Below are 57671 nucleotides of genomic sequence, written 5' to 3' on the forward strand. Positions count from 1 at the left end.
GCTCTAACAAAGTAAACATTTGCATGTGCATTATTTACAATTGCTTCGTCAACTCCCTCTGGATGTGCCTTTTCAATAAAAGCATTTGCGGCATTAATAGCTCTGTAATAATTTTCCCAGATTCCAATAAGACGTGAATTACCACCTGTTAGTGCAAAAGTATCACCTTCGCTAAAAACCCATTTATTACCACCACTATGAGTAGATAAATCATCGGCGCCAGTATAAGCGGCCAATACATCAACACCCCAGTTTGCAAATTCCAATAAACCATACACACCAGTAACACCAGCTTCAAGGCTTAATTCATCGGCATAATATGAATCTCCAGTAACTGCTCCCAGCGATCCTTCGTCTAAATCTTCACAGGACACCATACTCGACAGCATCATTCCTCCGAAGAAAAATATGATTAAATATGAATATATATTTCGTTTCATAACTATTTTATTTTTAGAATGTTACTTTTAAACCTGCTGAAAATGTTCTAACAAGAGGATATGAAAATGCATCGATACCTGCTTGAGAATCACTGTCAATACTCGTACTTGATCCCTCTGGATCGATACCTGAATAATCTGTAATTGTTAATAGATTATTTACACTTCCGTAAAGTCTTAGTCGACTAATACCCATTTGTTTCAACATGTTATCAGGCAATGTATATCCAATCGTTAAGTTACTTACTTTAAAAAATGAACCATCCTCGATATATTGACTTACTACATTCGTTAAAGAATGATCTATTCCAATAGGCATAATTTGTTGAGAAGAACCCGAATTAGAAGGAGACCATCTGTTAAGGTAATCAGGATTAAGAATTTTTTGGTTCAAAATATTTGCTGAATAGTTGTAAATATCATTTCCTACTTGTCCAACACACTGAACGCTAAAATCAAAGTTTTTGTAATACAAGTTTGTACTAAATCCATACACAAAATCAGGTGCTGTATTTCCAATAATTTGCTTATCGGTACCTTCAATAGAACCACTATTATCCAAATCTTCATATCTTGTTTCACCAGGATTAGCTCCATAAGTTGCTGCTAAAGCTGCTTCGCTCTCTTTCCAAAGACCAATTGCTTTCAATCCATATAAAGATCCCATAGATTTACCTTCCTGAACGATAAATTTATTGCTGGTATTCCAAATTCCTAAAGCTTCTTCTGAAGCAATAAAAATATGATCTGAATTAACTCCTAAATCCTTCACCTTATTTTTATTACTAGACAGGTTAAAATCAGCAGTCCATCTAAAATCATTTTTATCCAAAATATTCCAGTTCAAACTAAATTCAAATCCACTATTTTCAATATCTGCAAAATTATCTGTGTATGAAGATTGACCTGTATAGGTAGGAATACTTCTTGCAATAATTACATCAGATGATTCTTTTCTGTACACATCGAAAATAGCAGACAACTTCCCTTTTAACACACTAAAATCAATACCCATATTCATTTGAGATGTTGACTCCCACTGTAATTCAGGATTAGTTATTGCTCCAGGTATTACTCCTGAGCTTAGTGTTTGATTATCCCACTGATAATGTATTGGTTGATCCGTACTTACATCTAATTTAGACTGTGTAGCATAGGCTCCAATAGCTCTGTTACCAGTAACACCATAACCCGCTCTTACTTTCAAATTGTAAATCCAATCGATATTCTGGATAAAACTTTCTTCTGAAGCTCTCCAGGCTATGGCTGCAGATGGAAAATAACCCCATTGGTTATCGTCTTGAAAAACTGAAGCTCCATCAGCACGCAATGAAGCAGTCACTAAATATTTATCAGCGAAACTATAATTAATACGTCCCATATAAGAACGCATTTTTGACTCAGAATATGTCGATGCTATAGTGGATGGCGTTCCATTATTTAATATGTTCCATTCGTTTGCAAGAGTTGACAAGTCATTTACTTTAGACTGATTTGATCGCCATGAACTCTTCGAAAATTCATAAACCGCAGATACCTTTAAATGATGTTTGTCAAAATCGTTTTCGTAAGTTAAGATATCCGTATTCAAGTATGAGCTACCTCTACTATAAGTCTGTTGTGCACCAACATTATCTCTAGTATATGTTACGTTGTCAATTAAATCTCTACTACCGTAAAATCCTGTAGAAAAACTACCTGCATTGGAGATAAATAAAGATAAATTATGTCCTAAGTCAATGGTCAAATCTAAATTCGAAGTAATTTTCTCACCATACGATTCCTGATTCTGCATGATGAATTGCTCAGGATTCGTCTCTTGACCAGGATTATATCGGCCATAATCCTTGTAGGTTGAAGGAACAATGAAATCACCATTCTCATCTTTACTTTCCCAAAACTGCGGAAAAATAACAGAACGTCCGTATGCATTGGAAACACCATTATTCTGACGTCCATTGCCCTGAGAGTCAGTATGCGTAGCAAATGTATTAAATTTCATATCGATACGATCAGATATTTGTGCAGAAATATTTGATCGTACAGAATAACGTTTGTAGTAAGATTCTTTTATTACTCCCTGATCGTCAAGCATACTTCCAGAAAAGAAATACTTTAATTTATCAGAACCACCCGTTAAATTTACGGTGTAATTTTGTTTTGTAGCCTTACGAGTAATTAAATCACTCCAATTGGTTCCACCATTTTGTTTAAAATAAGCTATTTCTTCGGCTGTAAAAGCATCTGGTTGCCCCTTAGAAGCATTTTGAATGTTCATTAATTCTGCCTGATCGCCAGCAGATAATAAATCGTACTCGTTGATCATTGAACTCGATCCTGCATTAGCTTCAAACGAAACCTTCAAGACTCCTTCTTTAGGAGCATTTGTAGTAATTAAGATAACACCATTAGCACCTCTAGAACCATAAATAGCAGTTGCCGATGCATCTTTCAATACATCAATACTTGCAATGTCATTTGGATTAATGTCCGAGATATTCGCACCAATAAAACCGTCAATAACATACAAAGGAGCATTACTAAAATTAATAGAACTACCACCACGTACTCTAATTTTCATTTGTTGTCCAGGTGCACCCGTAGTTTGCTGAATGCTAACACCAGCAATTTTTCCTTTAAGACCTGCATCAATAGATGAAATAGGAGCTTGTAAAAGATCTTCAGATGAAATAGAAGCTACAGAACCTGTAATGTCCTTCTTTTTAACGGTTCCATAACCAATGGCTACAATCTCCTCTAAAGAAATAACATCAGCATCTAAAGCAATATCAATGACTGATTGCCCTCCAATGCTTACTTCGCTAGGCGTAAAACCAACAAATGAGAAAACTAAAACAGAATTTGCATCTGCATTAATAGAGTACTTACCATCCATATTGGTAACTGTACCATTCGTACTCCCTTTTTCGTAAACCGTTACTCCAGGTAATGGATCGCCTGATAACTTCTCAGTCACAGTTCCAGTCACCTGAGGACTTTGAGCGTACGAATAACTGTTCATAATAAATAAAACAAAAGCTATCACAATGGATATACTTTTTCCTCGCATTTTTTTCATATTTCTTGTTATAGTTAATAATAAATACTAAACTATTATAAATTTATGTTGTGCTACGGGGTTATTTGAAACAAACAAGGGGTGAAATAAGATCGTAAACGGGGGATATTAAAGGATAAGAAAGGTATATTTACGCACATAAAAAAGCGCAAGCACCTAACAATCTTACTACTTACCGCCTTTTTTCTTTAGCTCCTAAGAAAAACATAAAATTATAGTAAAACTTCAATAAAAAAAGATCATAATTTATTATTAAACTATTATTTCCAAATATTATTTTGTTATTCTAAAACAAAAAAAAAAGGTTAGAACAAATTTCTAACCTTTAATACATTTCTAAACTTTTTCTAAGTTCTTCAAAATTAGTTACTCGTGCTTAACAACACCATACTGTTCCAGCATACTATCAGCAGTATATCTCAATACTTTTGGTTTATCCGTTCCTCTTGCCTCTTTAATCAGAATTTTCCATTGCGATTTAAGAGATTCCAAAACCTCTTTATTTTCAGACTTAGATATTAGATTCTGCATCTCTTGAGGATCATTTTTCAGATTATAAAGTTCTTCGTAAACTGCTTGCTCTCCATGTAAAGGTCCGTCAATAAAAGACCGATACAAAGCAATATCCGGATCGTGCACAGAATACAACATTGTATTTACATTAATGCCCAATTCTTTTGCTGCTGCAATTTTTACACCTGCAGAAAGATTTTCATTTTTATAGTAGCGAATGTACTTCCACTCTTTATTTTGTACGGATTCACATCGAGGATTTCCAAATTGAGTAGACCAAAGATTTTCAGTAAATAAATATTCTCTTACTTTTTCAGAGGAAGCATCTACCAAACCTGAGATATTCTTTCCCTGATAACTTTTAGGAATTTCAACTCCCCCATATTGTAATATAGTTGGTGCAATATCAATAGTTTGCACCAACTCTTCAACTACTCGGCCTCTTGCTTTACGCGAAGTTGTAGGATTGTAAATAATCATTGGAACATGCGTACATTGTTCGTAACACAATGCTTTACCTCCTAGTCCTTGTTGTCCCATAAATAGGCCATGATCAGAAGTATAAATTATAATAGTGTTTTTATCCAAACCTTGCTCCTTTAGTCCGGCTCTAAGTTTTCCCAACAAACCATCAATACCTGTCATTGCTTGCATTTGACGAATTGTTCGCTCTTTATTGTCTGCTATATTATCAACGTAATCGTAACCTTGCTGACGATCTTCCGCCCTTAATAAACCGGCAGGTAATTTTGGGCTTACAATATCCTTTTTAGCAATATAATTTGGCTCTACAGGTATGGGAATATTACGATACAATTCTCGGTAAATAATTGAATCGGTGGCTAACTGTTTCATTGTACCAGTGCTAGCACCATGCGGCAAATTAAAACAAATACTCAAACAAAATGGTTGATCCTCTGGTCGAGATTCCAAAAAGTGAAAAGCTCCATCTAAACGATATTCGTTACTATTTAAAAAATCGGTGACACCTTCTTCTAAAATTTCAACCTGTGTATCGTGCTTTGCACCTTTAAAAATTTCGTGTCGCTTTTTGGGATAAAAACTTAGGTGTCCATGCCCACCATACCAGTAATCAAAAGATTTATCCATTAAACCACTCTGATACCCTCCTTCGCCAATAGGAGAATGATTTTTTCCAATATAGCCGGTATAATAACCATTGTTTTTCATCACAACAGGATAAGACTCCTCCCAAGCCTCCGGAGCAACACTGGTTCCAGAATTAAAATTTACACCATGCTTACGCTCAAACTGACTAAGAAGTATGGAAACCCTACTAGGCGTACAAATTGCACTTGTTACGTGGGCATTGGTAAAACGAACCCCCTCGGCCGCCATTTTATCGAACTGAGGTGTTTTAAGAATTTTATTCCCATTACATCCTAATAAATCAAACTGCTGATCATCTGTTAAAATAAAGATAACATTGGGTTTGCCTTCTTTTTTTACAGATTTCGCATTAACATTAAATAAAGCTCCTACAGCTAAAAATAATGTAATAAATATCGTATTTCTCATCATTATATAAACTAATAACATTATTTACACAAGTTCAAATTGACTATTTTTTATCATATTTAGGAGAAACAAAATGGAATTAATAAAAGGGGGATAATCCTAAATACAAGACACAAAACACGACAATTAATGATGGCATAGCATAAAAATAATTAAACAATAACAATACTGATAGAACCGATGTAATTTTTAAAGCCGTAAGCTTATATTATAAAAAAAGGTGGCTTAGCCACCTTTACATTACCTTTACATTAGCTTTCGGCATATTTTATTTTACTAATTTAATTCCTTTTAATACTAACCTTACAACAAGCGCTACCAAATAAAATAACAGAGCAAAAATCACAACAAATCCTAAGGAAGTTATCAATTCAGTCCATGGTGTTTGATATGCTATAATTGAGTACATGTTAAGAGCAAAAGCAATAATTAAAGCAACAATAAAGATTATCAATTCTCTTTTAAGGACAGCTTTTTTTTTTACGATATCTTTCATAATAAATAAACTATTAGACTACAGCTAAACTTAAATTTACCCGTAGTATCGATTATTAAATTCTATATTTTTCCGGCATAGTAACTAGCGTGCCGGTATCAATTGCTTGTTCTGTTAATAAGGTCCAAATACTAGCATAATACCCTTCTTTAAGCAGCCAATTTGGCATTTTTCCTTTTTTAACGAATTGTACAAACTCCACTAACTCCTCTTTTGTTCCATCACCCTTTCGACCTTCAAATATTGGTTCACCCGTGTATTTTAACTTTGTTTCAGGAGCCCAACTAGGCCCACCGATCGGTACACTTTTAAACATTCCATTTTGAATATCTCCAACCAATTGAGCAATGCCTGGAGCGGGTTCTGGTTTTGGTGGAGTTGTTGAATAATACCTGTTGGTTTCTAATTCAAAACTTCCTTTATCTCCTATAATTTCTTCTTCACAACCATACCTTTTATTAATGGTTTGGGTATCGTAAGTAAACTTTGTTCCATCTGCATATGAAAATATTGCTGCAAAATTATCGTTGACTTCACGCCCATCATTCCAATAACGAATACTTCCTGTACCCATTACCGAAACTGGTATTTGCTGCTTAGCCCAATTGGCAACCTGAATTTGATGCGACATTAATTCGGTTAGCAATCCTGCTGAATATTCTTTGTACAATCTCCAATTTATTTGACGCTCTAAGTTTGGTTTATCTGCAGGTACGGGTCGACGCCAATCATTTCCTCTGTGCCAATGTGCATGCATTTGACTCACAATTCCCAAATCGCCATTGTGAATTCTCTGCATCGCATTATTATACTTACTGCTAAACAATCGCTGATGTCCAATCAATAAAACGCTACCTGTAGCTATATGCGTATCATACATTGCCTTAGTATCCTCTAAAGTACGCGCCATCGATTTTTCACACAAGACATGAATTCCTGCCTTCATACAATCAATTGCAATATGTGCATGTTGAAATAAAGGAGTGGCTATAATTACTCCATCCACTTCATTATCGCTAATTAGTTTCGTATGATCGCTATAAGTTTTGCATTGAACTTTGTAATGTTGAGCTTTCTTTATAGCGTTATTCAAGTTTGGTTCGTAGTTATCGCATAAAGCCACAATTTCAAATCCCCCAAACTCTTCCTTAATTCTAAGTAGATGCTCTAATAAATAATTCCCCCTACTTCCTGTTCCGATTATTCCAATACGAACATTTTTATTCATTTCTTGTGCAGATAAGGCCTGAACAAATGGATTCATCATTATGGCCATTCCAGCACCTGCTATGCCTATTTTTTTTAAAAATTCCCTTCTGTCATCTTTCATAGTTATCTTCTTAATATCAAGACAATTGTAAAGGTATCCTGATGCATTTTTCAGGATTAAACCTGTTAATAATTTGTTGCTGTTCCAGTTCTGGAGCAATTAATAAAGTTGTAGAAAGTACTTCAGCATCGATAGGACAATCGAGTTGCACTTGCACTTGCTTTAATCTATGTTTAAATGCTCCTATTTTAGGATTTACCACATGACTAATCTCTTCGCTCGCATGGAAGCCACTAATCGAAATCGAAGAATTATTCAGTTTCAAATTGGTGGCTCCATCCTCTAATGCTAATGGCCAATAATCCCCGTAAGGGTGTCGACCTCGGGTAAGAATTGAACTTTCGCCGAAGCTAATGAAGGCATTTGCTATCCTCTCCTTTTCTAGAAATAATGCAATTTCACTTAATGCAATTCCTTTTCCTATTCCTCCAAAATCAAGAAGAACCTCCTCCGAAGCATATTGCACTGTCTTTTGTTCATTATCCAAAATTAACTGATCTGATAATTCCATCCCAAAACTACCAGTAGCTTCGTATCCAATGTTAAAATATCCATTGGTTTTTTGGGAATACAAAATACTTTGCTTAATATAACTAAAGAGCTTTTCGCTGATTTGCACTGCAGATTTGGCTGCTTGTTGATTCAAATTATAAACTTCAGCATCCTGATCATACCTACTCAACATGCTCTCCAGATCTCTTACAATTTTTTCCATTTTTATGCAAATCTGGTCGAACAAAGTGTTTTGGTCTTTACTCCAAAGCACGATGTCTAATCTGGAATTCATGGCGGCAATGGTATTATTACAGAGATTTACTGAAGACATATTAGTCGATTTTTCGAATATCAATTTTATAGCATTACAATTTTAACTCCCAACCTTTCTCATAATCACGTTTCCACATTTTCATGGCTTTCTCATTATTCAAAACCCTTCCTGTTTTTGGATCAATAAGCAAACTTTCTTGAAGATCTTGAGCGATATTACCAAGATGACACAATTGAGTAGAAATAGCAGCTTCGGCAATTGGTGAATTCTGTTGCTCATTTTCACGAATAGCGGCAATAAAATTATCCATATGAGTTACCGTTAACCCATCAAATCCTTTTGTATCAGAAGTATCATTTGAGGATCCCTGATTTTTCTCCCACTCCTGCTTTATCTTTTTTCCATCTAAATCGAATAAAGTATAATTAGAACGATCTAATCGTATTGTACCATTAGTCCCGTATATAGTAGCACTTCGTCCACCATTTGGTTTATAACCATTACAACTTCTACCTTCCCAAGTAATTGTTTTACCTCCATCAAACTCATAACTAGCCATTTGTGTATCGAACCATTCCCAATCGTCATCAGAATGGTGTAAACGACCACCTGTACTAACCACCCGTGTAGGATAGTTAACACCTAAAGCCCAACGACAAATATCAATTTCGTGCGTTCCATTGTTGTGAATTTCTCCTGTTCCCCAAGTTCTAAACCAATGCCAATTATAAGGATGAATATTATCCCGATAATCTTCACGAGGTGCAGGTCCTTGCCATAAATCCCAATTTAATGAGGATGGAATATTAACAACTTTGCCCTTACCGATAGGTTTACGAGTATTCGCATAAAAAGCCTTAGCTGCGTAAACATCTCCAATTACTCCTTCTCCAATTTCTTTCACTGCCAAAGCGGAAGTAAAAGAAGATCGTTGTTGATTGCCCATTTGCACCACTTTATTGTACTTTTTTTGTGCTGCTACTAATAATTCATTTTCGTGAGGATTGTGACTACACGGTTTTTCAACATATACATGTTTACCCGCTTGCAAAGCCATAATTGCCATTGGTGCATGCCAATGTTCTGGTGTAGCAATCACTACAGCGTCCACCTCTTTATCTTCCAATATTTTTCGAAAATCCTGCTCCATTTTAGGAGAGTAACCGATATTTTGCTCACAATATCCTTGGAATTTCTCCATGCGGGATTTATCTGCATCACAAATATAAATTACTCGTGCATTTTTATTGCCTGCTACAGCTGGAACTAATCCATGAGATCGCCCACCTGTGCCTAATATTGCAACATTAACCATTTCGTTTGAACCTAAAATACTTCCAAAGGCACTTGTTGAACTTAGTAAACTTATACCCGCTGCACCTACTGCTGCATTTCTTATAAAATTTCTTCTCGAGACCATTTTGTAATAATTATTTTATAGATGAAAGTTTACAACTCCTTAATTTTAATGTTCTTAAAATGAACCTCATCGCCATGATCCTGAAGCAAGAGTAAGCCCTCTTTCGCCTCTCCAAAATTTGGCCACTTGGCATATTTACTATAAACTACCAATTCCCTCCATTCTTGGGTTCCTCTTTCATACTCGACCACTTTACAACCGTTCAACCAGTGCTGAACATGTTTACCATCTACCACAATTCTTGCGCGATTCCAGCTGTTTCCATTCACATACTTATTCGTATACAATGATGGAATATATTCTTGAGCATTTGCTTTCATTAAATCATACAATGAACCAAGAGTACGTTTGCCTCCAACACCCATTTTTGCATCTGGATGGTTTTTATCATCCAATATCTGGAACTCACAACCAATTGCCGATCCTTTTCCTTTATTTAATTCTGTATCCACAAAATATTTGATTCCACTGTTTGCACCTTCTGTAATTTTAAAATCCAGCTCAAGAATAAAATTTGAATAAGCTCTTGTAGTTACAATATCGCCTCCGTTCTCAGATTCTCCACCACCAGAAGCATGTACTGTTAAAATACCATCATTCATGCTCCATCCTTTGGCAGGAAAATCATCTTTTTTAGCTCCACGCCATCCCTTAGTAGATTTACCATCCCAAAGCATTTTCCATCCACTATGTTTTTCTTCTTCGCTTAAAGTGTTTAGCAAATAACTAACAACAGGAGCTGTTGTTTTAAATTTATAATCTTCTGCTATTTCTTTAATTGTAATGTTTTTCCATCTAGTCGCTTTTCCAATTTTTGCACCTCCACCAGCATGAACCTGTAATGCAACAAATCCTTTTTCAGAGTTTTCCTCGATAAGATTTGCACAATTTACACCGTTTACCCATGTTGAAATTCGATTTCCGGCTGCAATTACTTTTACCTTATTCCACTCTTGGTTTTTATATGCTTTTTTTCCTTCTTCATTCAATTCCAAATTATATCGCCAACCTTTTCGACTTTGATCATAAATTCCACCTGTCCATGCACGTGGTGAATCATCTGCCTCAACCTGAGGTCCAAACACACTATTATCTCCTTTCGACTCATCGTACTGACTTCTAATTTGAACGCCACCATTTAATAAAGAATCCATTTTAATCTCGTATTCAAGAATAAAATTGGTATACTCATTTATGGTTGCCAAGTAAGTACTTGGTGAACCTTTCGTAGTTATTCCAACAATTACACCATCTTCAACATGAAAATCTGCATAACCATTTAAAGCTTTCCAGCCATCTAGATTTTTCCCATTAAAAAGGGATTTTGTTTTTTGAGCATTTACCCCAATGGCAATTAAGAAACAAAGGGGAAGTAAAAATGTAAACTTCATAGGTTAAAATTTATTTACGAATAATTGAATTAATCTTATTGTTACAAGACAAGCATTTTCAAACAAACTTATTTACTCTATCTACCTACAAATCTAACCCTTAAACGAACCGTAGCATAGTCATATTTGTGTCATAAAAGAATGTTTTTGTTTCAAATAAATGCTTCCTTTCATTTTTTTTATAGTTTTACAAAGAGTTATCACGATAAAGAGTTAAATCGATTGAATTGATTCAGCATGTAAAACAGGAATCTGAAACGTCCATGTATAAATCTTTCTACACACAGGGATATGATTATTCCAACATGGTAAGTTCCATATGGCAAAAAATTTAAAATTATAATCATATGAAACGTCCATGTCAAAGCAATTTTAACACACAGGGAAATGATTATCCCAACATGGTAAGTTCCATATGGCAACTAAAAATCAAATAATAATCATATGAAACGTCCATGTCAAAGCAATTTTAACACACAGGGAAATGATTATCCCAACATGGTAAGTTCCATATGGCAACTAAAAATCAAATAATAATCATATGAAATATTCAATCAAGATCTAACCTAACGCTTCCCCCCGTATGAGCTATTGCATGAACTTGTTTCGAATTTCTTTTACAGTTATGGCCTGTTTATTGAGCCTAAACAATTTTGCCCAAAATATACGTTTTGATCATTTAGATATTAATGATGGTTTGTCGCAGAACAGTGCATTTTGCATGGATATTGATGCTAATGGTTATGTTTGGGTAGGAACTCTTAATGGATTAAACAGATATGATGGATACTCGTTTGAAGTATTTAAGCCAAGTATAAATAGGTCGGGAAGTTTAAAAGGCAGCTTATGTTCCGATCTGGTATGTGATTCGGAAGGTAACACCTGGATTGCTACAGTAGATGGAGGACTTAATAAATACGATTACTTACATCAGAGATTCATTCAGTATCACGATTCCTTATTTCCATCTTTTTCAACTAAGAGTATACAAAAACTTAGTATCGACAAACGTGGCTGGTTATGGCTAAAATCACCCAACACCATAATCGGTTTTAATCCAAAAGATAGCACAATTATTTCGCCTCTTCCCGAACAGAAAATTTCTAATATTTCTTTACTATTTAACGGAAACATTGCTGCTTGCGGCGATTTTGGATTGTATGAAATCGAGTCTAATACAAATACCTTGTTTACAATTAATTATCGAATTAAAGAACCCGTTGTAGCGCTAGCTTATTCTAACAGTAAAACAGTAGTATTACATCAGGACAAAATTGATTTTTACGACAATAAACTTTTGCAAAGAACGCAAAGCTTTTTATTAAAAAACATTGAAAACAGTCTCCCAATTGGTGAAAATTCACAAATATTGGTAGACTCCAATAAGATTTGGATTGGAAGATTTCAAGCTTTGGTAAAATATGAACTAATAGAAAACCAATTAATATGTAAAGATTACCAATACGATGCTAATAATTCAAACTCTTTTCGTGGTTATCAGATTACTAAAATTCTTAAAGATAAAGCTGAAAACATATGGATTGGAACCGCTAAACATGGCATAAATATTATTAGCAAACGTGTAAATGAATTCAAGCATTTTAATTGGATAAAAAGTCCTTCATCTGAGAAAGAAATTGATTTAGTTAGAGCCATTTGTGCAAGCTCTAAAAATGAATACTGGCTTGGGTTTGACAGAACAGGACTTGGAATAATCTACCCAAATGGCAAACAAAAGTTGATTACCACTTACTTAGATTCAAATAATAAAGAACTGGCATTGAAAAGTGTTAGAACCATTTTTGAAGACCAGCAAAAAAATATTTGGGTAGCAATGTTAGATGGTTTCTGTATCTACAATAGAAAATCACAACAGTTAGAACACATCAATCGTTATTTGAAAAGCAAATGGAACAATCGGAGCTATTCTATTAAGCAATTTTCTGACACAGAAGTAGTTATTACTACCGGAACAAAAATTGGCATTATTGATTTGGAGAGTAAAACAGAAGAAATATTTCCAAATAATGAAGAGAATAGAACCATTCAGGGAAGTATTAGAGATATTGAAGTGGATGGAAATAGTATCTGGATAGGATTAGATCAACATGGAATTGCACAAATTAATACACAAACAAAAGAGATTACACACTTCAACACCAATTCAATTGGTTTAAGTGACAATAAAGTATATAACCTAAGTAAAATTGGGAATGACCTTTGGATTGCTACCAATAATGGTCTTAATCGATTTAATACAAGCACCAAAAAGGTAGATGAAATTTTTTACGAAGAACACGGCTTAGCAAACAATATTGTTTACAGCTTAAATCCTGATGAAGACAACAATTTATGGATGAGTACTAATAGAGGAATTAGTAAATTAAATTTAACAACTAAACAATTCTGTACCTATTTAAAAAGTGATGCTTTTATGGATGATGCATCGTTTCAAGCAACAGATGGAAGTATATTTTATGGAGGATACAATGGTGTAATACACTTTAAACCAAAACAACTTCAAATCAGTAAAACAAAACCAAATCCATTTATTGAAAACTTTAGCTTACACAATAAAATTATTCTGCCAAATTCAATAATAGACGATAGAGTTTTATTGAAACAACATATTAACCAAAGTGATCGCATACAACTGAACTATTCTGAGAATACTTTTTCATTTAATTTTAAAACCATTCCTTTTGAAATACCCAATTCTAATAAATACAGGTACAAACTAGAGAATTGGCAAAACGAATGGCAGGATGGAGATAATAAATCAGCTATTTACACCAATGTATTACCTGGCGAATATCTGTTTAAACTATCCGTATCTAATTCGGAAGAGAATTGGTCTCCTGCTAAAGAAATACAAATTATAATTACTCCTCCTTATTGGAAAAAATTATGGTTTAAGTTAATGCTAACGGGTATTTTCCTAGTATTTCTATTTACCACCTACAGATTGCGTGTTTACCAAATTCAAGAACGAAATAAGCTCTTAAAACAAAAGGTGGATGAACAAACGAAAGATATTGTGAAACAAAATAAAGAGATACAAAAAATATCGGAGCAGTTGCATGAAGCTGATGAAGCAAAACTTCGTTTTTTCACAAATATATCCCATGAATTTAGAACCCCTTTAACCTTAATTTTAGGGTACTTAGAAGAACTAGATGAAGGCAAATCATTCCATATTAAAAAGACCATAAAAAACAACGCACTTCGTTTGCTTCGACTGGTTAATCAGCTAATTGAATTCCGTAAACTCGACCAAGATCAACTAAAACTGGAAGTTTCTTCTTTTGAATTAAATCGTTTTGTAGGAGACATCGTTGAATCATTTAAAAAGTTAGCGAGTAATAAAAATATTGCTCTTGCCTATGAACCTTATAAAAATAGAATTCCTGTTTGGTTGGATGTCGACAAAACAGAAAAAATTCTATTTAATTTGATCTCAAATGCCGTAAAGTATACTTCTGCAAACAATTCTATAAGTGTATCAACGCATGATAATTTAGAACTGTTTGAAATCAAAGTGATAGATTCTGGCATAGGTATATCCGAAGAGGAAATTACTCAAATTTTTAATCGGTTTTTTAGAAGTAAAAACAGCAATGAATCAGGACATGGAATTGGCTTAGCATTGGCCAAAGGCCTTACTGAAATGCAATATGGCAACTTATCTGCTAGCTCCGTAAAAGGGAAAGGATCTACCTTCACAGTTCAATTTAGGAAAGGAAAAGATCATTTTAAAAACAATGAATTTGCTTCAGAAAAACAAGTAAAAGCTTATCTACCTGAGAAACAGGAAGAAATTATTAGTGTAGGAAAACAACTTAATAATGTATTTGAAAAAAGGATTTTATTGGTTGAAGATGACGAGGAACTACGCAATTTCCTTCAAAAAATTCTTTCCGATCAGTTTTCGATAACTAGTGCGGAAAATGGTTTGGATGCAATTCAAAAATTAGAAAATATAATTCCTGATTTAATTGTTTCGGATATCTCTATGCCTAAAATGGATGGAATAACATTTTGTAAAAAGGTAAAAGAGAATCCGCTTACAGCTAAAATTCCTTTCATACTATTAACGGCCAAAACAGATTCAATTACCCATATCGAAGGATTTAAACTAGGCATAGATGACTATATTGAAAAACCTTTCAACAAACAGGTTCTAATAGCGCGTATCGAAGCTCTTATAAACAATCGAGAAAAACTATTTCAGGCTCCGATTGAAAGAAGAACAATGGCCAAATTGGATAAATCTAAATTTAGTAAAAACGATGTTCAGTTTTGGAAAAAAACAAACACGATAATCAATCGTAATTATAGCAATCCTAATTTCACAACTGAGGTTTTAAGTGAAAATAGTAACATGAGTCGATCAACTTTCTACCGAAAATTTAAAGGACTATGCGGAGAAAACGCCGCCGATTACATTCGCAAAATTAGATTGCATAAAGCGGCTGAATTAGTACAAAAAAAAGAACTAAATATTCAACAAATTAGCTTAGAAGTTGGTTTCCAAAGCACAGCTCATTTCCGAACAAAGTTCAAAGAATATTTTGGTGTTAATCCATCGGAATATTCCTAACGCACATTTAAATAACTAATAAAAGAATATCCCCCTCTTTTCGCCCTAAATTATTACCATTTCGAAGGTTCCTATTTATAACTTTAAACCTAAATTAAACCTTTCGAAAATGCTTATTACAAAAAGAAAACTATTTACTTTTGCAATCTTCCTATTCGCAGGATTTTTGAATGCAAACGCACAAAATCCATTGGTGACACATCTATTTACAGCCGATCCAACAGCTCGTGTTTTTAACGGCAAACTATATGTATTTCCATCCAGTGACACTTATCCTCCTGCCGGACGAGAAGCAGAATTTCCTCGATTTTGTATGCCAGGATACCATGCTTTCTCATTGGAAAATGGTTCTACATGGAAAGATCATGGCTGGGTTTTAAAAGAAAATGATGTGCCTTGGGGCGAAAAAGACACCTACGCAATGTGGGCTCCGGATTGTATTGAGAAAGATGGAAAATATTACTACTACTATCCTGCAAAACCAAAAAACGACAAAGCCTTTAGAAGAATTGGTGTTGGTGTTTCCGACCATCCAACAGGGCCATTTAAGTGGGAAAAAAGCTTCATAAAAGATGTAACTGGTATTGATCCCGGCTTACTTTTAGACGATGATAACAAAGCTTATTTATTTTTTGGTGGTGGTCATGAATTATACGTTGCTCCTCTTAAAAATAATATGAAAGAAGTTGCAGCCGAACCAATCCTAGTTGAGGGATTGCCTGCAGGATACAAAGAGGGTTCGTTCCCGTTTAAAAAAGATAGTGTTTACTATCTAACTTTTGCTCATGTTTTTCCTGATGAGGGATACACAATTGGCTATGCAACAAGCAGTAAGCCGATGGGGCCTTATCAATACAGAGGAAAAATAATGGATAATATTCACAATGGAACCAACCATCATTCTGTTGTAAAATATAATGATCAATGGATCCTTTTCTATCACTCCTGGGACATTAGCGGTTTCAATAAACTACGCTCGATGTGTGCCGACTACATGGAATTTAAAAAGGATGGAACTATAACGAAAGTAAAACCAAGCCTTCGCGGAATAGGAACTCCTCAAGTAAACGACACCATACAAATTGACCGATACAATGAAATATCTGGGGCGAACACCACATTTGTTGGTGGCGACGAACCAAACGGTTGGATGGTTTGCGATGCAAAAATGATGAGCTATGTGAGGTTTGATCGGGTAAAATTAGATGGAGCCACTACAATTAAAGCACGCGTGGCTAGCGGACAAAGAAACGGTAGTTTCGAAATAAGATTGAACAATCCGAAAGGTAAATTAATTGCTGAATTCCCTATTAATTATACAGGTGGATGGAGCTCTTGGGAGACAATTGAAACCACTATTAAGGAACCAGTTACCGGGACTCACAATCTTGTGGTTGTATTTAAATCGGATTGGGGAAATACAAAATCAGTTAATTTGAATTGGTTGTTGCTTCAATAAGTTTCTTAATTCTTATTTTCAAATCCTATTTTTAAGAATGTCACTATACTTGCGTATAGTGACATTCTGCATAAAGGCTATTCCAAAAATGATGAGTAACTTGCACTTTAACGAAACAAAACTCAAAAATAACAGGCAGTTATACGAATACAAATAATGCTTCTCGAATGAAAAAAGCTACAATTCTTTACTTACTAATTACAATTTCATTTTCTGCTTTCAGTCAAAGCAACATTCTGAAATTATGGACAAATGAAATTCCAAACAGCCAAAATTCAAATGAAAAAGAAATCGTCGAATCGACGGGAATCATTAGAATTTCGAAAGTACAAATACCAACAATAGAAGTATTTTTACCAGCCAAAAACAACGCAAGCGGACAAGCTGTTTTGATTTGTCCGGGTGGCGGTTATGGCATTTTAGCTTACGACTGGGAAGGCACTGACATTGCCAAATGGTTGAATTCAAAAGGCATTGCGGCTTTTGTTCTAAAATATCGTTTGCCTGATTCAAAATCGGTAATTGAAAGTTATAAGGCACCATTGCAGGATGCAATGAGAGCAATAAGAACAATTCGACACAATGCGGAGCAATACAACATCAATAAAAAGCAAATTGGTGTAATGGGTTTTTCGGCTGGTGGACACCTAGCCTCTACCCTAGGAACTCACTACAATGATGTATTGTATACTTCGACTGATAGCATTGATACGGAAAGTGCTCGCCCCAATTTTATGGCTCTTATCTATCCGGTAATTAGCATGCAAAAAGGCATAACTCATTATGGATCCATGAAACATTTATTGGGCGAAAATGCTGATGCAGAATTAGTTGATAAATTCTCGAATGAATTACAAGTAACTACAGATACTCCGCCCTCTTTTTTAATTCATGCTTCGGATGACAAAGCCGTTCCCGTAAAAAATAGCTTGTTAATGTATGAGAAATTAATTGAGAACAATATTTCAACTGAAATGCATATTTACTCAACTGGCGGACATGGTTTTTCCTTAGGACATAATAGAGAGCATGTAAGCTCATGGACCGATTTATTTTGCTCTTGGATTAACTCGCTAAACAAATAAAAGATTATTCCTAAAAAAAAGCGGAATGACTTATAAATCATTCCGCTTTTTCTATTTAAAATCAATTGCTACAATTTGAAAGCATAACCTACCGAGAACATCATGGAATTCACATTCTGATCAGATAATATTTTATAGCTACGTGTCCTAGGTCTTCTACTTTCATATTCGGCCTCAAAAATTAAATAATTTTTATCCGATAATTTATATTTAAAACCTAAACTAGCACAATATCCAAAGTGGTAATTTTCCATTTCTGCATTTTCCTCTCTTTGTGTTCTAACACTCCTTTGATTTACAATTGTTGAATTAATATTTAATAATACCGAATTTGTAATACCTGCGGATAGAAATGGTTGTAATTTTCTTCCTGGAAATTCATATCGTATTTTTAAAGGTATTTTTATGAGATCATATTTTACATCTACATCCAAAAACAAATTTTCAGTTAGATCGTAATCTTCAATACGCTCTGAAAAATTAGCTTTTTGATAATTTAATCCTAGTACAACATTCCAAACATAATGCGCCTTTGATGGTTTAAATACAAAATTTGCCCCAATAGTAGGACTTGAAGAATTTAAATGTTCATCCGAACCATCTAAACCCATTTTATTGATTGCAATACCTCCAACTGCTTCCACGAAAATATTCGACTCAGTTGATTTTTCATACTTAACACATTCATTATTAGGGCAAATGCTCTTATTGTATTCAGTAACTATATTAATAATAGGCTTATAACTAAAATCTACTTGTTTAATTTTGTTTGCCAATTGTGGAGCATCTCTAAAAAAATACAACATTACTCCTCTAAATTTAGAAGAATTCTTTGCAAAAGTGCCTCCATTTTTCCCTTTATAAATACTCTCTTTATTAGTTAAAGATACTAAGCGTCCCTCTTTCTCTAATATAAAAAACTCATCACTACCGTTCTTTAAATAGTACAAATTCGCAATTCCTTCAACCAAAATTTCCAAAAAAACAGTCTCTTTTTTTTCAAATAGATCTACCTCTTTAGAGATATAATACTTTTCACCAATTATTCTATACGTACTGATTTCGTTAGGAGTATATGTTTTTTCATCTGATTCGTTTCGAAAAATACATGACTGTGCATTTTTTAAGTTTGAACGTAGAACAATTTCACCATAAATTGTATCGTTTTGAAGCGTAACAATGTACCCGGCTCTATAATCAGATTGAGCAAAAACAGTTACTGAAACCACAAACAATAAAAGAAAGAATAGAATTTTTTTCATATGATTATAATTTGTTTTTTAGTTGTCATATGGAACTTACCAAGCTGAAATAATCATCTCCCTGTGTGTAGAAAGTTTTATACATGGACGTTTCATATCTATATTAATTTAATTTTTTAGACCAATAAAGATATAAATTACATCCTCGAAATGAACTTATATATTATTATAACTTTAATTAATGTTAATTCTAAATAGTTACACATTTGAAATTATGAAACAAAAAACAAGCTCTATTTTGGAACCTATCTTGCAGTAATAAGATTAGTTTTATTCCTACTGTCATAAAGTACCCGCTTTTTCACTTTAAGCTTTGTACTTTAATCTTTAGCCTTCGTACTTTGATCTTTCACCTTTATACTTCAAGAATCTACCTTATTGATATTCCGACGCAAACAAAAATTGCTTTCCAAAGAATATTTTTACTTGCGTCGGTAATTACTGTCACTTCTATATCCCAGGGTGACATTCGCTACGCTCATTTACCCCGGGCTATTGGAATTTGAGCCCTTCAGGCTCGAGAAAGATGCAATTGCTAAGAAATAAAAGTAGATTTCGCGATTCTTCAATTTTGAACTTTTTCACTTTAACCTTTGTACTTTAATCTTTAGCCTTCGTACTTTGATCTTCCACCTTTATACTTCAAGAATCTACCTTATTGATATTCCAACGCAAACGAAAATTGCTTTCCAAAGAATATTTTCACCTGCGTCGGTAATTACTGTCACTTCTATATCCCAGGGTGACATTCGCTTCGCTCATTTACCCCGGACTATTGGAATTTGAGCCCTTCAGGCTCGAGAAAGATGCGATTGCTAAGAAATAAAAGTAGATTTCGCGATTCTTCAATTTTGAACTTTTTCACTTTAACCTTTGTACTTTAATCTTTAGCCTTCGTACTTTGATCTTCCACCTTTATACTTCAAGAATCTACCTTATTGATATTCCAACGCAAACGAAAATTGCTTTCCAAAGAATATTTTCACCTGCGTCGGTAATTACCGTCACTTCTATATCCCAGGGTGACATTCGCTACGCTCATTTACCCCGGGCTATTGGAATTTGAGCCCTTCAGGCTCGAGAAAACACTTCCCTTTTCACTTCACTACTATTACTGCTTAATTTTCTCAAAATTAGCTTTTTCACTTTAAGCTTTGTACTTTGATCTTTCACCTTTATACTTCAAGAATCTACCTTATTGATATTCCGACGCAAACAAAAATTGCTTTCCAAAGAATATTTTCACCTGCGTCGGTAATTACTGTCACTTCTATATCCCAGGCTTGCATTCGCTACGCTCATTTACCCCGGGCTATTGGAATTTGAGCCCTTCAGGCTCGAGAAAACACTTCCCTTTTCACTTCACTACTATTACTGCTTAATTTTCTCAAAATTCGCTTTTTCACTTTAAGCTTTGTACTTTGATCTTTAGCCTTCGTACTTTGATCTTTCACCTTTATACTTCAAGAATCTACCTTATTGTTATTCCGACGCAAACAAAAATTACTTTCCAAAGAATATTTTCACCTGCGTCGGTAATTACTGTCACTTCTATATCCCAGGCTTGCATTCGCTACGCTCATTTACCCCGGGCTATTGGAATTTGAGCCCTTCAGGCTCGAGAAAGATGCGATTGCTAAGAAATAAAAGTAGATTTCCTGAATTTTGATTTTGTTCACCCCTCTGTCCTTCGGATATCTCCCCTTAAAAAAAGGGAGAATTCCCTAATTCATAATTTGGTTTTCGTTTTAAATAGACGATTTTTAGATTGGTTTATTTAAGATAAAAAATAAAATCGTCTAATTTACAAGCACTTCAAGTTCAGGACTAGATAGCTCTTTTGCCTTGGCTTTCACTTTAATCGTTCCTTTTTCGAAAGTAGATTGCAAAATTAGTAAGCATTTGCCATTGGCAGTTGTAATTGTATTGGTTTGATAATCCTGAACACTAGATGAAGAACCATTGTCAACACCCAACAATCGAGCCGGACCAGTAATCTCAAATTCCACTTTTAATTCTTGATTTCTCACCGGAATACCATTTTTATCGGTTAACTGAAGTGTATAATGAATCACATCATAGCTATTTGCCAACACTTCCTCTTGATCGGCAAGCAATTCAAGTTTTTGAACCTCCTTGGCAGTTTGGATACTATATGATTCTGTTCCATCTACAGCTTTAGCAGTCAATTTCCCCTTTTCATAAGGAATCATGAATTTAATAATATGATCCTCATTACTCGCTAAAGATTGTATGCCCATCGATTTATCATTTAAAAACAATTCGATTTTCTCTTGATTTGTGTACACTTCCACTGCGATACTATCGTCAATTGAATAATTCCAATGCTCGTTTACCTCTTGCCATCCCCATTTCTGATGACTTGCCCAATCTTTCTCTTTCTCCACTAATAAGTGAAGCTTTGCATCCCATTTGTAAGGAGATTTCGAGACCAATTGAGTTGCGATATACACTTGTGGCTCATCATTCCAAAGCGTTTTAAACATCTGATAAGATGGCTTTTTAAAGCCTGCAAAATCGAGCAACCCACTACTACTTCCTCTTTTGGGCCAAGCTCGTGATTCTCCCATATAGTTGATCCCTGTCCACAGAAAAATACCCGAAATAAACTTTTTTTCTACCACAGGTTTCCATTCGTGCCATCGTGTCCAATTCTCGGTCCCCAAAAATACTTTATCAGGATAATTCTTTTTGCAATAATCATAAACAGCTTGTCGATACGAAAGACCAACAACATCCAAAGCATCGGCATATCCGGAAAAATTACTGACACTCGGAATTACCAAATTAGCAGTCACCGGCCTCGATAAATCGACCTCTTTTACCCATTTCGATAAGTTCCGTGCTGTTTCTGCAACCTGATATTTTCCTTGTGGATGATTCTGAAAATTCGACCTGATTTTCTCAACAGAGAAAGGAGGCTCATCCCAATAATAATTTACATCACCCACCTTGTTTTTGCCCCAGTATCCTGTTGCATCACCATAGTTAGGGAAAGTCCATTCTATTTCGTTTCCAATGCTCCACATAATAATTGAAGGATGATTTTGATCCCGTTTCACCATACTTTTTATATCCCGTTCTGCCCACTCCTCAAAACTATTCGTATAACCTTTGGTCACATCCTCTTCCGCTTCCTGATTGTAGTTATTCCTCTTATCCTTAGGGTTTTGCCACTCATCAAAGGCTTCCTCTTGTACTAAAAATCCCATTTCGTCGCAGATATCTAGAAACTCCGATGAAGCTGGATTATGAGCCGTACGAATGGCATTACAACCAGCCTCTTTTAAAGTTTTCAATCTTCGCTCCCATACTCCTCTTGGTACGGCAGCTCCAACCATTCCACCATCGTGATGCAAACAAACGCCTTTTAAAAGCATATTTGTACCATTTAAGTAAAATCCTGAATCTTTATCAAACTTAAAACTTCGAATACCAAATGTATTAGAAACCTCATCAATAGTATTTTTGTCAACAATTACCTCTGAAACCAATCTGTACAAATTCGGATTTTGGGTATCCCAAAGATTTGGTGATAAAACTTCAATTTTTTGATTTACCTTTTGACTTCCATTTCCCGAAATACTTAAAGCAGTTTCCTGACCACCGATCTCTTTATTCTGGAAATAAACTGTTGTTTTTAATACAATTAACTTCTCTTCTTCCAGATCATTTTTAACATCAGTAACAATATGAACTTTTGCCTTATCAGTAGAAACATTGGGCGTTGTAATTTGAGTTCCCCATTGTGGAATGTGAACTTTACCGGAAGTCACCAATTTTACATTTCGATAGATTCCAGAACCAGGATACCAACGAGAATCCAAATAAGCCGACCGATCGACTTTAACAGCAATCACATTCTTTACATCTCCATAATTTAAATAGGCAGTTAAATCGTAAGCAAAGGGTGCATAACCAAATGGTCTTTTACCCAAATAATGTCCGTTGATCCAAACTTCTGAATTGGTATAAACCCCATCGAATTCTATTCTTGTTATTTTATTAGTTGCCGCAACTGGCATTGCAAATGATTTGCGATACCATCCAATCCCTGCAGGTAAGAATGCTGTTGCTCCACCCGTATTTTCCTGAGTAAACGAATGTTCTACACTCCAATCGTGTGGTAATTGCGCATTTCGCCAATCCTTACTGTCATATTCAAGTTTGTAGGCATCCACCTCATCCCCTAAATGAAATTTCCATCCAAAGTTGAAATCGTCAACAGTTCTTGCTGATTGATTCACAGATTGACAACCTGCAAATAAGCTTACTACTAAGACTAAAAATATTAATTGCTTCATTAGTTATATTGAATTAATTCATCAGTAAAACTATAATATGTTCAGAAAATTAGCTTGAAAAAATAGTGACTATTAGGGGGGAATATTAAATAAAAAAACCTGTTGAGACAGAATCCCAACAGGTTATATAAGTAGTCCCGAAAAATTCCTTTATTTTTTCAATTCAATCTTTAAAGAAAATGCAAAATCGCCAGGTTTTTCTTTTGGCAGTTCAACAGATAAACCATCTTCGGTTAATTCCCATTTCAATTCTTCGCCAGTTGCCAACATGCTTACCTTTTCAATTTCTTTAGTTAAAAGATTTTCTTTTTTAGCTAGGCTATGAATCATCATTTTCTCTTTTGGCCAATCCAAAGCAATCGCATATAAGTTACCATCCTTAGTAGAGAAACGAATATCTTCTGCAACCGCATCTTTATTCTTATCCTCACTTAAGTGTCCTTCTTTAATTTCCTGAGGTCCTTCTCCATATACTTTCCAAGGTCTTGTGCCATAAATAGCTTCACCATTCGCCTTTAGCCATTCTCCCATTTCTAATAAACGAGTTTTCACACCTTCTGGCATCACTCCATCAGCCTGAGGAGTTACATTCAATAAAACTGCTCCGTTCTTACTAACTACATCAACTAAAAAGTCAATTAATCTGTTGGTCGTTTTATATTTAGGATCAGAAATATTACACCAAGCTTTCCAGTCAATAGAATCATCGGTTAACCAAGGGAATTCCTTTTTCTCTTTCATTCGAGAACGTTCCAAATCCAATACAGCAGTACCTTCGGCCATATCTGTAAATTTGTAAGTACAAACTACTTCACGTCCCCAATCTTGGGCTTTATTATAATAATTTGCTAAAAATTGTTTGCGATAGGCTTCTTCAATAATATCCATTTTATTATCGAACCAAATAATGTCTGGTTGATATTTGTCCATCAATTCGTTCAATCGATTCAACCACTCCTCATGAAATTCTTTTTTAGGAGGATTTGGATAATCACCAGTTGCCATTACGAATGAACCTTCTGGAACATATGGTCCATAAAGTCCAGCATATTCGGGATTGCTCGCATCCGTATTTTTATCCCAAGTTGGATACCAAGCATATAACCAATGACGATGATAAGTTGCGATAAACTTCATTCCTTGCTTACGAACTGCTTTTTCCATTTCACCTACAATATCACGTTTAGGTCCCATGTCCATAGCATCCCACTTTGTTAATTCACTATCCCACATGGCAAAACCATCGGCATGCTCGGCAACCGGACCAGCAAATTGAGCTCCCGATTGTTTAAAAAGCTTTGCCCATTCATCTGCATTAAACTTTTCGGCAGTAAACATTGGAATAAAGTCTTTGTAACCAAAATCTTTTAAGTTGCCATACTTTTCTTCGTGATACTTACGGATCTTATGTCCTTCGGTATACATATGAATAGCATACCATTCCGTTTCATGCGCAGGTACCGAGTATGGTCCCCAATGAAAATAGATACCGAACTTGGTATTCAACCACCATTCCGGCACTTTATACTGTTTTAAAGATTCCCAATCTGCTGTATATTCCGTTTTTACAACAGGCTCTTCAGTTTTAGTTTCCTTAGGTTTAGAATTACAGGAAAATAGTGCTACTGCAAAGAGAATTAATAGATAGTTTTTCATTATTTGTAAGATTTGTTCGAGATTTAAGTTTTATGAAAAAGAAGCTACACTGTTAACTTAACACTTTTACAAGGCGATAAGTATGTTTACGTGGCTTATTTATTTGAAATATTTGATTTCTAAGTTCTTTTAGTTCACCCCAAAGCTGTTTTTCTTTCGGTAAATTTTCAAAATATTCACTTACTGTTTTTACATTGTAATCATACCAACTCTTTCCTTTTTGCTTTTCCAGATTTATATCTAAATAAGCTCTCTTTCCTTCTATTGTGTTAGCACCTTCGTATTTATTTAACATTCGATATTGAACAAACGCGACACTTCTAATTTTCCTATTAACTGTATGATATTTTTCACACAAATCAAAAACTGAAACGGCCTGTTTGTATTGAGGAGTAGATGAATAATCAGTCATGTTTACTCCATTTTTTAATTGTTTATTCGATAAGGTATCAATAATTACATCATCAATATTTAGCTGATATTTCCCTTTCGATAATTTAGAGACAAACAACATCTCTTTATTTAGTTCATCCTGAAAAGGAATTAAATCAAGCGCTGAAGCAAATCTTTCTGTTACTGGAAATGGTAAAGACTCCTGAACAAGGTCAAAACTAAATGAACTTTGGTCTTTATGGATCGAAACAGTACAATCTACATTTTTTGTTGCGATCCTATTTTTACTATCAATTGCAATCAGAGAAACAAATTCGGACGGCATAACTGTTTTAATAATGTTGTATGCCATTAAAAAATGACCAGGATCACCAGGATGAACTCTATCCGGTCCAACAATAGTAGAAGTAGAATCTACGGCCTGCATTTTAAAATTTATCTTTTCCATTGCTGGATTTAAATCAACAATAGGTGCATTATACTTTTTTCCCAGATTGCGAACATGAACAGAACATTCCTTGAGTGCATCATTAGCTCCAAAATTATTTTCTTTGGGTATTTTAGCCGTTTGATCGTAAATAGAAGGTGTCATAAATACAGGGCTGACATTTTCCTCCTTAAATGTTTCGGCTATTTTACTTGTTAAAGACTGATACCCTTCCAGTATTCTTCTTCGCTGTGCTAGCATTGCAGAATCTATTGCAATATCCTTTCCGTATAGATGGCTTTGAATGTCGTTCATGCCAGTCATCAAAAATGCATAATTAGGTTGATGAATTAGAATATCCTCATCCATTCTATTCATCATTCCAAAAGCAACATCTCCAGATATTCCACAATTGTAAAATTCTACAAATTCATTTGGGAAACGCGTCGCACAAAAAGCATGAACCAACATATGATATCGTCCATCTTGCGTTATGCTATTCCCAACGAAACACACCTTATCTCCAGTCTTAAACTTCGCTTGCTTTTGTGCATGTAAGGTGACTGAACCAAACAATAATATCACAAAAAAAGCTACCGAACTATAATGCTTTATATTCTTAAACAAAGGTTTCGAATTCATTATTCGTTATTTTACATTACAAAAATACATTATACACCACAATAAAATTTGTACAAATACGACTTATCTTGATAAAATACCGTCAATTACATCTTCTAAAAATCACAACAAATACAAAAGGCATCAATATTCTTGACGCCTTTTATATTTTAAATTATTTTTATAATAATCCGATTATTTATCCCAATATTCATCAACTATTTTCTTTATATGCGGAAATTTTTCATCCGTATCGCCAATCTCTTCACGTTGCAGCTTCAACTTCTCCTTCATCATTTTTTTCACCTCTGCATAGTTTGGATCATCGTATACATTGTTCATTTCCTTAGGATCTTTCGTCAAATCGTATAGTTCCCAAGCTGGAGGAGTATGCCTTGTAAAATCATTTCCCCAAGATGCTTTATTCCATTCTGCATCTGGATTATCGGTATCTACCCAATATTTGCCATAAAAGAAAATCAACTTATAATCTTTAGTTCGAATACCAAAATGTGCAGGATTTGCATGACGATGAGCCATGTGCATCCAATATCTGTAATAAGTAGCATCGCGCCAGTTTTCAGGTTCTTCCCCCGTTTCTAAAATAGATTTGAAACTTTTTCCTTGCATGTATTCTGGAGCTTTTCCTCCTGCCAGTTCAATTAAAGTAGGAGCAAAATCGGTATTATTAATAAGAGCATTCGTTCTCTGATCGGCCTTAATTTTCTCCGGACAATGAACAATAAATGGCATTCTCATCGATTCTTCGTACATCCACCTCTTGTCAATGTAATCATGTTCACCCAACATAAATCCCTGATCACCAGTATAAACAATAATTGTATTCTCCCACAATCCTTCTTTTTTTAAATAAGCAAACAAACGAGCCAAATTATCGTCAACACCTTTCACACAACGTAAATATCTTTTAATGTATTCCTGATAGGTTAACTTGGTATATTCAGGATCTGGGATACTTTGATCGATTCCCATATGCATTCCCATATTTCTAAGGGTATCACGGTGAGAAACCGAAGATCCTATTATATGAATTAATTCATCGTTATAACCTTTTGTTCCTACAGAACCATTGTTTTGGTTATCGTACAAACTAGCAGGTTCGGGAATAAAAGTATCCTCCAAATAGTCTTTATACCTTGGAGCAAACTCAAACATATCATGAGGTGCTTTATAATGATGCATCAAAAAGAATGGCTTGGTCTTATCTCTGTTCTTTAAATAATCTAATGTAATATCTGTAATCACATCGGTACTATAACCTTCTGTTTTTATTGTTTCTGTTTCCTTTGTTGCAGGGAACTCATATTTCATCCCTTTCTCGATAAATACCGGGTTAAAGTATTCTCCCTGTTCACCATGACCAACAAGTACTTTGTAGTAATCAAACGAGGATGGTTCATCATGTAAATGCCATTTCCCAATCATTGCAGTTTCATATCCCAACTTTTTTAGTTCTTGGGGTAAATATTGCTTATCTCCAATTTCACCTTCCAAATCGAGTACTCCATTTACATTGCTGTACTGACCTGAAATAATACACGCTCTACTTGGAGTACAAATAGCATTCGTTACAAAGCAATTGTCAAAAATCATCCCTTCTTTAGCAAATTCATCAATTGTTGGTGTTGGGTTAAGAGATGCCAAACGACTACCATAAATACCAAATCCTTGTGTCGTATGATCATCGGACATGATATAAATAATATTAGGTTTTTGTTGTACTTCCGGTTGCTTACAAGAAGTAGAAATTAGACCTAAAACGGCCAAAGAAATTCCAATTAAACTTGTTTTCATTGCTTATTTTACTTTTCTGTTATCTGAAATAGCAATAGAATGTATTTCATTCTATCCGATCTGATTGATAAATTTGATTTAAATTTAACAGATTTACCAATCACTAAAATTAAGCTATATAGAATAAAAATATGCGGTAAAAACGCATAAGAAAAGGGGGGTGAAATCGATTTCAAGTCACAATTAAACCATATATCAAGCTAAACTTAATTGGAAAAGTAATTATTTCCACAAAAAATAAGGCTTACTAAAACCTCAGTAATAAAGCAAAAAGCAACTATTATACTAGAGTCTGCCAATACGATGAAAACGAAAAAATTGCATAACTACCCCCAAGATCAAGCTAAAATACAAAAATGTATAGTTTCCTGTAAAGTTAAATTCAGACCCCCCTTATTTTGAACCAAAACATCCCCAAACTTCCTTCTGGTTAATTGTATTTTTGTATACAATTGATTCATTCAACTTGTTAAATAAATTTCATTTACCCAAAATTGAAAAAATATTATTGATATGAAAAAAACTGCATTTGCTATTTTATTCGCCCTCCTATCCTTCTCTGGTATTTCGCAAAAAAATGAAAAACCAAACGTCATCATTATTTTATCAGACGATCAAGGATTTGGTGATGTAGGATTTAATGGTTGCACCGATATTCCAACGCCTAATTTAGATCAATTGGCCAATAGCGGAGTAATTTTCACACAAGGATATGCTTCTCATCCCTATTGCAGTCCAAGTAGAGCTGGATTACTTACCGGACGTTATCAGCAGCGATTCGGACATGAAAATAATTTACCTTATACCGAGGCAAAAGTTGACGATGGACTTCCATTAAGTGAACTAATGCTTTCGGAATTGTTACAAAAAAATGATTACCAAACTTGTGCTATCGGCAAATGGCATTTGGGAGATTCGATTCAATTTTGGCCAAATAACAGAGGTTTTGACGATTGGTTTGGTTTTTGGGGTGGTGGCATGAACTACTGGGGAGATACTGGAAATCAACCTGCTACTGCAGGCGTTCTTCGCGATGGAAAGGTGGTTCCATCTTCGGAATTAACTTATTTAACCGATGATTTCACAAATGCAGCAATCGATTATATTGACGAATACAATAAAACAGAGAAACCTTTCTTTATGTATCTGGCTTATAACGCTCCTCATGCTCCTGTTCAAGCAACTAAGCAATACACCGATAAGGTAAAACATATTGAAGATGGAAAGCGCGCGGCTTATGCGGCAATGGTTGTTGGTATGGATGCAGGAATTGGTAAAGTAATTGATAAACTGAAGGAAACTGGTGAATACGACAATACCTTAATTTTCTTTTATAGTGACAATGGCGGACATCTTGGTGGTGCAAGCAGTGCACCCTATCGTGGACACAAAGGAATGTTATTCGAAGGAGGAATTCATATTCCCTTCCTTGTTTCATGGCCAAATAAAATTAAAGACAAACAAAAATATAATGAAACCATCTCCGCTTTAGATATTTATCCAACCATTCTTGAAGCCACAGGGATTAAGCATCCTAATTCAGAAAAATTAGATGGTGTGAATCTTTTTCCTTACTTAAAAGGCGAAAATAAAAATGCACCGCATGATGTTTTATTCTGGAGATATTCTGATGGTGCTGGATATGCAGTTCGTAAGGGAAAATATAAAATGGTACTATCTGGATATAAGAAAGAATTCTTTTTATTCGATATTGATAATGACCCATATGAGCACACAAATTTAAGTGCCGAACTACCAGCAAAACTAGCTGAATTAAAAGGTTTATATGCAGAATGGAACAAAGAAACCGTACCTGCTTTGTGGCAAGATCCACATGCTCAAAACCTATCCAAAGAGGAACAAAACAGACAAAACTTTATTGATGCTGCTACAAGAGGAGAAATGAAAAAGAAATAACAGCAGCTTTAATTTGCTTACAATACCTTTTATAAACGAACTGCCTGCAGTTTCAATTACTATACTAAAACTTAATTTTATGAAAAAAATACTACTTACAGTTAATTTGCTGTTTGTTTCGTTTTTTCTTTTTGCAACGAACCCTCCAAATGTAATTGTTGTACTGGCCGATGATTTGGGACTTGGTGATATTTCACATTACCGACGCATGCATTCAGACAATATTATTCTTGAAACCCCGAATATTGATCATCTTGCTAAAGAAGGTGTCGTATTTACCAATGCACACGCTCCTGCTGCACTTTGTGCTCCATCAAGATATGCTATTATGACCGGAAACAGTTGCTACCGTAGTCCGAAACCATGGGGAGTTTGGGGAGCTTATGAAGAATCGCCCATAAAAACCGATCAGTTGACCTTAGGAAAACTAATGAAACAAGCAGGATACCAAACTGCCTTTTTTGGGAAATGGCATTTAGGCGGTGATTACCTTCGCAAAGAGGACAAAAACACCATTTATAGAGGTCCTCGTTATAAACCGGAAGTAGATGTTGACATTACTAAAATTGCAGGAAATGGTCCCAAACAGCAAGGTTTCGATTATAGCCTATGCTTACCAGCTGGAATTCAAAATGTTCCTTACGCTGTTTATGAAAATGAGAATTGGATGCCTTTAAAGGATGACTCGAAAATCACCTATATCTCGCAAGAAAACATGAGCAAAATAGATGTTAAATTAGATAAGTCGGAAGGATTAGGAGATTCCAACTGGGATCCTCATAACATGGGACCTCTTTTAGCAGATAAAGCCGTTCATTTCATTAACGAACATTCGAATAAAAAAACTCCCTTCTTTATGTACTATTGCTCTCAGGCAGTGCATTTACCACACGCACCATCTGAGGAACTAAATGGCATTAAAATAGCAGGTACCACTCCATCGAAACACATGGATATGATTAAAGAATTAGACGTGCAAATGGGAATGTTGGTAAGTGCATTAAAAGCACAAGGCGTATACGACAATACCATTTTTATATTTACATCGGATAATGGCGGGTTGTTGGGAGATAAAAAAACCTTAGCTTCCGGGCATAGTCCTAGTGACATTTATCGTGGCGGAAAAAATACTCCTTTTGAAGGCGGACACCGTGTCCCTTTTATTACTGTTTGGCCAAATAAAATTAAAAGTTATAAAGTCTCCAACGAACCAATTTTAGGACTAGATATTTTGGCGACCCTTGCCTCGGTAACAGGACAAAAAATTACCACAGGTCAAGCAATGGATTCGTACAACCTTCTTCCTATTCTGGAAAATAAAGAAAAAGCAAGTTCTCATTCCTTTTTAATGGTACAAGGAGGAACAGGAAAAGAGGTGGTTTTAATTGAGGATGCTTGGAAATTGATTATACAAATCAGTAAAAAAGACAAAACCGATCAAATAAGAACTCCTATTGCGTTGTATAATATCAACGATAATCCGACAGAGAACGAAGAAAAAAATCTGATCCATTCTAAAAATCAGCAAAAGCGCATTAAAGCAATGTTCGAAAAATACAATACAATAAGAGAAAATGGTGATGCTACTGGTAACATTTAATAAGTAAAAACAATACTATGAACTTTCGAATTATTATAATTGGTCTCCTTACAATCGTTTCGCTTCAGAGCTCTTGCAGTATGGAAAAACCAACAGTACCTCCAAATATTGTTTGGATTACATCGGAGGACAACTCTAAACATTATATGAGTTTGTTTGACGAAAATGGAGTGGAAACTCCTAATATTGAAAAACTTGCAGATAACGGAGTGATTTTTAATCGTGCCTTTTCGAATGCTGCCGTGTGCAGTGCTGCCCGTTCTACACTTATTGCTAGTTGTTACGGACCTAGATTGGCTTCTCACTACCATCGGAAAATGGAATGTATTCAATTGCAGGATTCAATGGAAATGTTCCCTTCTTATCTGCGAAAAGCTGGTTATTATACAACAAATAATGCCAAAGAAGATTACAATATCATTAAAGCAGATAATGTTTGGGACAACTCTTCGAATAAGGCCAGCTGGAGAAATAGAAAAGAAGGTCAGCCATTTTTTCATGTTCAAAATTTAAATACAACTCATGAGGGATGTTTACACTTCACGGAAGATGAATATCCTACACACAAAACAAAATTCAATCCCGATTCATGCTTTGTACAACCAAATCATCCTCAAACAGATCTATTTAAATACACCAATGCATTCTATCGTGATAGAATCGTGCAAATGGATGAAGAAGTTGGCGATATCATCAATGAATTGAAGAAAGATAGCCTTCTTGACAATACATTTATCTTTTACTACGGTGATCATGGTGGAATTTTACCAGGAAGTAAAGGTTATTTATACGAAACAGGATTGCAAGTTCCTCTAGTTGTATATATTCCTAAAAATTACAGACACTTAATCGATTTAGAAAATGGAAGTATGACTAACGGTTTTGTAAGCTTTGTTGATTTTGGAGCCACAGTACTGAACCTTGCTGGTATAGAAGTTCCAAAAAACATGGATGGAAAACCATTCTTAGGTAAAGGCGTGAGCAAAAAACAATTGGAAGACAGGGATGAAACCTACTCTTATGCAGATCGATTTGATGAAAAATACGACATGGTAAGAGCGGTTCGAAAAGGCAAATTCAAATACATTAGAAATTACCAGCCTTTTAATTTCGACGCTTTGATGAATAACTACAGATACAAACAATTGGCGTATCAGGAATGGCGAAATTTGTATGACGCAGGACAACTAAACGATGTGCAAGCTGCCTTTTTTAAACCAAAACAAGCAGAAGCTTTATACGACGTTGAAGTTGATCCTTTTGAAACAAATAATTTGGCTCTGCATCCTGAATTTGCAACTAAACTTGCAGAAATGAGAACCAAATTGGAGACTTGGGAAATGAGTATGCCTGACCTATCGTTTTATCCAGAGTTTTACTTACTAAAAAATGCAATTAAGGATCCTGCAAGTTTTGGACAAGCACATAAAAACGAACTAAGCAGATACTTTCATATCGCTAACTTATCCCTTGCCGATTTTGCTTCCGTTAAAAGCGAAATAGAATCGTATCTTAAATCAACCGATCCTTGGGATAGATACTGGGCATTAATTGTTTGCAGTAGTTTTGGAGAGGCTGATTCTGAATTAATTTCCTTCGCTAAAGAAATCTCTAAAACTGATTCGGAACTAATTAATAAAGTACGTGCAGCAGAATTTCTTGGCTTAATAAAAGCCGAAAATCCAGTACAAGCAATTTCAAACGCACTTTATAAATCGACAGATGGCGCTGAGGCCTTACTTATTTTGAACACCATTGTGATGCTTCAAGATGGAGATCAGAAATATTCTTTTGACCTGAAGGTTAATAAGATTCAAAAAGAGGTATTGGAAAATAAACTCGTTGAACAACGATTAATTTATATGCAGCTTTTATAAGTTTCCGTACAAAGGAAAAATATAACAATTTACTTGAAATGAGTCTTAGAACCATAATGGTTTTTAAGGCTCATTTTTTATTGATATCAGAAGTCATTCTCAAAAATGCAATCATTATTCTCCGATTTCAAATGGATGTAATCTACAGATCCACTTCCATGAAAAATTACTGAAGTACCAACAATCTTACCAATCGATTTTGTATAGTTTCCTGAAAATATAACCTTATCGTTACTTTTCACAATCACATTTCGATCCTTATTAATAATCTCGGCATCAACCCAATGGTTGTGATCAACTACAAAATTAGTCAAATCGGAATTATTACCATTCACTAACTTTTCTCCCAATTGGTAATAACTAAACCGACTACATCCTTCCCCAACAAACTTAAATTGAATGCTTCCTTCGCTTCCCTCCAGAATTAGGCTGGTAGAATAGCAACGAACTGCTGGCCAATAGGAACTATTTTTAAAACGAGTTTTATATCTGAAAGAATCACCCGAGAATTCTGTTTTAGCAAAACAATCGATACGAACCACAACTATTTCGCTCGTATCAATACCAAGAGATCCGATGCTTTTCGATGAAGCATGAAAAACGCCATCACAAACATTTTTATTTATGGGTACCGGATAGTATCGATCAATTAAATCGGGTTTAAAATAATGTGCAAATATTTGCCAATCATGAGTCGGAATAAAAACAGCTACCGTATCCGAAACTACTGTATTTTCCACTTGAAGAAATGCTTGAAAATTTCCAGGATATTCATAAAAATGCGCATGTTTTTGTTCTTTTTTTATGGGAAGCTTTTTGGTTCCATCCCCAAAATTCAAGAAAATATTCTCTTTTGCTGTAGGAATTGTAAACTCAAAAAATGCTGTGCCCGGGCACCTTCCCTCCTGTTTTACCAACGCCAGTGTACATTTCTGAATCAATTCTGATTTATCGGAAGTCGTATTCGAAGCAATAAACCAAATCGCGCAGGCAATTGCAACAAGACCTATTGAAAATACCAAAACCAATTTATAGCTATTGACTATTGATTTTTGTTTTTCCTGAACATCAGCATATCCCGATAAAGCTTCCAGTGTACTATTTTGTGGTGCATAATCATCTGCTGTTTTTACCTTTCCAAAAAAGCGTTTTAAGGTCGCTACACTTATTAAAATTTTCGTTTCCTGATGAATTACAAAACTCAAATCCTCATAATCCCTATTTTTCCAGAATTGACTTTTCCCTTTAGCGAACTTCCGTTCGACAACACGTTTCAGTTTTTTATATGAATGCTTCTGATTATACAATAAAAGACAGATTAATTGAAATAAAATACAAGCTGATTATCAGTACGATAACTTGTTCATTCTTTTGATTTACCATTGAACACGCTAAGATCGAAATAATTTGTCACTATTCAATAAGTTTAAACTTAGAAGAGATTCAAATAAACAAAATAATCCCAAATCATAAAAACTTAACCAATGAAAAAAAGGAAACTACTAAAACTAAGCTTCACAAGTATTCTCTTACTGTTTATTCTACTGCTTGCAGGAATTACAAAAGCTCAAAATCGTCTTTTAATAGAAGCCGAATCATTTGAAAATAAAGGAGGCTGGAAAGTTGATCAGCAATATTTCGATATTATGGGCTCATCTTATTTGTTAGCTCACGGTATGGGGGAAGCTGTTGAGGATGCAACTACTAAAATTACATTCCCATCAAAAGGGAAATACTATATCTGGCTTAGAACAAAAGATTGGGCTCCTTACCCAATTGGTCCTGGAAAATTTACATTAAAAATTGGCAATGAATACCTTAAAGAGTTTGGTGCTACTGGAGAAAAAGGCTGGAAATGGTACGAAGGTGGCTCCATCACAATAAAAGAACCAGCTGATGTTCAATTAGTTCTAAAGGATCTTACCGGATTTGCAGGACGATGCGATGCTATTTATTTTTCCTCTAACAAAAAAGATGTTCCTCCTAATAATTTAGAAAGCATGAATTCATGGCGTAAAAAATTACTTGGATTAACAGAAACTCCAGAAACAAAAGGAAAATACGATTTAGTGGTTGTTGGCGGTGGAATGGCTGGAATTTGTTCAGCAATAACAGCTTCTCGCAGTGGTTTAAAAGTTGCTTTGATTCAAAACAGACCCGTTTTAGGTGGAAATAATAGTTCTGAAATTCGTGTACATTTAATGGGCTATATTGATAGAGATAACCATTATCCTGCATTGGGAAGAATCGTGCGCGAATTGGACAATGGAGATCCTCATAATGCAAACATTGATGGCGAAAAATATGGTGATCAGCGCAAGGAAAGCGTAGTAAATTTTGAAAAAAACATCGACCTCTTCTTAAATATGCATGCCTATGATGTAGAGATGGAAGGCGACAAAATTAAAGCAGTAATCGCACGCCATATTTCCACCAACCAAGAATTACGTTTTGAAGGGCGATTTTTTGTAGACTGTACTGGTGATGGATCTATTGGTTTTAAAGCTGGAGCAGATTGCAGGTATGGAAGAGAAAGTAAATCCGAAACGGGAGAATCCTTGGCACGCGACACAGCCGATACATTTTGTTTGGGAACATCGAACATGTGGCATGCTTCAAAATTCGAAGAAACCTCTACTTTTCCAGAAACAGCTTGGGCACTTCACTTTACCAAAGATTACTTTTTGGATGGCCCTACTTCGGAATGGTTTTGGGAAACAGGATTTGATAACTTCGATGCACTCACCGAAGCAGAGGAAATTCGGGATCATAACTTCAGAGCCATTTATGGAAACTGGTCGTACCTTAAAAATAATTTGAAAGAAAAATATCGTAATTATAAATTAGATTGGGTAGGATTTATTGGTGGAAAAAGAGAATCCAGAAGGCTTATGGGCGACTATATTTTTAGTGAAATGGATCGTGATCATACAAATTCAATACAAGCGGATGCATTTATTCCTACTACTTGGTCCATTGACTTACATTATCCGCAAGACGAAAATAGTAAGTATTTTAAAGGACAGGAATTTCTTTCAAAGGCGGTTCATAAAAGGGTAAAACCAGCACACATTCCCTATCGTTGTTTGTATTCAAGAAATATTAATAACTTGTTTATGGCCGGCAGAAATATCAGCACAACTCATGTTAGATTTGGTTCGACCCGAGTAATGCGTACCACAGGTTTAATGGGAGAAGTAGTTGGTTATGCCACTAGTTTAGCCATTAAGCATGGAACTGATGCTAGAGGCGTTTATGAAAAGCATTTAGAGGAACTTAAAAGCATTTTGAAAGGAGAATAAGTAAAAACTGTTTACTTCAATCAATAGTATCACACAATAAATCCATGAAAATGAATAAACTTTCAATAGCACTTCTATTCGCAGTTGCACTTTTTGCATCCTGCAATAGGAAACATCCCCAATCCGAATCTAAAGCATCCTTCCCATACTCCATTACTTCCGAAGCCGCGAACAGAGAAATGAGTGCTGCCATGAAACGAAGCTTTGAAAATTACAGTGGAGTTCATCCTGCTGATAATGAGCTATATACTCAATTCAAATACACTGAATTAAAAGGCTTAGATTACAAGGAACACGATGGAACAATTTCGCGTCGCGATCCATCCAAGGTAATCTTTGAAAATGGCAAATACTATGTGTGGTACACGTATCGAAATACAATAACTCCACCCATTGGAGCCAAGCGAGCTGCCGAAAGTACAGATAGCATTCCTTCTACGGATTGGGATTTATCGGAAATTTGGTACGCTACTAGCGATGATGGTTTTACTTGGGAAGAACAAGGTGTTGCAATCCCTCGGCCTCCAAAACCTGAAGTTGGCTGGCGTTCTGTTTCTACAACAGACATCTTAAAATGGAAAGAAAAATATTATTTGTATTACCAAGGCTTTATGGAAGCAAGCGGAAAAAGTGGAGACTATTGCCCTGTAGCAATGTCGTACGCCGACTCTCCTAACGGACCTTGGACACCAGTTAAAGGTGCGGTAATTGAGAATGGACCAGAAGGTTCGTGGGATCAGTATGCCATTCATGATCCATACCCATTGGTACACGATGGTAAAATTTATATCTATTATAAATCTGCCTTCAACCGTCCGGGAAATGTATGGGTTGCAGGAGGTTTAGCTATTGCAGAAAATCCACTGGGACCATTTAAAAAACACCCTTTAAATCCTGTATTGAACTCGGGGCATGAAGTAAGTCTCTTCCCTTTTAGAGAAGGTGTAGCAGCAATTACAGTAAAAGATGGCAACGAGCACTTTACCATTCAATATGCCAAGGATTGGGTGAATTTTGAAATAGCATCCATTTGTGAATTGGTACCTATTGCACCAGGGCCATTTGTTCCTGATGCTTTTACCGATACTAAAAATGGTCGCGGTATATCTTGGGGTTTGTCTCACTTTATAAATGCTGGTCAATCAGGAAAAAACTCACATTCGATATTGGCACGTTTCGATTGCGATTTGAGCCTTGACATTGATGATCCAGCAATGAAAACTACGGGTATCTATCACGATTTAAGTGTGTACTTTAAACAGGGATTGAATAAAAATCAATTGGATAGAATTACGAAAGAAAATAGATTGCGACAACATACAAACTAATTTATCATGAAAAGATTGATTCTTATAATGCTTATTATAAGCACAATAAATGCTTGCAAACAAGAGAAAAAAGTAAGCCCGGATTATAAAATAGAATTCGGCAAAGTAGCCAAAAACTCTGTTTTTTCAGGAGGCGACAGTTTAAGTCATTGGGGTGGCTCTGTTGTAAAAGGCAATGATGAACTATACCATATGTTGTACTCCCGTTGGCCAAAAAACATTGGTTGGGAATGGGTCAACTACTCAGAAATAGCTCATGCAACATCAGCATCTCCTTTTGGTCCTTATAAATTTAAAGATGTAGCACTTGCTGAACGAAGCACCGATTTTTGGGATGGCTCGTGTACACATAATCCTACGGTGCATCATTTTAATGGCAAATACTACCTCTATTATATGGGAAATATTGGTGATAAAAAGATTGTAAGTGTTCCTGGTAAAGCCCAAATTAATTGGATGCACAGAAACAACCAACGCATTGGTGTTGCTGTTGCTGATGATCCAAACGGTCCGTGGAAAAGATTTGACCAGCCTGTTCTTGATATTACTCACGGAGATTCATTGGCTCCTGATGCCTTAATGACATCAAACCCATCGGTTTGCCAGATGCCTGATGGTAAAATTCTGATGGTGTATAAAGCGGTTGGTAAAAAATTCCCATTGCCACAAGGAGGACCTGTTGTTCACATGGTAGCAATTGCTGATCGTCCTACTGGGCCATTCAAAAAATATCCAGATCCTGTTTTTCTAGAAGAAGGTGTTCGTTTTCCTGCCGAAGATCCTTATATCTGGTATCAGGATGGCAGATATCGCGCTATTGTTAAATACATTAAAGAGGAAGGAAAAACACGAGCTTTTTCTTTGGTTCATTACGATTCGGTAGATGGTATACATTGGAACAAAGCCAAAAATTTCGAAATTTCCGATCGCAGCATTACTTGGGAAGATGGAAGCACGCAACAATTCGATCATTTAGAACGCCCACAGGTTATCATCGAAAATGGAGTTCCTATTGCACTTACCTGCGCTGCTGACACCTACGATGAAAACCATGTGAGACAATCATTTAACCTTCAAATTCCATTGATAATCACTAAAGAATACAACGAACAATAAAGCAAATGAACCAATTCATATTCACACTCTCGATCATTCTATCTAGCCTAATTTTAAGAGCACAAGACCGACCAAATATTATATGGATTAACGGTGATGATTTGGGTGCAGAACTTTCTTGTTACGGTAATCCTGATGTTAAAACGCCAAATATGGATCAACTGGCAATACAAGGAACAAGATTTACCAGTGCCTATTCTAATGCTTCGGTTTGTTCAGCTAGTCGTTCTTCCATGATTACAGGAATGTACCCAACGGCAATAAATTGTCAGGATCATAGAACTATAAACAGGACTGAATTACCCGAAGGAATTCCAACCATAGTTGAATATTTTCAAAATGCAGGCTATTTCTGTACGAATGCTAGTGCCAAGAATTGGGACAAAAAAGGGAAAGAAGATTATAATTTTTTAGACAAAGTAAATTACGATGGAACGGATTGGAAACAAAGAGCAAAAGATCAGCCATTTTTTGCTCAAGTACAAATCAGCGATCCTCATCGCAGCTTTCATCACGATGCTGAAAATCCTATAAATCCGAAGACCGTAAAAAGTCTGCCTAAGTGTTACCCAGACCATCCTTTACTAAAAGCCGATTGGGCTTGGTATTTGGAAAGTGTGCAACATTGTGACCATTATGTTGGTGAAATTTTGAAACGAATAGAAGCGGAAGGTTTAGCCGAAAATACGATTGTTATTCTATTTGGTGATCATGGTCGACCTCATTTACGCGACAAGCAATTCTTATACGAAGGCGGAATAAAAATCCCGTTAATTATTCGTTATCCGAATAAAATAAAAGCCAATAAAATTGATAATCAATTAGTAAGCTTGGTTGATGTGGCTGCCACTTCTCTTCAGCTAGCAGGAATTGCTGTTCCTGATTATATGCATGGTCAGGTATTTTTGGGAGAGAAAGCTGAAAAACGGGAATACATTTATGCTTTTAGACAACGAACTGGAGATGCTGCCGATAACATTCGAAGTATTTGCGATGGCAAATATAAACTAATTTGGAATCGAATGCCTAACACTCCGTGGATGCAGTTAAGTAGTTACAAGAAGCTTCAGTATCCTGCCTTTACCTTGTATCAGCAACTTTATAAGGAAGGAAAATTAAACGATGCCTACAAACAATTTATGGCACCTGCTCGACCCGAAATTGAGCTTTTTGATCTGGAAAAAGATCCCATGGAATTGAATAATTTGGCGAGTAATAAGAATTATAAATCCGTAAAGGAAAAACTTTTTGAAAAGCTTTCGAACAAAATGGAAGAATTTGAAAGAAATCTGATTCTAGAATCAGATGAAACCATTAGCCAAGCAAAAGCAACAAGTGCAGTTTATTTTAAGGAAAGTATGGAGAAAAGAAATCTCAATGAGCATATCAGCAATTCAGATTTATTAAAATACTGGGAAAATTTGCTATTGAAACCATAAAATAAACAAGTTCAAACCTAAAAAAGGCATTTGTCATTAGAGAAATCTAATGACAAATGCCTTTCCTTTTTAGATCGTTCCTATTTTGAAAACCATTCACTTAATTCAAATGCATTTAACCAAACACCTTTGTTTGTTTTTGCATCCTTAAATACAACTTTTACAGGATTAACTCCATCGGAACAAAATACTGTTTCTGCAGTAGCTACAGGAGTAAATTGCATCTCCTTCCCTTCGGTTACTTTTACAACAGAAGAAAGTGTATCATCAACATTTATGGAAATCTCTTTTGCGTAGGGCAAAAGATGAATATGTAAACTCTTTAGCTTATCTACATTCGTATCCATTTCATCGGTATTGGTTCTGGGAGCATGATGCCAGGAAGTTAACTTGTAGGTCCCTTTGGGTAGCTTAGAAAACTCGAGCGTAATACCCTCTTTATCCAAACCAATAACTCCTTCACCATAAGCAAAACCATACTTTCCAATTACATTCATTTCGCCCAACCAACGCAAAACACCATTGGTAGAATTAGCATATACTTTCGCTTCTACACCGCCCAATAAGTCCAATTTTGTAGTAGATGGTTGATTATCTTCAGCACTCCAAGCTGTCCAGCCAAACTGCACCAACTGATCGGGAGCTCCCATATCCACTCGAATTTTTTCAAAATCGTAAATAGGTTTTGCATTTGCCAAAATCCTATCATTTTCTTTGTAAACCGAATTAAATGTGACACTTGCAGACTTTAAGCCTTTACTTTTCGCACTTAATTTTATTAGTCCGGGATTTGTACCTGCTTGAATCAAAACTGGAGCTTCTCCTGTTTCAATAAACATTGGATTGGCATTAATTCCTGCTTTATCGCAATAAATACTGGCTGGACCAGAAATCGAAAATGCAACCTCTCCTACCGAATCGCGAACTAGAGTTCCATTTTTATCTACCACCTGAGCGTAAGCCACTAAAATATCCGATCCATCGGCTTCAAACTTACGACCTAAAGTATCCAAAACAATTCGTAAACTTCTTGATTTTTCAGGTGTTCGAATAGTTTTCGAAACATATTCTTTTCCATCTTTATAACCTATAGCTTTCAGCTCTCCAGCTTCAAACTTGCTCACTTCAAACCAATAAGGAGGATGATCTAATCCATAGTAAATAGAATCATTCATTGGCTTTTGTTTGGCTATTGACTTTCCATTAACAAAAAGCTCTACCTCATCGGCATTGCTATAAATAGTTAAGCTTTTGGTACTTGTTTTCCAATCTTCTTCGATATGCAAATACGGCTCTTTTCTCATCTCGGAAGGATACCAAAGCAAGCCTTTTTTAGGCTGACGAAAAATGGTCATTGCACCACTTCTGGTTCTATCTTTCCTACTTTTGTACTTCGGATGAGTAGGATGAAAAGTATAATATGCATGAGCGGTCCACGATATAATCCCTATCATTTTAGGATCTCTTTTGTGAATGGCAACTTCCACTGGTCCCGAATGACCTTCCATAGCCAACATTGGTTCCGATCGATCCCAAATAAATGGACCATACAACATATTTGCATTGATATCGGTCAAGCCAGAGCTCTGCCATCCGGTCCAGCGAGATCCTTGCGAAGCGGTTAAACGAGTAGGATCTTCCTGCTTTATTGCATAATGTGCCCGAGGAACATATCCTCTATGATTTACACCAGCTCCCCAAATTACAATGGAAGGATGATTTCTATGATTGCGAACCATAATTCTGGCTGCCTTTTCGAAATTATCCCACCACAACGGATTGTTAGAAATTGTACTCCACGTTGGAGCCTCTTCGTACACCAAAATACCTAACTCATCACAAGCATTCATTAACGCATTATCGTGAGGATAATGAGCAGTTCGAACCACATTAAATCCCAACTGCTTAAATTGAAGCATATCCTTGTAATGCAAAGAGTTAGGAAGCGCATCGCCAATATAAGCGTAATGTTGATGACGGTTAAAACCAATCAAATCAATAGGCTTTCCATTAAGGATAAAACCCAATTCATTATCCAATCGAAAACTTCTGATTCCCAACTTGTTTTCTAAACAATCAACACTCTTCCCATCAACAATAACCTCTGTATTTACCCGATACAAATAAGGGTTTTCAATATCCCACAAATGTAAATTATCTTCTATTCCGCCAATTTGATCAAATTCAACATCAGCCCCAGCTTTAATTTCTTGCTCCGAAACCAATTTCAACACAACAATATTATCGGCATCAATAATTCGATTAATTACCTTGCATGTTTTTTGCTCGCTAGCTTCATTACGAACAACTGTTTTAATATCAATCGTCGCATTCCTATTAACAGGATCAACTGTAGGTGTGGTAATGGTAATTCCTGCTTTTAAAGCTTCGTAGTTATAGGTAATGTGTACCCGATCTGTCTCTACCAAATAAACATCACGATACAAACCACTAAATTTCACATAGTCGAAAGGACCAGCATCTGGTGGAATTGCATCATTTCTTCGATTATCTACTTGTAAAGTGATTTGATTTTTGACACCTCGATTAACAAAATCCGAAATATCGAAATGAAATGGAGTATATCCAGTAACTGCAAACTGACCAACATGCTTTCCATTTACCCATAAATCGCTTACCTGATGAGCTCCTTCAAATTCAAGAAACACCTTCTTATTAGGATCTTTAGTTACGCTTATATTTTTTCGATACCATCCCACATTCCGTTGAAAAGTAGGCTGATCTTTCCCATCTTCGCAAAAATCAAGCGTAAGAGATGTAGGTTTAAGTGTATGCGGAACACTCACCGTTTCCCATGCATCATCGTTAAAATCAGCTAGAAAATACTTTCCTTCGGCATTCCCCAAATGAAATTTCCAACCGGTATTGATACATTGCTTTGTTCGATTAGAATCAGGATAAGCTTTTGGCAATTCTGTCGCGTTTACCAGCAAACAATTCAATAAAAAGACAAAGCTTACGAATAGTTTTAATTTTCCCATAGTGATATATTAATTACAGTTTATTATCGGTTTATAATAATACTTGATTTATTGCAGTGGAAAGGGGAAAATATAAACCTAAAAGAAGGGATATTTAAGAAATATATGACAAATAAGGATAGTCTGAGCTCTTAATTGAAAAGAATCCGAAATTATAAAGAATAAAAAGAAAGAATCCAGATGGTCGAACTTAGAATAAAATTAAATTCCTTTTTTTAACATTTTGCAAATTATAAAGTCAATTTTTATTTACGATAATAAAAACGATAAAAAATTATCGCGGAAATATTTTGTAAAGTTTTTTTATTAGTAATCGCCTCATTTACTGTTGTTTTTAAATTTTAACTTTTTTAGATCTTCCAAAAAATGTATGTCCCCTTTCGATTTCAGAAAGTAATTTTAATCCATACTCACAATTTCCCCCCTCATCAAAGTAGAAATTGTTCATTTGCAAACGATGTCAATTCCATAAATTTATCTGGTTATCGAATAGAAAATAAGCACAAAGACTTTATCTATTCTTTCAGGACTTCTAATACAAAAAACAAATGAACATTTTAAAAAATAAAAAAAGACTACTAAAAATTGTCTTTACAGTAAGCCTGTTGGCAATTTCATTTCATTCTTTTTCGAAAACTAAAAAAGATAAAAACAAGCCAAATATTATTGTGGTATTTGCCGATGATATTAGTGCTCGAGAAATTCCCATATACGGATCGAGTGTTTGGAGCCCGCCCGAAGGAGGAAATACATCCGATACCAACTACAGAGCAAAAACTCCAGTGATGGATAAAATGGCAAAGGATGGATGCTGGTTTTCTACAGCATGGGGCGCAACCGTATGTTCTCCTAGTCGTGCTATGATGATGACCGGCCGTTATGCTCATCTTCATAAATGGTGGCATAACGGAGATCTTGGAAGAGGCATCAACGAGAAAGGGAAAAAAGGAATTTGGCCGCTTTACGAAAGTTGCCCTCACACCATTGGTTTTGTTGCCAAAAAAGCTGGATATGCAACATATTGGGCTGGGAAAACACAAATGAAAGGTAGCGACGTTCGTCTATTTGGTTTTGATGAAGGTTGTTTAACTCCTGGAGAACAAGGTGCTGAAAAGAATCCTTATACCGATTTTGTGGTTAGTAATAAGGTCGTAAATGGCAAAAAACTTTTAATTAATGAAGATACTGGAAAAGAAGTTAAATACTATGCTCAAACCGGTTGGTACTGGAAACCTCATATTCGTTTAATGAATCATCCGGCAGCAAGCAATAGCTTGGAATGGTGGCCAAATACTGCCGAAACTCAAAACGATTTTGGCTTGAATACCTATGGTCCGGACGTAGAATTAGACTTTATTTTTGATTTTATGGATAGAAAGAATAAGGAGGACAAGCCTTTCTTTATCTACCACACAAGTCACTTAGGACATGATGGATGGGATTTTTTTAATCCGGAAACCAAAAACAAATGGCCTGGCACACCAAAACTGGAATGGAAAAACGGTAAATATATTAGAACAACTCCGAATGTAACTGGAGATAATGGTGTTTACGATACCCATGGAACAGTTACTGAATCGGGAATTCATAATCAAATCAACTACCTTGACTACCAATTATGGCAATACATAAATAAGCTTAAAGAAATGCAAATTGAGGACAATACAATTTTAGTTTTTTGCGCTGATAATGGGACTAGTAAATATGGAAAAGGAAGTCAGGAATCACAAAAAGGCGTTCATGTCCCCTTAATTATTTATGCTCCAGGTTTTGAGTTAACCAAACAAGGGAAACAGGATATCCTAGTAAATCTTTCGGATATATTACCAACCATTGCATCTATTACCGGAGTAAAAATACCCGATGATTATGAAATTAATGGAGTTAGTTTATGGCCTTACCTTACTACTAACCAAACAGAACATCGGGAATGGATTTATGCCTACAAAAAAAACAAACAATTAATTCGAAATAATAAAGTTTTACATGATGGCGATGGGAAATGGTACGATGTTCGTGAATATCCTGACGATTTGATCAGCTTTCCGATTATTCCTAAAAATACATCTGCAAACAAATACAAAGTAGAACAAGAAAAATTGCAGAAAATTCTTCCTCAATTTGACTTACATGAGGCAGAACATGATGCTCCCAAGAATGCTAAGAACAAAATAATCAGTGATCTTGAATTGAATAAAAAATAAAATTAAAAAAACATAGGCAACTATCCTTAATTCCAGTTGTCTTCACTACTAAACAAATAAATTTATGAATTACATCCGCAGAACAATAATTATAAGCTTCCTGCTTTCTTTATCATTTGTAACAACGGCTCAACTTGATGAAGTCTATTTTAAAAAACTACAAACAGAAAAAGTGACCTCGAGTGATGAAGTAGAATGGACACAATTTGGTCCAGGCATGTCAGGATACTGTGAGGAATTTTGGTGTCATCCAACTGATGAAAATGTGATGTTTATGTCTCCAGACATGTATAATAGTTATGGTTCCTGGGACAATGGGAAATCATGGCAAACTATAAAAGATGTGGATGGTAATGGCAAAGACATGCGAAGAATTCAGTCCATCACCTTCTCGCATCAGAATGCTAAATTTGGATTGGCCATTGATGTACGTGGTCATTTATACAGAAGTTGGGATAAAGGGCGAAACTGGCAAAGGGATGCTTCTAAAGATTTTGGTGGAAAACATTCCGAATTAGCTGTTGATCCATCAAACGATAACAATTGGTATATGGGAGGTGGTGATTTTTGGAATGTAAAAGCCAATCATCGCAGCAAAGACAATACTCTTGGTTACGTATACCCATATGCTGCCTACGGACATATTTATAAAAGTACCGACAAAGGTCATACTTGGCAGAAAAAAACTAATGGACTGCCATCAACACTTGATGTTGGTAAAATTATTGTTGATCCTACAAACTCTAATAATATTCTTGCTGCAACCAATTCGGGTGTGTATAGAAGTACAGACCAAGGGGAAAACTGGACTTTAAGTGGTTCCGGATTACCTAACAATCTGCCTCGTGACATGGATTATTATTATAATAAAAAGGACAATGAATTTGTGCTATACGTATTGGAACAAACTGTTTTTAAACCAAATGGAAATTCAATATCTTCGATAGGTGGAGTGTACAAAAGTACCGATCATGGAGCAAGTTGGACAAGTATAACTGGTAACCTGGCAATTGACTTAACACTGGTTACAAGTTACACTTCGCGTGATAAATATTATAAATCAGTTGCTTTTTGGTTGGGTATCACAAAAGAACAAGCCAAAACAAAATATCCAAACTACCCAAATAAAGCATTATCAGTTTTTAACCGGATAAAAGTTAATCCTAATAATAAAGATGAAATTTACTTGAATCACAACGTAAAGCACGACATGGCGTTTGGTCCTGGAGACATCTGGAAAACTAGTAATGGAGGTTCAAAATGGATTGCAACTGCCCGAACAGGATCCTATTGGATTGATAACAAGGATAATAATTACTGGACAAATATCCGAAACAATCCTACTGACATGAACACCACATTTGCTCACCTTCATCACCACATGACAGAACGGGAAGAAACCTGGGGAAACCGTTTCCTTGAAATCAACAGTAAAGGAGAAGTTTTTGCCTGTATTGAACAACAAGTTATGCGTTCGAACAACAATGGAGAAAGCTGGCAACAAGTAGATGATAACGAAACCAAGTCAGGAAGCAAAAATTGGATCGGCCGAGGAGATAGTAACCTTCCCGGACGCTACATGCTTTTAGAAACAGGTATCAAAGAAAGATACTTATTTTGCAGCGGTGAGCATGGTTTATGGGAATCTGGCTATTTAGATGGATACCCTGATAAAATGGCTATCCCTGTTCATCAAATCGAAGGTCAAAATAATACAAATGGAGCTACTTCCATTGCGTCAGTAGCAGTCAATCCAAAAAATCCGGATGAAATATACATCTTAATGTTCCGACAAGATCACAGAGGTCAGCTAAGAAAATCAACCAACGGTGGAAAAACCTGGCAAAATGTTTCGAAACCTGTAAATTGGAGTGCCGATGAATCTGGCGATATGATGTTTCAATACTCCTTACTGCTTGATTACAAGAACCCTAAGAATATTTATTTTTGTATGCCCGAAAATGCAATCGCAGAAGTAAGCAGTAATAATGTTCCGAGCGCATTTAAAGATTTTGGTGTTTACCGAAGTCTTAACGGAGGTTCTTCTTTTACGATTGAAAACACGGGTCTTCCAGCTAACTCTAGTGTCCGTAGAATTATTATGGATCCAACAACACCAACCACCTTATATGCTGCAGTAAACGAAAGTAAAACAAAAGTAAAAGGTGGCTTATTTAAAACAACAGATCAGGGTAATCATTGGACAAAAATGACGATTCCAGGCGAAATACTATCTGTAAACAACGTATTTATCGATAGAAACACTAAAAACATATTTATTTCGTGTGGTAGGTACGAAGGAACAATGGGCGAAGGTGGTGTGTGGAAAAGTACAGATAAAGGGAAAAACTGGACTAAAATATTTGAAATGCCATACATTTGGCAAACAGAAACGTCTCCTGTAAATTCGAAGATTATTACTGTAGTTGCAGCTCTTCCTCATGAAAACAAAGGAGCATCAATCTTTAACCCTGGTGCTTATCTTTCTTTAGACGGAGGCGATTCGTGGAAGAAAATTAATAATAACATAGGACAACCTGATGAAATCCCTGATTTTAAACCAGATCCATATACCGAAGGGATTTATTGGTGCGCACTAAAAGGCAGTGGATGGTCTGTTGGATATAGTAAAAACATCACTGAAGGTTGGGCTAAAGAGAATCTTAAAAATGATGTTGTAGGAATTAACATCCTGGATTTGAACAACGAAAGCATTAAACTTTTCCCTAATCCGGTTAAAGACATCTGCAATATTGATATAAAACTTGATAACAAAAATGCCGATGTTCAAATTGATATAATTAATATGAATGCTCAATCCGTACTACATCTTCAAAAAAATACGTCAGAAAGAATTAGTTTCTCAACACAAAACTTAACCCCAGGTATGTATATCGTATCTATAAAGATGAATAATACTGAATATAGTAGACGATTCATGAAAATATCAGAATAGACAAACTAAAAAAACTATTATGAAGCACATTGAATACGCCATTATTTTTGCACTTTTTTTCTCCCTAAAAATAAGTAATGCACAAGAAAAATATACCGCAGACTGGGAAAGTTTAAAAAAACACAAAGCAGCACCCGAATGGTTCGCCGATACTAAATTGGGCATCTATTTTCATTGGGGAGTTTATTCTGTTCCTGCAAAAGGTGGTGAGTGGTATCCTCGATGGATGTATGTTCCCGATCGCGAAAATCTTTGGGGAAGCGAAATATATGAAGAACACAAAGCAACTTATGGCGAAAATTTTGATTATCATGATTTTATTTCGATGTGGAAAGCTCCAAAATTTAATGCCAAAGAATGGGTAGACTTATTTGAAGGCATGGGAGCTAAATTTATTGGTTCCATAGCAGAGCACCACGATGGATTTTCATTATGGAACAGCGAAATAAACGAATGGAACTCTGCAAATATGGGACCTCACATTGATGTGGTAAAAGCAATTGCTGAAGAAACCCAAAAGCGCGATTTAAAGTTTATGGCAACTTTTCATCATGGTTTTCACAACCTATTTTACCCAAAACCTGAAAATTCATTTTTGCGTCCGGTTAGTAAGTACAGTTTGGTTTACGACAATTGCGAAGTTCCGCAAGATGAAAAATATCGCAAACTTTATTGCAATATGGATTATGACGAAGCTCAAGACTTATGGTTAGCAAAATTAAATGAGGTAATAGAAACATATTGTCCTGATTATATTTGGATGGATTTCGGACAACGTTTTATCGATGAGAAGCACCGCCAACAATTTTTAGCGAATTATTTTAATAAAGCTACCGAAACAAATAAAGAAGTAGTGGTTAACACAAAAGGCGATTTTTTTCCTGCCGAATTGGCTGTTGTTAATGTAGAACGTGCAACCATGGAGGACATCACTCCAAAGGTTTGGATTACCGATTTTATTTTGGGAAGTGCGTGGTGTTACGATAAAACAAAACGTACCGCTATTCATCCTGAAAAAGCAATTCGCATGCTGGCTGATGTGGTAAGTAAAAATGGAATTATGCTTTTATCGGCTGGACCCATGGCTGATGGAACCATTCCAGAAGAACAAATTAAAGCAATGGAAGGTATTGGTGCTTGGATGAAATTATACGGCGAAGCCATTTACAAAACAAGACCATTTGTTACGTTTGGAGAAGGAACTACTGAATTAAAACGAGATCCTGAAGATGCATGGAACGAATATGGAGCCATTAAACAAGGTTTAAGTGAGCTAAATGCTCAAGATATTCGATACACGCAAAAAGGAAAAATTGTTTATGCAATTCAATTAGGGTGGCCTGGAGCAAATAAGGAGACACTATTAACAAGCTTTGCAGACAAAGCAAAACATTTTAAAATTACATCCATTTCTGTTTTAGGAAGTACCGAAAAAATTGCTTGGAAAAGAACAAAACAAGGTTTAAAAGTAACATCGCCTAAACAAAAACCAATGCAAACAGATGCTGCTTTGGTTTATAAAATTGAAATCGAAAAGTAAAAATTAATAGCAGAAGGGTTTTTCAATGACTGAAAAACCCTTCTTTTTGTAGATACACCCCCCATTTTCAAATAATTCACGCCACTTGATCTAAATCACTACACCTATCTTTACAAAAGGATTCTATTTTAATAGTCCAACATTATAAGAAATGAACAGATACTTTACTTTTTTATCAGCAATCGCCTTGTTTTTAACTTTTACAAGTTGGGCACAAAATCCAATTGTTCCTGCTGGAATGTATATTGCCGATCCGGAAGCTCATGTCTGGCAAGATGGTAAAATCTACGTCTATGGCTCTCGAGACGAAAGTGATGACTTTTGGTGTTCATACAAACATCATGTTCTATTTTCGGATAATTTACAAGATTGGAATGTGATCGAAAATTCATTTGCTTCGAAAGGAGAATTTGACCAGGTGGATTACCACGATCAACTACTATTTGCTCCTGATTGTGCCTATAAAAATGGGACTTACTATTTGTATTACTGTTCTCCGAAAACATTATGCGAAGGTGTCGCAAGAAGCAAATCTCCTTTAGGTCCATTCTCTGCGGGAAAAGAAATTATAGGTGCAAATCAAATTGATCCTGCTGTTTTGGTTGACGACGATGGACAAGCTTACTACTATTGGGGACAAGGAAAACCTAAAGTTGCTAAACTAAAAGCAAACATGACAGAAATTGACTCCTCAACGATAACTCTTCCTTTGGATGAAGCTGGAAACAAAGCCTTTCATGAAGGTTCATCTATCCGAAAAATTGGAGACTGGTACTATTTTGTTTGTGCCGATGATAGCAGAGAAAATCGTCCAACTTGTTTGGGATATGCTACTAGTAAAAATCCAATGGGACCATTTGAATACAAGGGAGTTATCATCGATAATATTGGTTGTGATCCTGCGGTATGGAACAATCATGGTTCTATTGAAAAATTTAAAGATCAGTGGTATGTTTTTTACCATCGATCAACCCACAATTCTCAGAAATTCCGCAAAGCTTGTATCGAACCTATCAAAATCAATAAGGATGGAACAATTGATGAAGTAGAAATGACAACGCAAGGTGCTGGAAAAGCATTAGCTGCAGGCGATTTAATGCAAGCAGAAAGAGCTTGTTTGTTATCTGGCAAAGTATTTATCGACGAAAGTAAATCCAACGACATTCCCAATGAAGAGTTAACAAATATTGCTGAAGGTGATTACGCTGTCTACAAATATTTGAACTTCGAAAAGCAACTAAAGAACTTTCGAATTAAAACGAATGTATCCAATAATGGCTTGGTGGAATTAAGATTGGATGAGCCTGACGGTACACTAATTGGAAGCTGTAACTTATCGAAAACAATGAATAAAACAGCCTTTCAAATTTCGAACTGTGAAATAGAGTCAGTCAAAGGAAAGCATGCCTTATACTTAGTATTTAAAGGTGAAAACAATTCATTTTTTACCATCGACTGGTTTCAATTCTATTAAAATTGAAAACTTCCTTTAAGCCAATAAAAATAGGAAAATCTAAATTGTAAAAACTAAATAAATAATGAAGAAACTCAAACAATCTTTACTCTCTCGTGCATCTTTTGTACTGATTTGCCTTAGTAGCATTTTAGGATGCCAAAGCGAAGCAGTTCAGGAAAAAGGAATGCAATCTTTTTCAAACGCAGAACTTGAAGCGAAAGCTTTAGCAATAATGAGTCAAATGACTTTGGATGAAAAACTAGCTCAGATAGAGGGAATTCGTCCAAATGATTTAATGATTGATGGCAAATTATCTCTTGAAAAATGTAGAGAAATCATTCCTCATGGCATTGGACACTTTTGCCAATTCTCATCGTCTTTGACCAAGAGTCCGGAAGAATTAAGAGATTTTGTTCGCGAGATTCAGAATTATTTAATGACAGAAACCAGAACTAAAATTCCAGCTATTTTTCATGAAGAAGCCATCACTGGATTTGCGACTCAGGGAGCAACAACTTTCCCTCAACAAATTGGTATGGGCTGTTCCTGGAATGAAGCTCAAATCACCAAAAATTCAGCTTCTACAAGACGAAATATGAGAGCTGCAGGTGCAACTTACGCCCTTTCTCCTATGCTTGACCTTAGTCGCACTGCTCATTGGGAACGAATTGAGGAAAGTTATGGTGAGGATGCCTATTTGACTTCTGCTTTAGGATTAGCCTTTGTAAACGGATTACAAGGTGAAGACATTCGCAATGGTGTTGCAGCTACCACGAAACACTTTGCAGGATACGGAACACAAAACAATAATCCTAAGGAATTTTACGAAGAATATTTAATGCCACACGAAGTGGTAATTAAAAAAGGAAACGTAAAAAGTGTAATGCCATCGTACGGCAGATTTAAAGGAGAAGCGGTAGTGACTAGCAAAGAAATGCTAAGAACAATTTTACGAGAAAAACTAGGTTTTGATGGCCTTGTTGTGAGCGATTACGGTGCGGTAAACCTTACCTATTCGGGTCACAAATTGGCATCTTCAGCAAAGGAAGCTGCAGTTATGGCTTTAAATGCAGGTACCGATATTGAACTTGCAAAACCAATCGCGTTTCCGTATTTGCCAGAAGCTTTAAAAGAAGGATTGATTAATCAGGCAACAATTGATGATGCTGTAAAACGCTCCTTAATCATGAAAGCTCGTTTGGGCTTATTGGATGAAAATCCTGCAATTGGAGTCGATGGAGAATTGGATTTTGATCCTCCTGCAAATCGTAAGTTGGCATACGAATCTGCTTGTCAATCGATCGTTTTACTAAAAAATGATGGTATTCTGCCTCTTAAAAGCGATGTGAAAAAGATTGCTTTGGTTGGACCCAATGCAGCAACTGTTCATGGTTTATTGGGCGATTACACCTATCAATCGATGATTTCGTTTTGGTGGAGTAAAGAATTTGATCCTAACAACCCTAAATTAATCAGCTTAAGCGAAGGATTACACAATGCTCTTGGAAAAGACGTAAACATTGAACATGAACGCGGTTGCGATTGGAGTGCTCCTTTAGAATCTGTGATTAAAAAAGACGGATTGGGTGATAGTCGTTTGGCTAAAGTGAAGATGCTTACAATTAAAGATGTACCTCAGCCAGATCTTGCAAATGCGATTAAAATCTCGAAAGAAAGTGATGTGATTATCGCCGTTATGGGAGAAAATATTTACTTGTGTGGCGAAGGACGCGAAAGAAAAGGAATTCGTTTACCAGGCGAACAAGAAGCTTTTGTAAAGAAATTAATCGCTACCGGAAAACCTGTTATTCTGGTAATGTACGGTGGACGTCCGCAAGTTGTTAATGAACTAGAAAAAGGTTGTGCTGCCATTGTTCAAGGATGGTTCCCTGGAGAAGAAGGTGGACAAGCAATTGCTGATATTATGACTGGCAAGGTTAATCCATCTGCAAAATTGTGTATTACTTACCCTAAATCGGAAGATAAAAAAGAAGTGAATTACAAGAATGGATACGTTCATGATCAACCTCAATATCCTTTCGGTTATGGTTTGTCGTACACAAATTACACGTATAGTGATTTGAAAATGAATGCTAGCGCTAAAATTACTGATGAGCGTTTTGAAATTGCTTTTAAAGTAAAAAATACAGGAGAAAAAGATGGAACTGAGATTGTTCAGTTATATGTTTCTCCAAAGGATGAAAATTCGGATATGAAGCCGATTCAATTGAAAGGTTTTCAGCGTGTAGACTTAAAAGCTGGAGAAGAAAAAGCAGTGAAATTCCTGGTATCTCCTGAACAATTGGTTCAATACATCGATGAGCAATGGATTGTTGAATCTGGAAAATATGAGTTTAAAGTGGCTGCATCATGTACTGATATCCGCTTAAGCGAAACAATTGAGCTAAAAGGCGATGCCAAAATTTTAGAGAATGGACGCTCGGTATTTTTCTCTAAAAATCAATAAAGAATAAACCAAAAGCCATTTTTTAATACAAAACCCAGAATGTGTACCATCACAATTCTGGGTTTTCTTTTTGCTGATTTTATTACTGTGGTAGTAGTCTCTCAATAAATAATTGAGTTTACTCCAATTCCAATTTTAATACTGTTGCAATTGGATTGTACTCCACATCAGGCATTTTAAGTAATAATGTTTGAGTAGTAAGCTCCCACTCAATGTCTATATCTGCTCCCATCAACTTAATTTTTTTAATTGGTGAAGGAGGTAAATTGCGATGAAATCCACCAATTGCTCTCATTTTTATGGTTTTTCCTGCTTTAGGAACGCCTAAAAAGAAGACATACATCGATTTTTGGTCTTTGGCAACCGTATAACGAACGTCTTCGGCAGTATAGTTTACTTTTGCCGATTGACCATCGTGCGAAGCATCCGAAGCATTGGCATTACCATATCCAAAAATCTTAAATGGTCGTGTTCCATAAACCGCTTCGCCGTAAACATCCATCCAAGCACCAATATCTTTTAAAATATCTCGCTGTTCCTGATTAATAACACCATCTGCACGAGGAGATATATTGAGCAAAACAGTTCCATTCTTGCTCCACACATCAATCATGTTACGCACAACCAAAGCTGCATTCTTGTATTTTTCGCCCTCCACGTACATCCAACGACTTTCACTCAAAGTGATATCCGTCATCCATGGCAATGGATAAATATCTCTGCGACCTCCTTGCTCCAAGTCATCGATACCAATTTCTAAAGGTATATCCTGATGCTTACTGCAAACAACAACTTCCTTATTGTGTTTCAGCCCATTGTTAAAATGATAGGCCAACATCTCATTGATTTTATCTTCTGGAATCATATTTAACCACGAATCGTACCAAAGAATGTCAGGGTGATATTGATCTACAACCTCTTCCACTTGATCTAACCAATACTGATTGAAATCCTCAATATTTTCCCAATTACCGAATAACTTGCGTAGTTTCGGATCGGTTGTAGCAGTTGGAAGATCGGGATGATAAGGGTAATGGCTGTTGAAACCATTTCTTCCCCAACGCTCTGGAGTATTGGCATTCCGCTGACCATTACGAGCATGATGAAAAGTAGCAAGGGTCTTAATGTTGCGCTTCTTTAATGAAGCAAACAGGTCACCTAAAATATCACGTTTTGGTCCCATATCGGCAGCATTCCACGGATTAACTTTACTATTCCACATGGCAAAACCATCGTGATGAATGGCTACCGGACCGGCAAATTTAGCTCCTGTATTTAGAAACAGGTCAGCCCACTCTTCAGGATCAAAATGTTCGGCTGTAAACATTGGAATAAACTTCTCGTAACCAAACTCTTCTATCGGACCAAAATTCTTTTCATGAAATTTATTTACATCACTTCCTTTCATGTACATATTTGCAGGATACCAAGCACTTCCATAAGCTGGAACACTGTATGGTCCCCAATGAAAATACATCCCCAATTTGGCATCGGCAAACCATTCTGGTGCTGCCTCGTGTTGTTTTAGAGATTCCCGATTGGGCTCGAAATTCTTTTCCTCCTGGTTTATCGCTTCATTTTTCTGCTTACAAGCCATAACACTTGCAACAAGCACAAATAAAATGATACTATTTTTAATCTTCATCGTGTTGAATTACAGTTATATTTCCCTCTTATAATTTTCTTTCGCGTTTTATTCTAAACACAAAAGCGTGCTCGCAAGGTTTTTCTTCTGGCAATTGAATATCTAAACTCAACTGCTTACGATCGAATTTAATATCCCCCTTATAACCAATCAATTCTATCTTTGTAATTTCCTCATTATATTCTGCATCGCCCAAAGATTTAATTGACAATATACCCGACTCAGGCCATCCCAAAGCAATGGCATACAGTTGTCCATCACGTTGCGTAAAACGGATATCATCATCGCTAAAACCATCAAATTTCTGATCCGCTAAATGACCGGTTTTTGTTTCTGTTGATCCTTCTCCGTAAATCAACCAAGGGCGACTTTTGTAAATAGCTTCACCATTCAATTTCAACCATTGCCCCATTTCACGTAAACGCTTTTGTTGTTCTTCTGGAATAAAACCATCAGGGTGTGGTGCAACATTCAACAACAAACAACCATTCTTACTAACGATATCTACAAGATCATCTATTAAGCGGTTCGTAGTATATAACTCAATATCCTGAGACCAGCTCCACGTTTTTCCAGAAATAGAGGTGTCGGTCAACCAAGGCTCTGGATAAATCTCAGGCATACGCGAACGCTCCAAATCTACGGTTCCTGTTCCCAATGGGAAATCAGGACGCTTAAAAGTCAACACAAATTCCTGCTCATTCTTAGCCGCGTGATTATAGGCATAAGCCATCATTTTTTGACGCACTGTTTCTGATAGTATTTTTACGCGATTATCAAACCATAATAAGTCTGGTGAATAATTATCTACAACTTCTTTCACTTTCTCTAACCAAAGCTTCTCAAAATTTTTACTTGGCATAGGATTTACGGTATAAAAACCTTCAGTCCCTTCTACTTTCCACGCCGATGACGGTAATTTTTCTCCATAAATGGAATTTTCGTCAGCGGTATAACAGTCCGTATCTTTCATCCAAGTAGGAAACCAACCCCATAACCACGAATGATGAAGACTGACCACATATTTAAGCCCTCGTTTACGGATGGCCTTCTCCAATTCTCTGACCACATCACGTTTAGGTCCCATATCTGCCGCGTTCCAAGGATTAACTTCAGAATCCCACATCGAGAAACCATCAGCGTGTTCCCCGGCTGGCCCTGCAAATTGAGCACCTGCCTCTACAAAAAGATCTGCCCATTCG

33 protein-coding genes (2 of these 33 cut by a window edge) are annotated in these 57671 nt (G+C 35.8%); 15 read left to right on the top strand and 18 right to left on the bottom strand.

All coding sequences use genetic code 11. The annotated features are described in order from the left end of the window. The 8 genes from BZG02_RS05345 to BZG02_RS05380 all read right to left on the bottom strand — a co-directional run. Positions 1-440 carry the 5' end (the start) of a RagB/SusD family nutrient uptake outer membrane protein gene (locus BZG02_RS05345; protein ID WP_101260385.1) on the bottom strand. Its footprint begins 1084 nt before the window's first position, so 440 of the gene's 1524 nt are visible here — the first part of the coding sequence; it begins with the start codon at positions 438-440; its stop codon lies off the left edge, out of view. 13 nt (positions 441-453) lie between these two features. Continuing rightward, a complete protein-coding gene (locus BZG02_RS05350; protein WP_101260386.1) occupies positions 454-3519 on the bottom strand; it encodes a SusC/RagA family TonB-linked outer membrane protein in 3066 nt (1021 codons plus the stop codon). A 366-nt stretch (positions 3520-3885) separates the two neighbouring features. After that, entirely contained in the window at positions 3886-5574 is a 1689-nt protein-coding gene (locus BZG02_RS05355) for a sulfatase-like hydrolase/transferase (protein WP_101260387.1), read from the bottom strand. Positions 5575-5839: 265 nt separating this feature from the next. Next, a complete protein-coding gene (locus BZG02_RS05360) occupies positions 5840-6067 on the bottom strand; it encodes a hypothetical protein (protein ID WP_101260388.1) in 228 nt (75 codons plus the stop codon). A gap of 55 nt (positions 6068-6122) precedes the next feature. Continuing rightward, positions 6123-7397 carry a Gfo/Idh/MocA family protein gene (locus BZG02_RS05365; RefSeq protein ID WP_101260389.1) on the bottom strand — a complete coding sequence of 425 codons (1275 nt, stop codon included), beginning with the start codon at positions 7395-7397 and terminating at the stop codon, positions 6123-6125. A 16-nt stretch (positions 7398-7413) separates the two neighbouring features. After that, positions 7414-8223: an FAD:protein FMN transferase gene (locus tag BZG02_RS05370; RefSeq protein ID WP_101260390.1), complete on the bottom strand. Its 810-nt coding sequence runs from the start codon at positions 8221-8223 to the stop codon at positions 7414-7416. A gap of 34 nt (positions 8224-8257) precedes the next feature. Further along, positions 8258-9586 (bottom strand): Gfo/Idh/MocA family protein, encoded by a 1329-nt coding sequence (locus BZG02_RS05375; protein ID WP_101260391.1) that lies wholly within the window; start codon positions 9584-9586, stop codon positions 8258-8260. Between the two features lie 29 nt (positions 9587-9615). After that, complete coding sequence (locus tag BZG02_RS05380; RefSeq protein ID WP_101260392.1) at positions 9616-10977, bottom strand: 3-keto-disaccharide hydrolase; 1362 nt, start codon at positions 10975-10977, stop codon at positions 9616-9618. Between the two features lie 625 nt (positions 10978-11602). Between BZG02_RS05380 and BZG02_RS05385 the strand changes: the two genes are divergently transcribed. The 3 genes from BZG02_RS05385 to BZG02_RS05395 all read left to right on the top strand — a co-directional run bounded on the left by BZG02_RS05385 (position 11603) and on the right by BZG02_RS05395 (position 18121). Then, a complete protein-coding gene (locus tag BZG02_RS05385) occupies positions 11603-15577 on the top strand; it encodes a hybrid sensor histidine kinase/response regulator transcription factor (protein WP_180335642.1) in 3975 nt (1324 codons plus the stop codon). Between the two features lie 109 nt (positions 15578-15686). Further along, a complete protein-coding gene (locus BZG02_RS05390; protein WP_101260394.1) occupies positions 15687-17036 on the top strand; it encodes a family 43 glycosylhydrolase in 1350 nt (449 codons plus the stop codon). A gap of 167 nt (positions 17037-17203) precedes the next feature. Continuing rightward, positions 17204-18121 (top strand): alpha/beta hydrolase, encoded by a 918-nt coding sequence (locus BZG02_RS05395; protein ID WP_101260395.1) that lies wholly within the window; start codon positions 17204-17206, stop codon positions 18119-18121. Between the two features lie 68 nt (positions 18122-18189). Here BZG02_RS05395 and BZG02_RS05400 read toward each other — a convergent pair whose 3' ends face one another. The 5 genes from BZG02_RS05400 to BZG02_RS05420 all read right to left on the bottom strand — a co-directional run bounded on the left by BZG02_RS05400 (position 18190) and on the right by BZG02_RS05420 (position 28620). Further along, positions 18190-19383 carry an outer membrane beta-barrel protein gene (locus BZG02_RS05400; protein WP_101260396.1) on the bottom strand — a complete coding sequence of 398 codons (1194 nt, stop codon included), beginning with the start codon at positions 19381-19383 and terminating at the stop codon, positions 18190-18192. 1799 nt (positions 19384-21182) lie between these two features. Beyond that, on the bottom strand, positions 21183-23708 hold the full coding sequence (locus tag BZG02_RS05405) for a glycoside hydrolase family 2 TIM barrel-domain containing protein (protein WP_101260397.1): 2526 nt from the start codon (positions 23706-23708) through the stop codon (positions 21183-21185). Positions 23709-23858: 150 nt separating this feature from the next. Continuing rightward, positions 23859-25364, bottom strand: a complete 1506-nt coding sequence (locus BZG02_RS05410; RefSeq protein WP_101260398.1) for an alpha-L-fucosidase — start codon at positions 25362-25364, stop codon at positions 23859-23861. Positions 25365-25416: 52 nt separating this feature from the next. Continuing rightward, positions 25417-26826 carry an SGNH/GDSL hydrolase family protein gene (locus BZG02_RS05415; protein ID WP_101260399.1) on the bottom strand — a complete coding sequence of 470 codons (1410 nt, stop codon included), beginning with the start codon at positions 26824-26826 and terminating at the stop codon, positions 25417-25419. 174 nt (positions 26827-27000) lie between these two features. Next, the gene (locus BZG02_RS05420) at positions 27001-28620 is read right to left on the bottom strand and encodes a sulfatase family protein (protein WP_101260400.1); all 1620 of its coding nucleotides are present in this window, start codon (positions 28618-28620) and stop codon (positions 27001-27003) included. A gap of 513 nt (positions 28621-29133) precedes the next feature. Between BZG02_RS05420 and BZG02_RS05425 the strand changes: the two genes are divergently transcribed. From BZG02_RS05425 to BZG02_RS05435, 3 genes are all read left to right on the top strand, one after another. Further along, entirely contained in the window at positions 29134-30537 is a 1404-nt protein-coding gene (locus BZG02_RS05425; protein WP_101260401.1) for a sulfatase family protein, read from the top strand. Between the two features lie 79 nt (positions 30538-30616). Beyond that, positions 30617-32137, top strand: a complete 1521-nt coding sequence (locus tag BZG02_RS05430; protein ID WP_101260402.1) for a sulfatase family protein — start codon at positions 30617-30619, stop codon at positions 32135-32137. Between the two features lie 17 nt (positions 32138-32154). Beyond that, positions 32155-34014, top strand: a complete 1860-nt coding sequence (locus BZG02_RS05435; protein ID WP_101260403.1) for a sulfatase family protein — start codon at positions 32155-32157, stop codon at positions 34012-34014. A gap of 86 nt (positions 34015-34100) precedes the next feature. On the opposite strand, the gene BZG02_RS05440 is transcribed toward BZG02_RS05435, so the two are convergent. After that, a complete protein-coding gene (locus BZG02_RS05440; protein WP_101260404.1) occupies positions 34101-35321 on the bottom strand; it encodes a hypothetical protein in 1221 nt (406 codons plus the stop codon). A gap of 177 nt (positions 35322-35498) precedes the next feature. On the opposite strand from BZG02_RS05440, the gene BZG02_RS05445 reads away from it, so the two are divergent. Further along, positions 35499-37316 (top strand): FAD-dependent oxidoreductase, encoded by a 1818-nt coding sequence (locus tag BZG02_RS05445; RefSeq protein ID WP_101260405.1) that lies wholly within the window; start codon positions 35499-35501, stop codon positions 37314-37316. A 16-nt stretch (positions 37317-37332) separates the two neighbouring features. Here BZG02_RS05445 and BZG02_RS20980 read toward each other — a convergent pair whose 3' ends face one another. Continuing rightward, complete coding sequence (locus tag BZG02_RS20980; protein ID WP_218972149.1) at positions 37333-37509, bottom strand: hypothetical protein; 177 nt, start codon at positions 37507-37509, stop codon at positions 37333-37335. Between BZG02_RS20980 and BZG02_RS05450 the strand changes: the two genes are divergently transcribed. Genes BZG02_RS05450 through BZG02_RS05460 form a run of 3 tightly spaced genes read left to right on the top strand, consistent with a single transcriptional unit; the run spans position 37508 to position 41199 of the window. Next, on the top strand, positions 37508-38644 hold the full coding sequence (locus BZG02_RS05450; RefSeq protein WP_218972150.1) for a glycoside hydrolase family 117 protein: 1137 nt from the start codon (positions 37508-37510) through the stop codon (positions 38642-38644). The genes BZG02_RS20980 and BZG02_RS05450 overlap by 2 nt on opposite strands. A gap of 6 nt (positions 38645-38650) precedes the next feature. After that, the gene (locus tag BZG02_RS05455; RefSeq protein ID WP_101260406.1) at positions 38651-39760 is read left to right on the top strand and encodes a glycoside hydrolase family protein; all 1110 of its coding nucleotides are present in this window, start codon (positions 38651-38653) and stop codon (positions 39758-39760) included. 5 nt (positions 39761-39765) lie between these two features. Then, positions 39766-41199 (top strand): sulfatase family protein, encoded by a 1434-nt coding sequence (locus BZG02_RS05460; RefSeq protein ID WP_101260407.1) that lies wholly within the window; start codon positions 39766-39768, stop codon positions 41197-41199. Between the two features lie 80 nt (positions 41200-41279). Here BZG02_RS05460 and BZG02_RS05465 read toward each other — a convergent pair whose 3' ends face one another. Further along, on the bottom strand, positions 41280-44201 hold the full coding sequence (locus BZG02_RS05465; protein WP_101260408.1) for a glycoside hydrolase family 2 protein: 2922 nt from the start codon (positions 44199-44201) through the stop codon (positions 41280-41282). A 548-nt stretch (positions 44202-44749) separates the two neighbouring features. Between BZG02_RS05465 and BZG02_RS05470 the strand changes: the two genes are divergently transcribed. The 5 genes from BZG02_RS05470 to BZG02_RS05490 all read left to right on the top strand — a co-directional run bounded on the left by BZG02_RS05470 (position 44750) and on the right by BZG02_RS05490 (position 54824). Next, entirely contained in the window at positions 44750-46405 is a 1656-nt protein-coding gene (locus BZG02_RS05470) for a sulfatase-like hydrolase/transferase (RefSeq protein ID WP_101260409.1), read from the top strand. Between the two features lie 64 nt (positions 46406-46469). Next, a complete protein-coding gene (locus BZG02_RS05475; RefSeq protein ID WP_180335643.1) occupies positions 46470-49361 on the top strand; it encodes a T9SS type A sorting domain-containing protein in 2892 nt (963 codons plus the stop codon). A 19-nt stretch (positions 49362-49380) separates the two neighbouring features. Then, entirely contained in the window at positions 49381-50901 is a 1521-nt protein-coding gene (locus tag BZG02_RS05480; protein ID WP_101260410.1) for an alpha-L-fucosidase, read from the top strand. 151 nt (positions 50902-51052) lie between these two features. Continuing rightward, the gene (locus BZG02_RS05485; RefSeq protein ID WP_101260411.1) at positions 51053-52375 is read left to right on the top strand and encodes a family 43 glycosylhydrolase; all 1323 of its coding nucleotides are present in this window, start codon (positions 51053-51055) and stop codon (positions 52373-52375) included. Between the two features lie 64 nt (positions 52376-52439). Further along, positions 52440-54824, top strand: a complete 2385-nt coding sequence (locus tag BZG02_RS05490) for a glycoside hydrolase family 3 N-terminal domain-containing protein (protein ID WP_101260412.1) — start codon at positions 52440-52442, stop codon at positions 54822-54824. 118 nt (positions 54825-54942) lie between these two features. Here BZG02_RS05490 and BZG02_RS05495 read toward each other — a convergent pair whose 3' ends face one another. Further along, positions 54943-56469 carry an alpha-L-fucosidase gene (locus BZG02_RS05495; protein WP_101260413.1) on the bottom strand — a complete coding sequence of 509 codons (1527 nt, stop codon included), beginning with the start codon at positions 56467-56469 and terminating at the stop codon, positions 54943-54945. A gap of 28 nt (positions 56470-56497) precedes the next feature. Beyond that, positions 56498-57671, bottom strand: partial view of an alpha-L-fucosidase gene (locus tag BZG02_RS05500; RefSeq protein ID WP_101260414.1) — the 3' portion only. Its footprint extends 341 nt past the window's final position; only the last 1174 of its 1515 coding nucleotides appear in the window; its start codon lies beyond the right edge, outside the window — the gene reads right to left on this strand; its stop codon occupies positions 56498-56500.

The organism is Labilibaculum filiforme (assembly GCF_002843315.1).
GTDB classification, from domain to species: Bacteria; Bacteroidota; Bacteroidia; order Bacteroidales; family Marinifilaceae; genus Labilibaculum; species Labilibaculum filiforme.

Bases quoted from the DNA above. Each gene is read 5' to 3' on its own strand.
- BZG02_RS05350 (WP_101260386.1), bottom strand. From the start codon at position 3,519: ATGAAAAAAATGCGAGGAAAAAGTATATCCATTGTGATAGCTTTTGTT.
- BZG02_RS05355 (WP_101260387.1), bottom strand. From the start codon at position 5,574: ATGATGAGAAATACGATATTTATTACATTATTTTTAGCTGTAGGAGCT.
- BZG02_RS05360 (WP_101260388.1), bottom strand. From the start codon at position 6,067: ATGAAAGATATCGTAAAAAAAAAAGCTGTCCTTAAAAGAGAATTGATA.
- BZG02_RS05365 (WP_101260389.1), bottom strand. From the start codon at position 7,397: ATGAAAGATGACAGAAGGGAATTTTTAAAAAAAATAGGCATAGCAGGT.
- BZG02_RS05370 (WP_101260390.1), bottom strand. From the start codon at position 8,223: ATGTCTTCAGTAAATCTCTGTAATAATACCATTGCCGCCATGAATTCC.
- BZG02_RS05375 (WP_101260391.1), bottom strand. From the start codon at position 9,586: ATGGTCTCGAGAAGAAATTTTATAAGAAATGCAGCAGTAGGTGCAGCG.
- BZG02_RS05380 (WP_101260392.1), bottom strand. From the start codon at position 10,977: ATGAAGTTTACATTTTTACTTCCCCTTTGTTTCTTAATTGCCATTGGG.
- BZG02_RS05385 (WP_180335642.1), top strand. From the start codon at position 11,603: ATGGCCTGTTTATTGAGCCTAAACAATTTTGCCCAAAATATACGTTTT.
- BZG02_RS05390 (WP_101260394.1), top strand. From the start codon at position 15,687: ATGCTTATTACAAAAAGAAAACTATTTACTTTTGCAATCTTCCTATTC.
- BZG02_RS05395 (WP_101260395.1), top strand. From the start codon at position 17,204: ATGAAAAAAGCTACAATTCTTTACTTACTAATTACAATTTCATTTTCT.
- BZG02_RS05400 (WP_101260396.1), bottom strand. From the start codon at position 19,383: ATGAAAAAAATTCTATTCTTTCTTTTATTGTTTGTGGTTTCAGTAACT.
- BZG02_RS05405 (WP_101260397.1), bottom strand. From the start codon at position 23,708: ATGAAGCAATTAATATTTTTAGTCTTAGTAGTAAGCTTATTTGCAGGT.
- BZG02_RS05410 (WP_101260398.1), bottom strand. From the start codon at position 25,364: ATGAAAAACTATCTATTAATTCTCTTTGCAGTAGCACTATTTTCCTGT.
- BZG02_RS05415 (WP_101260399.1), bottom strand. From the start codon at position 26,826: ATGAATTCGAAACCTTTGTTTAAGAATATAAAGCATTATAGTTCGGTA.
- BZG02_RS05420 (WP_101260400.1), bottom strand. From the start codon at position 28,620: ATGAAAACAAGTTTAATTGGAATTTCTTTGGCCGTTTTAGGTCTAATT.
- BZG02_RS05425 (WP_101260401.1), top strand. From the start codon at position 29,134: ATGAAAAAAACTGCATTTGCTATTTTATTCGCCCTCCTATCCTTCTCT.
- BZG02_RS05430 (WP_101260402.1), top strand. From the start codon at position 30,617: ATGAAAAAAATACTACTTACAGTTAATTTGCTGTTTGTTTCGTTTTTT.
- BZG02_RS05435 (WP_101260403.1), top strand. From the start codon at position 32,155: ATGAACTTTCGAATTATTATAATTGGTCTCCTTACAATCGTTTCGCTT.
- BZG02_RS05445 (WP_101260405.1), top strand. From the start codon at position 35,499: ATGAAAAAAAGGAAACTACTAAAACTAAGCTTCACAAGTATTCTCTTA.
- BZG02_RS05450 (WP_218972150.1), top strand. From the start codon at position 37,508: ATGAAACGAAGCTTTGAAAATTACAGTGGAGTTCATCCTGCTGATAAT.
- BZG02_RS20980 (WP_218972149.1), bottom strand. From the start codon at position 37,509: ATGGCAGCACTCATTTCTCTGTTCGCGGCTTCGGAAGTAATGGAGTAT.
- BZG02_RS05455 (WP_101260406.1), top strand. From the start codon at position 38,651: ATGAAAAGATTGATTCTTATAATGCTTATTATAAGCACAATAAATGCT.
- BZG02_RS05460 (WP_101260407.1), top strand. From the start codon at position 39,766: ATGAACCAATTCATATTCACACTCTCGATCATTCTATCTAGCCTAATT.
- BZG02_RS05465 (WP_101260408.1), bottom strand. From the start codon at position 44,201: ATGGGAAAATTAAAACTATTCGTAAGCTTTGTCTTTTTATTGAATTGT.
- BZG02_RS05470 (WP_101260409.1), top strand. From the start codon at position 44,750: ATGAACATTTTAAAAAATAAAAAAAGACTACTAAAAATTGTCTTTACA.
- BZG02_RS05475 (WP_180335643.1), top strand. From the start codon at position 46,470: ATGAATTACATCCGCAGAACAATAATTATAAGCTTCCTGCTTTCTTTA.
- BZG02_RS05480 (WP_101260410.1), top strand. From the start codon at position 49,381: ATGAAGCACATTGAATACGCCATTATTTTTGCACTTTTTTTCTCCCTA.
- BZG02_RS05485 (WP_101260411.1), top strand. From the start codon at position 51,053: ATGAACAGATACTTTACTTTTTTATCAGCAATCGCCTTGTTTTTAACT.
- BZG02_RS05490 (WP_101260412.1), top strand. From the start codon at position 52,440: ATGAAGAAACTCAAACAATCTTTACTCTCTCGTGCATCTTTTGTACTG.
- BZG02_RS05495 (WP_101260413.1), bottom strand. From the start codon at position 56,469: ATGAAGATTAAAAATAGTATCATTTTATTTGTGCTTGTTGCAAGTGTT.